At 71.1% G+C, this 56353-nt stretch carries 53 protein-coding genes (1 of these 53 cut by a window edge); 25 read left to right on the top strand and 28 right to left on the bottom strand.

What is annotated here, in order from left to right; all coding sequences use genetic code 11:
* The 8 genes from FLW16_RS37675 to FLW16_RS45670 form a co-directional block, all read left to right on the top strand.
* A protein-coding gene (locus FLW16_RS37675) for an NAD-dependent epimerase/dehydratase family protein (RefSeq protein WP_142565703.1) crosses the window boundary here: on the top strand, positions 1-649 show its 3' portion. 269 nt of this gene lie to the left of the window's left edge; 649 of the gene's 918 nt are visible here — the last part of the coding sequence; its start codon lies beyond the left edge, outside the window; it ends in the stop codon at positions 647-649.
* A gap of 39 nt (positions 650-688) precedes the next feature.
* Positions 689-1225 (top strand): hypothetical protein, encoded by a 537-nt coding sequence (locus tag FLW16_RS37670; RefSeq protein WP_142565701.1) that lies wholly within the window; start codon positions 689-691, stop codon positions 1223-1225.
* 34 nt (positions 1226-1259) lie between these two features.
* Positions 1260-1646, top strand: coding sequence for a hypothetical protein (locus FLW16_RS37665; RefSeq protein ID WP_142565699.1), 387 nt, complete (start codon positions 1260-1262; stop codon positions 1644-1646).
* The gene (locus FLW16_RS44140) at positions 1639-1794 is read left to right on the top strand and encodes a hypothetical protein (protein WP_185949766.1); all 156 of its coding nucleotides are present in this window, start codon (positions 1639-1641) and stop codon (positions 1792-1794) included. Before FLW16_RS37665 ends, FLW16_RS44140 begins: the two co-directional genes overlap by 8 nt.
* 310 nt (positions 1795-2104) lie before the next feature.
* The gene (locus FLW16_RS37660; RefSeq protein ID WP_142565697.1) at positions 2105-3460 is read left to right on the top strand and encodes an HD-GYP domain-containing protein; all 1356 of its coding nucleotides are present in this window, start codon (positions 2105-2107) and stop codon (positions 3458-3460) included.
* Complete coding sequence (locus FLW16_RS37655; RefSeq protein WP_260616028.1) at positions 3457-4746, top strand: HD-GYP domain-containing protein; 1290 nt, start codon at positions 3457-3459, stop codon at positions 4744-4746. Before FLW16_RS37660 ends, FLW16_RS37655 begins: the two co-directional genes overlap by 4 nt.
* 133 nt (positions 4747-4879) lie before the next feature.
* Entirely contained in the window at positions 4880-6214 is a 1335-nt protein-coding gene (locus FLW16_RS37650) for an acetyl/propionyl/methylcrotonyl-CoA carboxylase subunit alpha (protein ID WP_142565695.1), read from the top strand.
* A gap of 30 nt (positions 6215-6244) precedes the next feature.
* On the top strand, positions 6245-6457 hold the full coding sequence (locus FLW16_RS45670) for a biotin/lipoyl-binding carrier protein (RefSeq protein ID WP_142565693.1): 213 nt from the start codon (positions 6245-6247) through the stop codon (positions 6455-6457).
* Between the two features lie 14 nt (positions 6458-6471).
* Here the strand turns inward: FLW16_RS45670 and FLW16_RS37640 are convergent, their stop codons facing one another.
* Positions 6472-6849 (bottom strand): thioesterase family protein, encoded by a 378-nt coding sequence (locus FLW16_RS37640; protein WP_142565691.1) that lies wholly within the window; start codon positions 6847-6849, stop codon positions 6472-6474.
* A gap of 489 nt (positions 6850-7338) precedes the next feature.
* Between FLW16_RS37640 and FLW16_RS37630 the strand changes: the two genes are divergently transcribed.
* A complete protein-coding gene (locus FLW16_RS37630; protein WP_260616025.1) occupies positions 7339-9039 on the top strand; it encodes a serine/threonine-protein kinase in 1701 nt (566 codons plus the stop codon).
* A gap of 39 nt (positions 9040-9078) precedes the next feature.
* Here the strand turns inward: FLW16_RS37630 and FLW16_RS37625 are convergent, their stop codons facing one another.
* From FLW16_RS37625 to FLW16_RS37600, 6 genes are all read right to left on the bottom strand, one after another.
* Positions 9079-10044, bottom strand: coding sequence for an aldo/keto reductase (locus FLW16_RS37625; protein WP_142565685.1), 966 nt, complete (start codon positions 10042-10044; stop codon positions 9079-9081).
* A gap of 86 nt (positions 10045-10130) precedes the next feature.
* The gene (locus FLW16_RS37620) at positions 10131-11777 is read right to left on the bottom strand and encodes an acetolactate synthase (protein WP_142565683.1); all 1647 of its coding nucleotides are present in this window, start codon (positions 11775-11777) and stop codon (positions 10131-10133) included.
* Positions 11778-11934: 157 nt separating this feature from the next.
* A complete protein-coding gene (gene bioB, locus FLW16_RS37615; RefSeq protein ID WP_142565681.1) occupies positions 11935-12933 on the bottom strand; it encodes a biotin synthase BioB in 999 nt (332 codons plus the stop codon).
* 34 nt (positions 12934-12967) lie between these two features.
* The gene (bioD, locus tag FLW16_RS37610) at positions 12968-13690 is read right to left on the bottom strand and encodes a dethiobiotin synthase (RefSeq protein WP_142565679.1); all 723 of its coding nucleotides are present in this window, start codon (positions 13688-13690) and stop codon (positions 12968-12970) included.
* Positions 13691-13973: 283 nt separating this feature from the next.
* Positions 13974-14702, bottom strand: coding sequence for a GntR family transcriptional regulator (locus tag FLW16_RS37605; protein ID WP_142565677.1), 729 nt, complete (start codon positions 14700-14702; stop codon positions 13974-13976).
* Entirely contained in the window at positions 14699-15877 is a 1179-nt protein-coding gene (locus tag FLW16_RS37600; RefSeq protein WP_142565675.1) for an 8-amino-7-oxononanoate synthase, read from the bottom strand. The genes FLW16_RS37605 and FLW16_RS37600 overlap by 4 nt, the downstream gene beginning before the upstream one ends.
* Before the next feature lie 68 nt (positions 15878-15945).
* On the opposite strand from FLW16_RS37600, the gene FLW16_RS37595 reads away from it, so the two are divergent.
* Positions 15946-17409, top strand: a complete 1464-nt coding sequence (locus FLW16_RS37595; protein ID WP_142565673.1) for a PAS domain-containing sensor histidine kinase — start codon at positions 15946-15948, stop codon at positions 17407-17409.
* Positions 17410-17678: 269 nt separating this feature from the next.
* Here FLW16_RS37595 and FLW16_RS37590 read toward each other — a convergent pair whose 3' ends face one another.
* Together FLW16_RS37590 and FLW16_RS37585 are read right to left on the bottom strand one after the other, a co-directional pair.
* Positions 17679-17933, bottom strand: coding sequence for a WhiB family transcriptional regulator (locus tag FLW16_RS37590; RefSeq protein ID WP_139580373.1), 255 nt, complete (start codon positions 17931-17933; stop codon positions 17679-17681).
* A gap of 285 nt (positions 17934-18218) precedes the next feature.
* The gene (locus tag FLW16_RS37585) at positions 18219-19211 is read right to left on the bottom strand and encodes a diacylglycerol kinase family protein (protein WP_142565671.1); all 993 of its coding nucleotides are present in this window, start codon (positions 19209-19211) and stop codon (positions 18219-18221) included.
* A gap of 87 nt (positions 19212-19298) precedes the next feature.
* Between FLW16_RS37585 and FLW16_RS37580 the strand changes: the two genes are divergently transcribed.
* Positions 19299-19700 (top strand): hypothetical protein, encoded by a 402-nt coding sequence (locus FLW16_RS37580; RefSeq protein WP_260616024.1) that lies wholly within the window; start codon positions 19299-19301, stop codon positions 19698-19700.
* Positions 19701-19819: 119 nt separating this feature from the next.
* Here the strand turns inward: FLW16_RS37580 and FLW16_RS37575 are convergent, their stop codons facing one another.
* From FLW16_RS37575 to sodN, 3 genes are all read right to left on the bottom strand, one after another.
* Positions 19820-20620 carry an RNA polymerase sigma factor SigF gene (locus FLW16_RS37575; protein ID WP_139580371.1) on the bottom strand — a complete coding sequence of 267 codons (801 nt, stop codon included), beginning with the start codon at positions 20618-20620 and terminating at the stop codon, positions 19820-19822.
* Positions 20620-21045 carry an ATP-binding protein gene (locus FLW16_RS37570; RefSeq protein ID WP_079316287.1) on the bottom strand — a complete coding sequence of 142 codons (426 nt, stop codon included), beginning with the start codon at positions 21043-21045 and terminating at the stop codon, positions 20620-20622. Before FLW16_RS37570 ends, FLW16_RS37575 begins: the two co-directional genes overlap by 1 nt.
* A gap of 213 nt (positions 21046-21258) precedes the next feature.
* The gene (gene sodN, locus FLW16_RS37565) at positions 21259-21660 is read right to left on the bottom strand and encodes a superoxide dismutase, Ni (RefSeq protein ID WP_139580370.1); all 402 of its coding nucleotides are present in this window, start codon (positions 21658-21660) and stop codon (positions 21259-21261) included.
* An 84-nt stretch (positions 21661-21744) separates the two neighbouring features.
* On the opposite strand from sodN, the gene FLW16_RS37560 reads away from it, so the two are divergent.
* Positions 21745-22059 (top strand): S24 family peptidase, encoded by a 315-nt coding sequence (locus FLW16_RS37560; RefSeq protein ID WP_240809467.1) that lies wholly within the window; start codon positions 21745-21747, stop codon positions 22057-22059.
* 56 nt (positions 22060-22115) lie between these two features.
* Here the strand turns inward: FLW16_RS37560 and FLW16_RS37555 are convergent, their stop codons facing one another.
* Positions 22116-22643 carry a CGNR zinc finger domain-containing protein gene (locus tag FLW16_RS37555; protein WP_142565669.1) on the bottom strand — a complete coding sequence of 176 codons (528 nt, stop codon included), beginning with the start codon at positions 22641-22643 and terminating at the stop codon, positions 22116-22118.
* Positions 22644-22937: 294 nt separating this feature from the next.
* On the opposite strand from FLW16_RS37555, the gene FLW16_RS37550 reads away from it, so the two are divergent.
* Both FLW16_RS37550 and FLW16_RS37545 read left to right on the top strand, forming a co-directional pair.
* Positions 22938-24101: an NADP-dependent malic enzyme gene (locus FLW16_RS37550; protein ID WP_260616020.1), complete on the top strand. Its 1164-nt coding sequence runs from the start codon at positions 22938-22940 to the stop codon at positions 24099-24101.
* 233 nt (positions 24102-24334) lie between these two features.
* Positions 24335-25741, top strand: coding sequence for a hypothetical protein (locus tag FLW16_RS37545; RefSeq protein WP_142565665.1), 1407 nt, complete (start codon positions 24335-24337; stop codon positions 25739-25741).
* A 16-nt stretch (positions 25742-25757) separates the two neighbouring features.
* Here FLW16_RS37545 and FLW16_RS37540 read toward each other — a convergent pair whose 3' ends face one another.
* From FLW16_RS37540 to FLW16_RS37525, 4 genes are all read right to left on the bottom strand, one after another.
* Positions 25758-26879 carry a serine protease gene (locus tag FLW16_RS37540; RefSeq protein WP_260616019.1) on the bottom strand — a complete coding sequence of 374 codons (1122 nt, stop codon included), beginning with the start codon at positions 26877-26879 and terminating at the stop codon, positions 25758-25760.
* 169 nt (positions 26880-27048) lie between these two features.
* A complete protein-coding gene (locus FLW16_RS37535) occupies positions 27049-27333 on the bottom strand; it encodes a hypothetical protein (RefSeq protein WP_142565663.1) in 285 nt (94 codons plus the stop codon).
* A 70-nt stretch (positions 27334-27403) separates the two neighbouring features.
* A complete protein-coding gene (locus tag FLW16_RS37530) occupies positions 27404-28585 on the bottom strand; it encodes a serine protease (RefSeq protein ID WP_142565661.1) in 1182 nt (393 codons plus the stop codon).
* Between the two features lie 289 nt (positions 28586-28874).
* Complete coding sequence (locus FLW16_RS37525) at positions 28875-30002, bottom strand: serine protease (RefSeq protein WP_142565660.1); 1128 nt, start codon at positions 30000-30002, stop codon at positions 28875-28877.
* Between the two features lie 211 nt (positions 30003-30213).
* On the opposite strand from FLW16_RS37525, the gene FLW16_RS37520 reads away from it, so the two are divergent.
* Positions 30214-30705: an SSI family serine proteinase inhibitor gene (locus tag FLW16_RS37520; protein ID WP_142565658.1), complete on the top strand. Its 492-nt coding sequence runs from the start codon at positions 30214-30216 to the stop codon at positions 30703-30705.
* A gap of 134 nt (positions 30706-30839) precedes the next feature.
* Here FLW16_RS37520 and FLW16_RS37515 read toward each other — a convergent pair whose 3' ends face one another.
* Entirely contained in the window at positions 30840-32000 is a 1161-nt protein-coding gene (locus tag FLW16_RS37515) for a serine protease (RefSeq protein ID WP_142565656.1), read from the bottom strand.
* Between the two features lie 348 nt (positions 32001-32348).
* Here FLW16_RS37515 and FLW16_RS37510 point away from each other — a divergent pair, with 348 nt between their 5' ends.
* A complete protein-coding gene (locus FLW16_RS37510) occupies positions 32349-33311 on the top strand; it encodes a zinc-binding dehydrogenase (RefSeq protein WP_142565654.1) in 963 nt (320 codons plus the stop codon).
* 201 nt (positions 33312-33512) lie between these two features.
* Here FLW16_RS37510 and FLW16_RS37505 read toward each other — a convergent pair whose 3' ends face one another.
* The 6 genes from FLW16_RS37505 to FLW16_RS37485 form a co-directional block, all read right to left on the bottom strand.
* Positions 33513-34253 (bottom strand): helix-turn-helix transcriptional regulator, encoded by a 741-nt coding sequence (locus tag FLW16_RS37505; protein WP_142565652.1) that lies wholly within the window; start codon positions 34251-34253, stop codon positions 33513-33515.
* A 31-nt stretch (positions 34254-34284) separates the two neighbouring features.
* Positions 34285-35106: a DUF4097 family beta strand repeat-containing protein gene (locus tag FLW16_RS37500; RefSeq protein ID WP_142565650.1), complete on the bottom strand. Its 822-nt coding sequence runs from the start codon at positions 35104-35106 to the stop codon at positions 34285-34287.
* A 185-nt stretch (positions 35107-35291) separates the two neighbouring features.
* Positions 35292-35465, bottom strand: coding sequence for a DUF6104 family protein (locus FLW16_RS44135; protein WP_167530605.1), 174 nt, complete (start codon positions 35463-35465; stop codon positions 35292-35294).
* Positions 35466-35548: 83 nt separating this feature from the next.
* Positions 35549-39232 (bottom strand): multifunctional oxoglutarate decarboxylase/oxoglutarate dehydrogenase thiamine pyrophosphate-binding subunit/dihydrolipoyllysine-residue succinyltransferase subunit, encoded by a 3684-nt coding sequence (locus tag FLW16_RS37495; protein WP_142565648.1) that lies wholly within the window; start codon positions 39230-39232, stop codon positions 35549-35551.
* Between the two features lie 196 nt (positions 39233-39428).
* The gene (locus FLW16_RS37490; protein ID WP_142565646.1) at positions 39429-40070 is read right to left on the bottom strand and encodes a B3/4 domain-containing protein; all 642 of its coding nucleotides are present in this window, start codon (positions 40068-40070) and stop codon (positions 39429-39431) included.
* 10 nt (positions 40071-40080) lie between these two features.
* Positions 40081-40656, bottom strand: coding sequence for a TetR/AcrR family transcriptional regulator (locus FLW16_RS37485; RefSeq protein WP_142565644.1), 576 nt, complete (start codon positions 40654-40656; stop codon positions 40081-40083).
* A gap of 68 nt (positions 40657-40724) precedes the next feature.
* Here FLW16_RS37485 and FLW16_RS37480 point away from each other — a divergent pair, with 68 nt between their 5' ends.
* Complete coding sequence (locus FLW16_RS37480; RefSeq protein ID WP_221891478.1) at positions 40725-41483, top strand: SDR family oxidoreductase; 759 nt, start codon at positions 40725-40727, stop codon at positions 41481-41483.
* 91 nt (positions 41484-41574) lie between these two features.
* The gene (locus FLW16_RS37475; RefSeq protein WP_142565640.1) at positions 41575-42291 is read left to right on the top strand and encodes a type 1 glutamine amidotransferase; all 717 of its coding nucleotides are present in this window, start codon (positions 41575-41577) and stop codon (positions 42289-42291) included.
* Positions 42292-42376: 85 nt separating this feature from the next.
* On the opposite strand, the gene FLW16_RS37470 is transcribed toward FLW16_RS37475, so the two are convergent.
* Positions 42377-44917 carry a glycoside hydrolase family 9 protein gene (locus FLW16_RS37470; protein WP_260616015.1) on the bottom strand — a complete coding sequence of 847 codons (2541 nt, stop codon included), beginning with the start codon at positions 44915-44917 and terminating at the stop codon, positions 42377-42379.
* A 194-nt stretch (positions 44918-45111) separates the two neighbouring features.
* On the opposite strand from FLW16_RS37470, the gene FLW16_RS37465 reads away from it, so the two are divergent.
* The 3 genes from FLW16_RS37465 (at position 45112) to FLW16_RS37455 (ending at position 48161) form a co-directional block, all read left to right on the top strand.
* Complete coding sequence (locus tag FLW16_RS37465; protein ID WP_142565636.1) at positions 45112-45693, top strand: helix-turn-helix domain-containing protein; 582 nt, start codon at positions 45112-45114, stop codon at positions 45691-45693.
* A 7-nt stretch (positions 45694-45700) separates the two neighbouring features.
* Positions 45701-47035 carry an MFS transporter gene (locus tag FLW16_RS37460; protein ID WP_185949764.1) on the top strand — a complete coding sequence of 445 codons (1335 nt, stop codon included), beginning with the start codon at positions 45701-45703 and terminating at the stop codon, positions 47033-47035.
* 61 nt (positions 47036-47096) lie between these two features.
* On the top strand, positions 47097-48161 hold the full coding sequence (locus tag FLW16_RS37455) for an MBL fold metallo-hydrolase (protein WP_142565632.1): 1065 nt from the start codon (positions 47097-47099) through the stop codon (positions 48159-48161).
* 48 nt (positions 48162-48209) lie between these two features.
* Here FLW16_RS37455 and FLW16_RS37450 read toward each other — a convergent pair whose 3' ends face one another.
* Positions 48210-49739 (bottom strand): FAD-dependent oxidoreductase, encoded by a 1530-nt coding sequence (locus tag FLW16_RS37450; RefSeq protein ID WP_142565630.1) that lies wholly within the window; start codon positions 49737-49739, stop codon positions 48210-48212.
* A 505-nt stretch (positions 49740-50244) separates the two neighbouring features.
* Here FLW16_RS37450 and FLW16_RS37445 point away from each other — a divergent pair.
* Positions 50245-50655, top strand: a complete 411-nt coding sequence (locus FLW16_RS37445; protein ID WP_142565745.1) for a MarR family winged helix-turn-helix transcriptional regulator — start codon at positions 50245-50247, stop codon at positions 50653-50655.
* Between the two features lie 108 nt (positions 50656-50763).
* On the top strand, positions 50764-51672 hold the full coding sequence (locus FLW16_RS37440) for an SDR family oxidoreductase (protein ID WP_142565628.1): 909 nt from the start codon (positions 50764-50766) through the stop codon (positions 51670-51672).
* 29 nt (positions 51673-51701) lie between these two features.
* On the opposite strand, the gene FLW16_RS37435 is transcribed toward FLW16_RS37440, so the two are convergent.
* Positions 51702-54104, bottom strand: a complete 2403-nt coding sequence (locus FLW16_RS37435) for a glycoside hydrolase family 65 protein (protein WP_142565626.1) — start codon at positions 54102-54104, stop codon at positions 51702-51704.
* Positions 54101-54844 carry a beta-phosphoglucomutase family hydrolase gene (locus FLW16_RS37430; protein ID WP_142565624.1) on the bottom strand — a complete coding sequence of 248 codons (744 nt, stop codon included), beginning with the start codon at positions 54842-54844 and terminating at the stop codon, positions 54101-54103. The genes FLW16_RS37435 and FLW16_RS37430 overlap by 4 nt, the downstream gene beginning before the upstream one ends.
* 157 nt (positions 54845-55001) lie before the next feature.
* On the opposite strand from FLW16_RS37430, the gene FLW16_RS37425 reads away from it, so the two are divergent.
* A complete protein-coding gene (locus tag FLW16_RS37425; protein ID WP_142565622.1) occupies positions 55002-56189 on the top strand; it encodes an ROK family transcriptional regulator in 1188 nt (395 codons plus the stop codon).
* A gap of 19 nt (positions 56190-56208) precedes the next feature.
* Positions 56209-56353 (top strand): ATP-binding cassette domain-containing protein (locus FLW16_RS45665; RefSeq protein ID WP_142565620.1); only part of this gene is annotated, 145 nt, incomplete at its 3' end.

The following is a 56353-nucleotide window of genomic DNA, read 5'->3' as shown; positions in this document are numbered from 1 at the left end:
CGTCGAGGGCACGGTGAACGTCCTGGAGGCCGCCCGCCGCGGCGGGGCCCGCAAGGTCGTCTACGCGTCCTCGGTCGCCGTCTACGGCAGGCCTGCCGTGATTCCGGTCCCGGGCGACGCCCCCACCGATCCCCGCTCGCCGTACGCCGCCTCCAAGCTCGGCGGTGAGCTGTACCTCGCCACCTACCGGGCGCTGCACGGGCTCGAATACACCACGCTCGTGCTGTCGAACGTCTACGGGCCGCGCCAGTCGCCCGAGGGCGAGGCCGGGGTGGTCGCCATCTTCACCGACGCCCTGCTCGCGGGAAAGCCCACGGTCGTGTACGGCGACGGCTCCCAGACGCGCGACTACGTCTTCGTGGAGGACGTGGTGGACGGCTTCGCCCGCGCCTGCGGGCCCCACGGCGACGGCCGCCGTTTCAACCTCGGCACCGGCGTCCAGACCACCGACCGTGAGCTGCACAGCCTGATCGCCGCGGCGGCCGGAGCACCCGACGAGCCGCGCTTCGAGCCCCCTCGCATGGGCGACCTCCCCGCGATGGCCGTCGACCCCGCCCCGGCGTACGAGGCGCTCGGCTGGCGTCCCCGGCACGACCTGCCCACAGGCCTCAAGGCCACCGTCGAATGGGCCCGCCAGGCGCTCGTCTGACCGCTTTCATTACCAGATGCGGCGTGCTAGTAGTCGGGCATGCCAAGATCACCGCTCGTCGCGGCCGTGCTGGGGGCCCTGCTCGCGATCTGCGTGGCGGGGGCAGCCGCGCTGACGCTCGCGCTCACGTCGTCGGCCCCGGCCGCCGCCCCCGCCGTCGTACCCCGGCCGACTCCGCCGTCCTCCTCGGACGACCCGGAGGAAGAGGCGGAAGAGGATCCGGGGCAGCGCCACTCGGCAGGGACGTCATGGCCGCTGCGGATCGATAGGGAGATCCGTGAGGAGCTCGCGGGGGCGGTCCGCCGCGCGGGAGCTCCCACAGACGCGGCGGACGTGGCAGGCGGAGGAACCGTCTACTACGGAATCATCTATGGCGAGAGCGAGGCGACGGACGAGTTCTACGTCGTCGCGATGCTCGACCGCCTGCACTACTGGACGAAGCAGGGCCCCGGAGAGTGGCGCTACCAGGGCGCCTACGACGCCCGGGTGTGCGTCCCGCCGGTGCCCGCGAAGATGTACGCCAGCTGGGGCCTCAGCTTCTCGACGTCGGGTCCGCAGCAGGTGTGCGCCGGTTGAACCGGCCGGCCGGGGTGGACGTCTCAGCAGTGTGATGCGTTCGCGCCGGGCCGCAGTCCTCCTCGTCGCCGTCGCCATGTGGGCGGGAGCCGTGCCGGCCGCGTGCGCTCCGGAGCCGAGGGCGGTGCCGGACGCGTGCCCGCAGCGCTGGAGCGGCGAGGGCATCGGCGGCTGGGTGCCGGCCGCCGTGGATGTGGACGGCGCGGACGAGTCGCTGGTGCCCGGCTCGCCGGTCCGGGCGCTGATCTGCGCCTATCCCGGCGTCAACATGGATCCGGGCGGCGAACGGCCGGCGCTGTGGGTGGGCAGCGCCGAGGAGGTGAACTCCTGCGTCACGACGACGAACGGCACGGTCAGGACCCGCTCGTACGCCGGGAAGGCCCTGACCGCCGCCTACCGGGAGGGGACGTGGCGTGGGTGACGACTACCGGCTCGTGTTCGGTTACGAGGAGGGGCCGCCCGTGGGCGTGCACATCCGGTACGGCTGCACGCCGAGCGTCGACAACGGCATGCTCCAGGCGGACGTGGACGACGACGTCCGTCGGCTGATGGCCGGGCTCGCCCCGTGAAAAGGCACTGACAAACCGGTGCAATTGCACGCGGTGTGATGGCTTGGTTACGGTTTGGCTGCGATGGTCGCGACATCCCGGACCGGCAGTCGGCCCTTCTGTAGCCTGAGTGCGACATCGACGTGGAGGCGGCGCAATGCTTGGGAAGACCGTCGTCAGGCTGATAGTGGCGCTGGCGCTGCTCACTCCGGTGGTGGCTCTGGCCGGTCTCGCGGCCGGCACCCCGGGGATCTCCTGGACGTAGTCACTGCCCGTGGGCCGGTCCGGCAGGGCCGGCCCACGGGTCCGATCCGCATTCAAGGTGGCCGCCATGCGGGAACTTCCGTGGCCCGCCAGGGTCTACTTCGTCGCACTCGTCGGAACCGCCGGTCTCGTGATCACGCGCGGTCTCCTCGCGCATCACGGGCTCGTGGCGGAGGACTGGTCGGCGCTTCTCGTCCTGGCGCTGCTCTTCCTGCTCTGCGAGTCGGTGCCGACGCTGCTCAACGTGCCGCACGTCGCGGTGTCGGTGAGCTTCTCCGCCGCGCTGGCCGCCGTGGTGCTCGTCGGCCCGGAGGGCGCCGCCCTGGTCGGGCTGGCCGCGGTCGTGAGCGTGCGTCCCGGCCTGCCGATGGTGAAACGGCTGTTCAACGGCGGGCAGTACGCCCTGTGCGGGTACGCCGCCGGATGGGCCTACGAGAGCGCGGGAGGACGGGCCCACCTGCCCGAGCCGGCCGACTTCCCGGGCATCCTCGTGCCGTACGCCGCGGCGACGGTGGTCTTCGTGGCCGTCAACTTCGCGCTGACCGCGGTCATCCTCCGGCTGGCGTCCGCGGTGCACAAAGACCAGGTCTCGCTCCGCGCGATGCTGCAGTTCCTGAGCTCCTACGTCGGCTTCGCCACCTTCGGACTGCTGATCGCGGCCCTGTGGTCGACGGTGCAGTCGATCTCGGCCGTGCTCGTGCTGCTGCCGCTGTTCGTGGCCCGGTGGGCCTTGGGGCACTACCACGCCGAGCAGCGGGCGTACGACGCGACCATCGCGGCGCTGTGCCAGGCGGTGGAGACGAAGGACTACTACACGCGCGGGCACTGCACGCGGGTCTCAGCGGCCTCCTCCATGATCGCTGAGGAGATCGGGATGGGCACCGAGCGGCTGCGCGCGATCCGGTACGCGGGCATGCTCCACGACGTGGGCAAACTCGGCGTACCGACCAAGGTGCTGCAGAAGGACGGCCGCCTGACCGAGGAGGAGTACGCCGCGATCCAGCTCCATCCGATGCGCGGGCTGGAGATCGTGCGGGGCATCGACTTCCTCGACGAGGCGTTCGCCGGGATCATGCACCACCACGAACGACATGACGGGAAGGGCTACCCGATGGGCCTGGCCGGCTCGGAGATCCCCGAATTCGCCCGGATCATCGCGGTGGCCGACGCGTTCGACTCCATGACCTCCGACCGCTCCTACCGCAAGGCCAAGTCGATCGAGTTCGCGGTGGCCGAGCTGCGCAAGAACGCCGGAACACAGTTCGACCCCGACATGGTGTGCGCGTTCGTCAAGGCGCTCGACCGGCACGGCTGGGACCTGGCGCAGCCGGTGCCCGTGCCGCCGGACGACGCCGCCGTGGAGACCACCGTGAAGGACCACGACGACCCGACGACGCCCATCCAGGTGGTGTCGGAGCGGTGAGGGAGCGTCGGCTGACGGTCAGACCGGTGGGGCTCGACTCGGGCCAGCTCCTGCTCATCTGCGCCGCGGGGATGCTGACCGTGGCGGGGATCGCCCACACCGCGGCGGAGGGCCTGACCGACCCGCGGGTCGCCATCGGGTTCGGCGCGCTCATCGCCGCAGGCGAACTGGCCCGGCTCACGATGCCCGGCAACCGCGAGGTCGCTCCGATCTCCACCGCCGCATCCCTCGGGTACGCCCTGCTGCTCGACGTGGGCGGACGGCCTGCGCACCATTCGGCCCTGCAGGTCGTGGCGGTGATGTCGGTCGGCATGATCGCGGGCGGGCTGCCGCACCTGGCGGTCGGCCGGCCGCCGCGTCTCGACGCGATGGCCCGGCGGCTGCTCGCCGGGTCGCTGCTCGCCTTCGCCTACCGGCCGCTCACCGGCCCGCTGGGGGAGCTCGCGGGAGACACGGCCGACCGGCACGGGAACTGGTGGCCGGCGCTCGGCGTGATGGCCGTGCTCGTCACGGTCATGCTCGCGGCCGACGTGGTGATCGCCGCCATGCTCAGGGCCGACCAGGTCAGGACCGTGTTCGTCGTGGCCGTACGGGACGAGATCAGGATGGCCGCGCCGCTCGGCGCCGCCGTCGCGGCGTCGGGCATCCTGCTCGCGCTCGCCTCGCACAGCATGGACATGACCGCGCTGCCCGCGTTCGCCGCGCCGCTGCTCGTCACGCAGGTGGCGTTCCGCAAGTACGCAGGCATCCGGGCGACCTACCTGCAGACCGTGCGCGCGCTGAGCCGGGTCACCGAGGTCGGCGGGTATGTCGAGCCGGGCCACTCGCGCCGCGTCAGCCAGCTGTCGGTCGCCATCGGCCGGGAGCTGGGCATGGCGGAGCCGCAGCTGCTTGAGCTGGAGTACGCCGCGCTCATGCACGACATCGGCCAGCTCTCGCTGCGCGACCCGATCCCCGGCGGCGCGACCGTGCTGGCCGACCCCGCGCAGGCGCGGCGGATCGCCGAGCTGGGCGCCGAGGTGATCAGGAAGACCGGCGTACTCCACGGCGTCGCGGAGATCGTCCGGCGGCAGTGCGACACGCTCGGCGAGTCCCCGCCGATGGCCAGCCGCATCATCAAGGCCGCCAACGCGTACGACGACCTCGTGGGCGGCTCGACCGACAGGGACCGCGCGGCGGCGGCGCTGGAGCGGCTGCGCCTCGACGGCGGGTCGGCCTACGACCCCGGAGTGGTGGAGGCGATGGCGCGCGTCGTCGACCGACTCGTGCTCGTCACGCGCTTGTAGCAGACATAGCATCGGAACGCCTCCAACGGCGCGCCGGGCCTGTCGTCGTTGTGGCGACCCTACAGATTCGGCCCCCGCGTTCAGTCGGAACGGGCGGGGGGACGGAGCGGGGGATCATCCTAGAGTTGGGTGCGTGTTCGACTCAGTTCTCGTGGCCAACCGTGGTGAAATCGCCCGCCGGATCATCCGTACGGTGCGGGGCATGGGGCTGCGCGCCGTCGCGGTCCACTCCGAGGCGGACGCCGACCTGCCGTTCGTGCGTGAGGCCGACGACGCCGTGCTCCTCGGCCCCGCGAACCCGGCCCAGAGTTACCTCGACATCGACAAGGTCCTCCAGGCCGCCCGTGCGACGGGAGCGCGGGCGGTCCACCCCGGATACGGGTTCCTCGCGGAGAACGCCGCGTTCGCCCGCGCGGTGATCGAGGCCGGGCTCGTCTGGATCGGCCCTGACCCCAAGGCCATCGAGCAGATGGGCGACAAGATCAACGCCCGCAACCTGATGGAGGCCGCGGGCGTGCCGGTCGCCGCCGGGACCAGGGAGCCGGTCTCCGACCTCGCGCAGGCCCGGCGGGCCGCCGAGGAGATCGGGTACCCCGTGATGGTGAAGGCGGCCGGCGGGGGCGGCGGGATCGGCATGGGCGTGGCGCGCGACGACGAGTCGCTGGCCAAGGCGTTCGAGCAGGCCTGCCGTGCGGCCGCCCGCTTCGGCGGCGAGCCGGCCATCCTGCTTGAGCGCTACATCGAGCGGGCCAGGCACGTCGAGGTGCAGATCCTCGGCCTCGCCGACGGCACCGTGGTCGCCCTGGGCGAGCGCGACTGCTCGGTCCAGCGGCGCCACCAGAAGGTCGTGGAGGAGAGCCCGTCCCCCGGCGTGACCCCGGAGCTGCGCGAGCGGATGCTCGCGGCGGCCGTACGGGCGGGGGAGGCGGTGTCCTATCGCGGCGCGGGCACGGTGGAGTGCCTGGTGGACGCGGACGCCCAGGACTTCGTCTTCCTGGAGATGAACACCCGGCTCCAGGTGGAGCACCCCGTCACCGAACTGGTCACCGGCCTCGACCTCGTGGAGCACCAGATCCGCGTCGCGGCCGGCGAGGTCTACTCCGTCGAGCCGCGGGTGAGCGGCCACGCGATCGAGTTCCGCGTTTACGCCGAGGACCCCCGCAGGTTCCTGCCCGGCCCTGGCAAGATCGGTGTATGGGAGGAGCCGGCGGGCGAGGGGGTGCGCATCGATTCGGGGTACGCGGCGGGCAACACCGTCACGCCGTTCTACGATCCGCTGATGGCCAAGCTCTGCGTCACCGGCGCCACCCGCGAGGAGGCGCTGGAGCGGGGCCGTGAGGCCGTCGCCGGGTTCCGCGTCGAGGGCCCGAAGCACAACCTGCCGTTCTGCGCCGAGTTGCTCGACCATCCCGAGTTCGTGAGCGGGGACTATGACACCGGGCTGGTCGCCCGGATGAGAAAAGCCTGATCTGCTGGATTATTTGAGGGGAGTTCCCGGGTGGCCGAGGTGCGCGCCGAGATGGTGGCGAACGTCTGGAAGATCGTTGTGAGCGAGGGCGAGGTCGTCGAGGAGGGCGACACCCTTGTGATCCTGGAGTCGATGAAGATGGAGATCCCCGTCCTCGCCGAGGACGCGGGGACCGTCTCGAAGCTTCACGTGCAGGAGGGCGACGTCGTCCAGGAGGGAGACGTGATCGCCGTCATCGAGTAGAGCGGGCCGGACGTTCACCGACGGGAGAGGAACCGCTCCCGGTCGACGACGACCCGCTCGATCGTGCCCGTGGCGACCAGGGCGCCGGTCTTGTCGACGGCCCTGACGGAGAAGACGAGCCGCCTGCCGTCCACCTCCGTGAGCTCGACGCCGATCTCGACGTGCATCCCGACCGGGCTGGGCAGACGGTGCTCGATCAGCACCCTGGTCCCCACCGTGGTCTGCCCCGGCTCCAGGTGATGCTGGACGGCCTTGACCGTGGCCCCCTCGGCGAACGACAGCAGCCGCGGCGTGCCCAGCACCGGCACGTCGCCGCTGCCGACCCGGATCGCCGTGTCCTCGCGCTCCACCATGATGAGGACTTCGGCGTGCAGACCTGGAGCGATACTCATGCGGGTCAGCCTATTGGGTCGTCATTCCCCGACGCCGGTGGAGACCGCGAGGCAACTAAAAGGGGCCGGGAAGCGTCTTAATTGGCAGCGGGGACTCCATGATGCTTTCCAGGCGGCGGAGGCGGGCAGCGGTTAGGGTGGTGCACTGTGGACCTCTACTGCGATCACTGCGGCCGTCCGGCCGGAAACGGTGATCACGCGGCCTGCCTGGCCGCCAGGGCGATGGAGCCACCGCGTTACTGCCCGCACTGCCGCCGCCGCATGGTCGTCCAGGTCACGCCCAGGAACTGGACGGCACGGTGTTCGGTGCACGGTAGTACGGGCGGATAACAGGTAGGCTCGACCTTCGATCCCCCGAGCCTGGATCCCTTACGCGTACAGGGTTCCGTGAACTTGTCGTTATCTACCCGCGACACGAACCTGCTTTGTTGGACACCTTCGGGGGTCGATTCACTTAGGGGGTACGGGGCGCAAATGGTGGCCCAAGGCATGACCCTGGCTGGGCGTTACCGGTTGGACGCCCGGCTCGGCGCCGGGGGCATGGGCGAGGTATGGCGTGGCGAGGACACCGTCCTCGCGCGCACCGTCGCCGTCAAGGTGCTTCTCCCCGGTCGTCTCGACGACCCCGGATTCGCCGTGCGCTTCCAGGGCGAAGCCCGGGCGATGGCGACCGTCAACCACCCCGGCGTCGTCGACGTCTACGACTACGGGGTCACCGAGGTCCCCGGCGACGGCTCCACCGCGTACCTGGTCATGCGGTTCGTCGACGGCGAGCCTCTCGACCGCCTGCTGATGCGCCTCGGCCGCATCGGCGCCGAGCCCGCGATGGAGCTCATCGCGCAGGCGGCCTCCGCCCTCCAGGCCGTGCACGAACGGGGAATCGTGCACCGGGACGTCAAACCGGGCAACCTGCTGGTGCGGTCCGACGGCACGCTGGTGCTGACCGACTTCGGGATCGCCCGCGCCGACCAGGGCAGCCGCCTCACCGACGCCGGAATGGTGCTCGGCACCGCGGCCTACTGCGCGCCGGAGCAGGCCGAGGGCGCTCCGGTCACGCCCGCCGTCGACATCTACGCGCTGGGCGTGGTGGCGTACGAGTGCCTGGCCGGGCAGCGTCCCTTCGACGGCGACTCGCCGGTGACGATCGCGCTCAAGCACATCCGCGAGGAGCCGCCGCCGCTGCCGCCGGACGTGCCGCCCGCCGTCCGGGCCATCGTCGAACGGGCGATGTCGAAGGACCCGGCCCGCCGCTGGCCGTCCGCCGCCGCGATGAGCCAGGCGGCCCGGCAGTCGGTGCTGGCCCCGGGGACGGTGGTTCCGGACGCCGCGCCACCCTACGGGCCGCAGGGCCTGGCCGGAGGGGGGTACGGCCCGCAGGGCGTCACCGGGGCCCAGGCCGTCACGGGCATGGGGGCCCCGCCCGCCCCCACAGGCGCGCCCACCCAGGCAGGTCCCTACCAGGTGGCACCGGAGGCCGTCCCGGCCACCGGTGCCACCTACCGTGTCACGCGCGAGTCCTGGAACGACGCCCCGGCCGTGCCGCCGGCGACCGTCGCCTCCCCGCAGCAGGGCTCTCGTACGGCGCGGCGCGCGGCGCAGCGGTCCAAGAAGGGCCGGGGGATGCCGGTCGCGGCCGGGGTGGCGGGGTTCGCCGTCGTCGGCGGCCTGGCCGTCCTCGGCATCAACATGGCCTCGGCCGGATCCGGGACCCCCGAGCCACCCGCTCAGTCCCTGAACGTGATCACCCCGTCGCCGTCGCCGACGCCGACGCGGGCCATCTCGCGGCCCCCTGCGAGGCCGTCCCAGGACGTGCCGGTGACGCGGCCGAGCCCGACCAAGACCAGGAAGCCGAGTCCCACGCCGAGCCCGACTCCCAGCCCGTCGCCGCACCGCACCGCATCGCCGACGCCCTCGCCGAGCTCGACCAAGGGCATGGTCAAGGTGCCTCACTTGCAGGACCTGCCGGAGAGCTCCGCACTGGCGCGGCTCAACATGCTGGGTCTCACCCCGAAACCCGTCTACGACGGCGAGGGGGAGTGCAAGGGGACGGTCGTCAGCCAGAAGCCGGCGGCGAACACGCTCGTCAAGGAGGGCACGGCGGTCACGTTCACCGTGAAGAAGGACTGCCCGCCCCCCTCGCCCAGCCCGTCGCCCAGCTCGGCCGCGAGCCGCTCTCCCGCGACGTCCTGAGCTCCACTTCGGGGCGTCCCGGACTGGTCCGGCGGCTCGTCATGTGTGGCCGTACGGGGTGCGGGGGCGGTAGTGCTCTTCCAGCCTGGATTTCTCCGCCGGGGTGAGCGCCACGTCGACGGCGGCGACGGCGTCGTCCACATGACCGGTTCTGGTGGCTCCAACTATCGACGCGGAAACCGTCGGGTGGGCGAGCGTCCACGCCAGCGCGATCTGGGCGGGTGGCAGGCCACGCTCGGCGGCGATCGCGCGCAGCGCGCCGATGACGAGGTCGTCGCCGTCGATCGAGCGCGACCTGCCGCGCTCCGCCGCCGCCCGGTCGGTGTCGCGGGGGCCGGTGGCGGCCAGGACGCCCCGGGCCAGCGGGCTGTAGGGCAGGACACCCACCCGCTGATCCGCGCACAGCGGCAGCATCTCGCGTTCCTCCTCTCGATACAGGAGGTTGTAGCGAGTCTGCATGGACACGAACCGGGTGAGACCGTGACGTTCGGCGGCGTGCTGGGCCTTGGCGAACTGCCAGGCGTACATCAGGGAGGCGCCGGCATAGCGCACCTTGCCCGATCGGACCAGGTCGTCGAGGGCCGCCATCGTCTCCTCGATCGGGGTTTCCGCGTCCCACCGGTGGACCTGGTAGAGGTCGATGTGATCGGTGCCGAGACGGGTGAGCGAGGCGTCGACGGCCGACATGATGTGCTTGCGCGACAGCCCGCCGTCGTTGGGGCCCGGCCCCATGGGGTAGTAGACCTTGGTGGCCAGCACGTAGTCGTCGCGCCTGGCGAACAGTGCGCGCAGCAGGCGGCCGGTCACCTCCTCGCCGGCGCCGTCGCCGTACATGTCGGCCGTGTCGAAGAAGGTGACGCCGGCCTCGACCGCGCGCCGGACGATCGGCTCGGCGCGGTCCCGGTCGAGGCTCCACGAGAGTGCCGAGGGGGCGCCGTAGCTCATCATGCCCAGCGCGACTCTCGACACCTTCAGGCCTGAAGATCCCAGGCGCACGTATCGCACTCGTCAATCCCTCGACGGGTTGTACGGGGTCGGGGGGAGGACCGCCGGGCTCCGCCCGGGTGTCACGGGCGGAGCCGTACGCGCGGTCACACTCCGGTCGTGTTGCGGGGGTAGGCGATCGCCGGGTCGGTGGCGATGTTCACCAGATAGGGCACGCCGGAGTCGAAGGCGCGGCGCAGCGCCGGGCCGATCTCGCCCGGCGACGTGACGAGCTCCCCGCCGCCGCCGAGCGCGGTGACGACCTGGTCGTAGCGGCACTGCGGCTGGAGTTCGGCCGCCACGTCGTAGCCGTACAGCATCTGCATGGGGTGCTTCTCCAGGCCCCACATGCCGTTGTTGCCGCAGATCATGACGACCGGCAGGCGGTGGCGCACCAGCGTGTCGACGTCCATCAGCGAAAAGCCCGCCGCGCCGTCGCCCAGCAGCAGCACGACCTGCGACGACGGCCTCGCCAGACGTGCCGCGATGGAGTAGCCGAGCCCGGTGCCGAGGCAGCCGTACGGGCCGGGGTCGAGCCAGTTGCCGGGCCTGCGCGGCTCGACGTACTTGCCGGCGTAGGAGACGAAGTCGCCGCCGTCGCCGATGACGACCGCGTCGTCGGCGAGCACCTTGTTGAGCTCGCCGTAGATGCGCATCGGGTGGATCGGGTCGGCGTCGGACTCCAGCAGGGCCGCGTCCCCGGCGGTCGCCGCCGCCGCGGCCTCGCCCAGCCTGCTCACCCACGGCTCGTACGCCTTGGGGTTCACTCCGGCGGCCCCGCAGGCCGCGGACAGCCCCCAGAAGATGACCGACAGATCCCCGGCGGCCGACCCGGACAGGCCGGTGTGCGTCGCGAGCTGGGAGGGCGCGTCGGCGATGTGGACGACCCTGGCGAGCGGCGCGCCCTCCTTGCCGCCGAACCAGCCGTACGCGAGGCGGAAGTCGAGCGGGGTGCCGACCACGATGACGAGGTCGGCCTGGCCGAAGGCGGCGCCCCGGGCGCGGGTGACCAGCAGCTCGTGCCCGGCGGGCAGGATGCCCCGGCCCTGGCCGTTGGGGACGACGGGCAGGCGCCACTCCTCGGCGAAGTCCCGCGCGGCCTCCTCGGCGCGCTCCATCCACACGTCCGAGCCGAGCACCAGCACCGGGCGCTCGGCCTCGGCGAGCAGCCTCGCGATGTCGGCGAGCGCCTCGGGGTCGGGCTCCAGCGGCGACGGGGTCAGCGTCTCCGAGACGTACTCGGGCGACGGGGAGAACAGGTCGTCCATGTGGAAGTCCAGGAACACCGGGCCGCGATGCGGGGCCAGGGCCGTGCGGAAGGCCATCTCGACGTCCTGCCCGATGGAGTCCGCGCCCGACCCGGTGAAGGCGAGCTTGGTGATGGGCTCGAACAGCGGTGGATGGTCCATCTCCTGCAGTGCCCCGGAGCCCCAGCGTGAGCGCGGGGCGCGCCCGCCGAGCACGACGACCGGGGAGCCGTTGAAGTGAGCGGTGGCGACCCCCGAGACGCCGTTGGTGACGCCGGGGCCGGCTGTGAGCACGGCGAGGCCGGGCTGCCGGGTCAGCCGGGCCGTCGCCTCGGCCGCGAACACCGCGCTCTGCTCGTGGCGCACGTCCAGGATGCGCATGTTCTGATGGACGGCCCCGTCGTACAAGGGGAAGACGTGCCCACCGGACAGCGTGAACATCGTGTCCACGCCGTAGGCCTGGGAGACGGCGACGGCGATGTCGCCTGCGTGTTTGGGGGACTCCATAGGGTGAAACCTACCAGTCGGTCAGTAACCGGAACAGATGGGCGGCCAATGCCCTCCAGCCACAGGAGAACCTCGGTCACTCCCGCTGATGCCCGGTGTCGCCGCGACTACTCCGCCCCTACGGGCTGGGATTCCAGCCGATCGCCCGCCGACGGCGTCAGAGGGTCTGGGAGAGCGCCTTGACGGGCATCTTGAGGTCGGCGAGCAGCTCCAGATCGCGCTCGGGCGTGCGGCCCAGGGTGGTCAGGTAGTTGCCGACGATGATGGCGTTGACGCCGCCCAGCATGCCGTCCCTCGTGCCGAGGTCGCCCAGGGTCAGCTCGCGGCCCCCGGCGTACCGCAGGATCGTGCGCGGCAGGGCGAGGCGGAACGTGCCGATCGTCTTCAGCGCCTCGGTGCCCTCGACGACGGGCTGGTCGGCGAACGGCGTGCCCGGGCGGGGGTTGAGGAAGTTGAGCGGCACCTCGTCGGGCTCCAGCTCGCCCAGCTGGGCGGCGAACTCGGCCCGCTGCTCCAGGGTCTCTCCCATGCCGACGATGCCGCCGCAGCACAGCTCCATGCCCGCCTCCCGGATCATGAGGCAGGTGTCCCAGCGCTCCTCCCAGGTGTGCGTGGTGACCACGCGGGGGAAGTGCGACCGGGCGGTCTCCAGGTTGTGGTTGTAGCGGTGGACCCCCATCTCGGCCAGCTCGTCCACCTGCGTCTGGGTGAGCATGCCGAGCGAGCAGGCCACGTTGATGTCGACCGCCTCGCGGATCGCCCGCACGCCCTCGCGGACCTGGTCCATCAGCCGCCGGTCCGGTCCGCGCACGGCCGCGACGATGCAGAACTCCGTCGCCCCGGTCGCGGCCGTCTCGACGGCCGCCCGGACGAGCGAGGGGATGTCGAGCCAGGCCGCGCGCACCGGGGAGGAGAACTGGCCGGACTGCGAGCAGAAGTGGCAGTCCTCCGGGCAGCCGCCGGTCTTGAGCGAGACGATCCCCTCCACCTCGACCTCGGGACCGCACCACTTCATCCGCACCTCGTGCGCCAGCGCGAGCAGGTCGGGCAGGCGCTCGTCCGGCAGCGTCAGGCACTCGAGCGCCTGGGCCGCGTCGAGGCCCCTGCCCTCGTCCAGAACCTGAACGCGGGCGATCTCCAGGATGTCGGTCTTCACGCGGCACTCCCGTCGGTCCTCGGCGGCACCCCTGTCACAGGGGCAGCTTAAGGGTCGAGCGGAATCTGGCCGGGTCGAACATGCCGCCGAGGGCGGGAGCGATTCCGGCGCGGGCGGCGCGGGCGAACGCCTCCCTGCCGAGCGCGCCCGCGCCCTCCGGCAAAGCGCCCGACAGCGGCCGGGCGGCGAGCATCTCCAGGTCGGCGACGTTCGACCGCTCGGCAAGCCCCGGATCGGCCGGCCAGGACCCGATCACCACGCCCGCCAGGTCGAGGCCCCGGCCCGCCACGGCCTCGAGCGTCAGCGCCGTGTGGTTGAGCGTGCCCAGCGCGGCGCGCGTCACCACGAGGACGGGAGCGTGCAGCCGCCGCGCCAGGTCCGCGAGCGTGCCGCCCTCCTCGTCGTAGCGGACCAGCAGCCCCCCGGCGCCCTCGACGAGCACCAGCCGGTGCGACTCGGCCAGCTCCTCGATCCGCGCCGCCGCGGAGGCGAGCGACAGCGGCGGCATGCCCGAGACGCGGGCCGCAGCGGCGGGGGAGAGCGGATCGGGATACCGCGTCATCTCGAAGGTCGTCGTCACCCCCGACAGGCGGATCACCTCGTCGAGGTCCCCGGGCTCCCCGGCCGCCACCCCGGTCTGCGCCGGCTTCACCACCGCGACCGTCGCGCCCCGCTCCCTGGCCAGTACGGCGAGCGCGGCCGTCACCACCGTCTTGCCGACCTCGGTGTCCGTTCCGGTCACAACGAGAATGCTCACTGTGTTTCCCGCTTCGCTGTCGGGGCGCTCACTTCCGCCATCTTCCCTCGTCGTTCGGGAGTTCGTTCCTCACTCCCTCTCTCCTCAGTCCAGATTGGCGGCGCGCCCCTCGGCTCGCTCGGTGTTTCCCGCTTCGCTGTCGGGGCGCTCACTTCCGCCATCTTCCCTCGTCGTTCGGGAGTTCGTTCCTCACTCCCTCTCTCCTCAGTCCAGATTGGCGGCGCGCCCCTCGGCTCGCTCGGTGTTTCCCGCTTCGCTGTCGGGGCGCTCGCTCGGATTTTCCTCAGGGGCGGCGGAGGCGGGTGACGAACTTGTAGCGGTCGCCGCGGTAGAGCGACTGGGCGTACTCGACGGGGTTGCCGTCGGCGTCGAAGGCGTGCCGGGTCAGCAGCAGCATGGGCAGGCCGACGTCCACTCCCAGCACCTGCGCGTCGTACGGCGTGGCGAGCACGGTCTCGATGACCTCCTCGGCGTCGGTCAGCCGCACGTTGTAGGCGTTGTGCAGGGTCTCGTAGAGCGAGGAGTGCACCTCCAGCTCGCGCCGCAGGCGGGGGAACCGGCGGGCGGACAGGTGCGTGGTGTCGATGGACATCGGCTCGCCGTTGGCCAGGCGCAGGCGGTGGATCCGCAGGACCCGGCCGCCGGGGTTGATGGCCAGCCGCCGTCCGAGCGCCTCGTCGGCGGTGATGTAGCTGATGTCGAGGATCTTGGTGTCCGGCTCCAGGCCGACCGTGCGCAGGTCGCCTGTGTAGGAGGTGAGCTGGAGGACCTGGGCGACCTTGGGCTGAGCGACGAACGTCCCCTTGCCCTGGATGCGCAGCAGCCTCCCCTCGACCACGAGCTCCGACAGCGCCTGCCGGACCGTCGTCCGGGAGGTCTCGAAGCGCACCGCCAGGGCGCGCTCGGGCGGGAGCGCGCTGCCCGCGGGCAGGCTCTTGGTGAGCTCCAGAAGACTGCGCTTCACGTCGTAGTACTTCGGAACCCGGGGAGAGTCCTCGCTGTGCTCCGTCACCTGTCCACCTTCAACTCGCCCAACTCAGGCAACATCGTCAACTCGGCCACAGCGGTGAGCGCACCCCGGACCACCGCGAGATCATCGGACCTCAGATCGGCCCTCGCGGTCAACCGCAGACAGGACCGGCCCCGAGGCACCGATGGTGGGCGGAAGCATCCCACGCGGACCCCGAGTTCCGCACACAGGGCTCCCGCTGACAGGGCGAGCCTGGGCGAGCCGAGCACGACCGGCACCACGGCGGCCGCCGGGTCGGCCGTCTCCAGGCCGAGCTCGCGGGCCAGCACGGCCAGCTCCCCGGCTCGCTGCCGAGCACGTCCGGGCAGGTCGGCGGTGCTTTCCAGGATCTCGAGAGCGGCCAGGGCGGCACCGGCGCAGGCCGGTGCGAGGCCGGTGTCGAAGATGAACGACCGGCCGGTGTCCACGAGCGTGCCGATCACCTCGGGGGCGCCCAGGACGGCGCCGCCCTGGGATCCCAGGGACTTCGACAACGTGACCGTTCTCACAACGTCCGCACATCCGGCGAGGCCCGCCGCGTGCACCGCGCCCCTGCCGTGGTCGCCCACCACGCCGAGCGCGTGGGCCTCGTCCACCACCAGCAGCGCGCCGTGCCGTACGGCCGCCTCGTGCAGGGCGCGCAGCGGCGCCAGGTCGCCGTCGACGGAGAAGACGGCGTCGGTGACGACGAGGGCGTGCTCCTCGGCACGCTCGGCGAGGGCCTTGTCCACCGCCTCGGCGTCCCCGTGCGGCGTGACCACGACCCGTGACCGCGACAGGCGGCAGGCGTCCACGATCGAGGCGTGGTTGCCGGCGTCCGAGACGATCAGGCCGCCCCGCCCGAGTGCGGCGACCGCGGCGAGGTTGGCGAGGTAGCCCGAGGAGAACACAAGGGCCCGGGCCGCTCCGGTGAACGCCGCGAGCCGGTCCTCCAGCTCGGCGTGGAGCCGGGTGGAGCCGGTGACCAGACGCGATCCCGTCGAGCCCGCCCCCCACTCCCGGGTGGCCCGTACGGCCGCCTCGACGAGCCGCTCGTCCCGCGAGAGCCCCAGATAGTCGTTGGAGGCCAGGTCGAGCAGACCGTCGTGGTCGGGCGTGCGCGGGCGGAGGGTGCGGCGCAGGCCCGCCGCCTCCCGCTCGGCGGCGGCCGCGCGCAGTCTGTCCAACGGCCCTGTCATGAGGTGCATCTTGCCAGGTGGAGATGGTCGATTCGCTTTCGACCCGGACGGCGGCGCATCATGCACTCGTGCCGACTCTCAGCGACCTGGTGTCGCGCCACACCGCACTCGACTCCGCCGACGTCGACTGGATCCACTCGCTGGTCTCGGACTGGCAGCTGCTCGCCGATCTGTCGTTCGCCGACCTCATACTGTGGGTGCCCGACCAGGGTGGCACGAGGTGGGTGGCGGTGGCCCAGATGCGGCCCACGACCGGCCCCACCGTCTACCACGACGACGTCGTGGGCATGTCCATGGCCACCGGGGAGCGGCCGCTGATCGACGTGGCCTGGGCCGAGCACCGCATCTGCAGGGAGGGCGACCCCGACTGGTCCAGCGGCGTGCCGGTGCGCGAGGAGACGATCCCGGTGCGGCGGGGCAAGGACGGCCCGATCATCGGGGTCATCCAGCGCTCGACCAACCTGTCGTCGGCGCGTACTCCGTCCCGCCTGGAGCTGACCTACCTGCAGAGCGCGTCCGATCTGGCGCAGATGGTGGCCGAGGGCAGGTTCCCCTTCGCCGAGGAGGAGCCGATCCTGGTCAGGTCGCCCCGGGTGGGCGACGGCCTGCTCCGCCTGGACAAGGCCGGACGGGTCACCTACGCCTCGCCCAACGCGCTGTCGGCCTACCGCAGGCTCGGCCTGCACGCCGACCTCGTGGGGGCGGACCTGGGGAAGACGACCGCCGACCTGTGCTACTCCGACGAGCCGATCAACGAGGACCTGATGGTCGTCGCCAGCGGGCGGGCCCCCAGGGAGACCGAGGTGGAGAACGGCGGCACGGTCGTGCAGCTACGGGCGATCCCGCTGATCGTCGGTGGTGGCCGCATCGGCGCGCTGGTGCTGATCCGCGACGTGACCGAGCTGCGGCGGCGCGAGCGGGAACTGCTCACCAAGGACGCGACGATCCGCGAGATCCACCACCGGGTCAAGAACAACCTGCAGACGGTGGCCGCACTGCTGCGGCTCCAGGCGCGCCGGCTGAACAACCCGGAGGGCCAGGAGGCGCTGAACGAGGCCGTACGGCGGGTCGGGTCGATCGCGATCGTCCACGAGATCCTCGCCCAGATGCCGGAGGAGATGGTCGAGTTCGACGACATCGCCGACCGGGTCATCGCGATGACGGCGGAGGTGGCGCTGGCGCAGGTGGCGATCAAGCGGGTCGGCAGCTTCGGCGTGCTGCCCGCCGCGGTCGCGACCCCCATCGCCATGGTGCTGACCGAGCTGCTGCAGAACGCGGTCGAGCACGGGTTCGCCCACTCCTCCGGGAACGTCCAGGTCCTCGTCTCCCGGGACGCCGACCGGCTGGAGTTCACGGTGGCCGACGACGGCAAGGGCCTGCCCGAGGACTTCGACCTGGAAGCCACGGGGAGCCTCGGTCTTCAGATCGTCCGTACGCTGGTCGTCGGCGAACTGTCGGGCCGCCTGGGTGTGGACAGGAGAGACAGCGGGGGCACCGAGGTCAACCTCAGCATCCCGGTGCAGTCGGGCTGATCTCCCGCAGGGCCTGGGTTCCCCCGCAGGGCCTGGGTATCACAGCGCGTCGGTCTCCCGCAGGCGCCTTGGGCTCGCGGGACGCTCCACAGGGGGTCCCGCTGTGCGGGACCAGTGTGGGGGATGCCATAGTGGACGCGATGCGTTGGTGGACAGACGGCCCTATGGGCGGGAGGCTACGCGGCCGTCCCGGCCGGGCTCCGATGCCCCGCGATTCGGTGAATGCCATGACAGGCACTCACCGAAGGCGTTCGCGTGCGGCGGGGGAGTCAGACGGCGGCGCGGGCGCGGGCGCGAGCCGTACGGCGCTTGAGGGCGCGACGCTCATCCTCGCTGAGCCCGCCCCAGACTCCGGCGTCCTGGCCCGACTCGAGGGCCCACTTGAGACAGGACTCGACGACCGTGCATCGCCGGCATACCTGCTTGGCCTCTTCGATCTGCATGAGCGCCGGACCAGTGTTCCCGATCGGGAAGAACAGTTCGGGGTCCACGTCACGGCAGGCAGCGCGGTGGCGCCAGTCCATGCGTTCCACTCCTTCGTCAAGTGGAGCCTCCGTGGCTCCTCTGGCCGTCAACTTTGTGAACTCTTTCACTAGCTGATGCGAACGACCACCCGGATCCTGGGTGGGGGCCGGGCTCGTCCGCGTGATCGCCGGGGCTCCTCACGGAGGCTGTGGTCTCCGTAAAGGTCCTACGTTCCGACGTCGTGTTCAGCTTTTCAGCCGTTCCAACACCACACAAGAGGTTTGGGACAAGGTTTTGCCCGTCGTGGCTGTCGGATGCGTCACACTATGACTACATGTAACAGGCTAGACGAGGACTTGTAACGCGTCCGGGATAGCACGGAAGATCACCCACTCGTGTTCTCCCAGGTAGTCGCCGTCGAGCTGGAAGGCGACCGGGCGGGAGGCGTGGAGGGTGAACTCGGCCTCGTCATGGATCTGAACGAGGTGTTTACCGCGCGGCAATCCCCGGTGTTCGCCGATGATCTGCCGGACGAACGCGAGCACGGTCGGCAGGCTCATCTTCCGGAGCCCCAGCATGTCGAGCCCCGTCTCGAAACCGGCCCACGGCGTCGGGTTGATCGGACGTGTGCCGGCGTATGTCCACGGCGACGTGTTGGACACGATCGCCATGAAAATCCCATCCTCTGTCGGCCGGCCGGGACGCGTCAGCCGGATCGCCGGCCGCCGGCGGTCCGTCACGAAGAAGTGGCGGATCGTCGTGTTCACGTAGAGAGCGGGCAGCGCGCGATGCCCCGCGCTCCGCAGGCCCTCCACGGCTCGGACGACCTCGGCGTCGTATCCCAGCCCAGCACAAAATGTGAAATATCTAGACCTTTGCTGGTCAGGTGGCGCATCTGCCCCCGGGTCCGGGCCCGAAACCTCATCGTGCCAAATTGCCTGTCCCAAACCGATGGTCCGGCGGCGTCCTTCGCGTAGCGCCTCCAGCACGGCGCCGGTCGCCTCGACCGGATTGTTGGGCAGCCCGAGGGCGCGGGCGAAGACGTTGGCGCTGCCCCCGGGGATCACGATGAGCGCGGGCCGTTCGCTCGCGTCGCCGGCGGGGCGGGCGTCGAGCAGGCCGTTGACGGTCTCGTTGATCGTGCCGTCACCGCCGAGGACCGCGACCGCGTCGAAACCCTTGGCGTGCGCGGTGGCCGCGAGCGCGGTCGCGTGCCCGCGGTAGGCGGTCTCCTCGACCGACAGGTCGACGGCGGCGCCGAGCGCCCGGATCAGTACGTCCCGGGTACGCCGGTGCGTCGAGGTCGCCTTGGGATTGACGAGGAGGAGTGCCCGCATGCCTGAAGGTTAACGAACGGTTTACCGCTCGTGCCGGGTGACGCCTCCTCGGAGGGGCGCACGTGTCTGCGGGTAGGGTTGGGCGGTGTGATCAGCAGTTCCGTCGGCCGCCCCGGCACCCTGACCGTGGCCGCCGCCGTTCTGGCCGCGGAGGGCCTGCTCGCCCTCGCCTTGGGCGCCTATGTCGGCGTCGAGACCGTGATCGGCAAACCCACCGACATGGTCACCAGCATCGCAGTGGCCGGGTTCGGCGTGCTCGGCGGCGTGCTGCTGTTCTGGGTGGCCTGGGGCGTGTGGCAGGTGCTGCGCTGGAGCCGGGGCCCGGCCGTGGTGACGCAGATATTCGCGCTTCCGGTGGCGATCAGCCTCATCCAGTCCGCGCAGTACGCGTTCGGCGTCCCGCTCATCGCCGCGGCGGCGGTCGCCCTGGTCGCGCTGCTCGCGCCGGCCTCCACCCACGCCCTCATGGGCGAGGACGGCGCGCGCTGAACAGAAGGCAGCTAAGAAGGCACCGGAGCCGTCACCGGCCGCCGACCGGGCGCCGCCGGGGGGAGCGCGGCGTCGCGGTCGTCGATCACCGATCGTCGCGGGCCGCCCGGGCCGGACGATCAGTCCTCGGCGGTGAGGCCCTCACGGAGCTGGGCCAGGGTCCTGGCGAGCAGCCGGGACACGTGCATCTGCGAGATTCCCAGCTCGGTGGCGATCTGTGACTGCGTCATGTTGCCGAAGAAACGCAGCAGCAGGATCCGCTTCTCACGCGGAGGCAGGCGCTCGAGCAGCGGCTTGAGCGACTCGCGATACTCCACGCCCTCCAGCGACTCGTCCACGATGCCGAGCGAGTCGGACACGGCGGGAGCGTCGTCGTCGCCGGAGTCCGGCGCGTCGAGCGACACGGTGGAGTAGGCGTTGGCCGACTCCAGGCCCTCCAGGACCTCCTCCTCGCTCATGCCCAGATGGGCGGCGAGCTCGGCGACCGTGGGCGCCCGGCTCTCCCGCTGCGACAGCTCGCTTATCGCCTTGGTGAGCGAGAGCTTCAGCTCCTGCAGCCGGCGCGGCACGCGGACCGCCCAGCCCTTGTCGCGGAAGTGCCGCTTGATCTCGCCGACGATGGTCGGGGTGGCGTACGTGGAGAACTCCACGCCGCGTGCCAGGTCGAAACGGTCGATCGACTTGATCAGCCCGATCGTGGCGACCTGCGTGAGGTCGTCGAGCCATTCACCCCGGTTGCGGAAGCGGCGGGCCAGGTACTCCACCAGTGGCAGGTGGAGCTCGACCAGCTCGTCGCGGATGCGCTGGCGCCTCGGGTCGTCCGGCGGGAGCTCCGACAGCTCGGCGAAGAGTGTGCGCGCGCGTACGCGGTCCGGCACCGCCGAGTCGCCGGAGGTCATCGCACTCGTCCTTTCCGTCATCACGACGGCCTCGCCGTGCTCCGGCGCTTACGCAGCACGATCGCCAGGTGGTCGGCGTGATCGGAGATGGCGTCCACGTCGTCGGCCAGCGCGGTCAGCACCATCCAGGCGAAGTCCTCCCGGTTGGGCGAGCTGACGCCGAGCGTGTTGACCTCGACGCGAACCGTCATCTCCTGGCCCGTGAGTTCGAACTCCGCGAGGAGGTCCGTTCCGGGCACGGCGTGCCGCAGCAACATGGCGCACGCCTCGTCGACGGCGATGCGCAGGTCCTCGATCTGGTCGAGGGTGAAGTCGAGCCGTGCGGCGAGCCCGGCGGTTGCCGTGCGCAGCACGGACAGGTAGGCGCTCACGGCGGGCAGCCGGACACTCACAGCATCGCGAATCCCGGTCAGATCCACCGCAGGCGTCTCGGTTTCCTCGGTCACGTTCCTCCTCGCCCCTTCAGCCGGCTGAGTGCCGCTGACTGCAACCTACCGCCACTCGCGCGGTGCTGCCCTGGCTGGACGCGCTGATTGTGGCGTTCCTTGGAGGTAACTGCACGTAAATTCCGTACTACCGAATATGGAGTTTGTATGGGCCTTGGGATGATCTGGCCCCGCGCGGCCGTGGAGGCCGTGCGGGGCCCGAGATCCCGGGGCTCAGGCGGCCTTGGTCTCCCAGAAGATCTTGGCGATCTCGTCGATCTTCGCGAGGAGGTCGTCGGCCAGAGAGGGGTCGACGGTGCCCTTGGCACCGGCGGCGCCGGCGAGCTTCGTGGCGTCCCAGAAGAGCTGGTGGAGCTGCGGGTACTGCTCCAGGTGCGGGGGCTTGAAGTAGTCGGTCCACAGCACCCACAGGTGATGCTTGACCAGCTCGGCCCGCTGTTCCTTGATGATCAGCGCGCGGGTCCTGAAGACCGGGTCGTCGTTGTCGGCGTACTTCTTAATGATCGCCTTCACCGACTCGGCCTCGATGCGGGCCTGCGCCGGGTCGTAGACCCCGCACGGCAGGTCGCAGTGGGCGGACACCTCGTGCCGGGGTCGCAGCAGTCGTGCGAGCATCGGAATCCTTCCTTAGGAATGCTGGTGACAGCACTGTTCCAGGACCGACCTTACTCGTCTCGAAATCACTGTGCGGAGGGGGATGTGCTCACCGCCGTGTGTGTCTCCGGCGACTCGATGCTGCCCGCGTTGCGGCCCGGAGACTGGCTGCTGGTACGGCTCGGCGCCCCCGTCCGCCCGGGCGACGTGGTGGTCGCCAGGCGGCCGCACGGGCTGATCGTCAAGCGGGCCTTCCGGCTCACCGGCGACGGCTGGTGGCTGGAGAGCGACAACCAGTCGGCCCCCGGGCGCCGCGACAGCTGGGACTTCGGCGCCGTGCCCGAGGAGGACGTCGTCGGCAGGGTCGTGCTGCGGTACTGGCCACGGCCCGCGCTGCGCTTCCCCGCGCCGGCCGCCTGACCGCGCCCCCGGAGGCCGCCCGGCGCCTGGCCGGGCGCCTCGCTTGCGTGCCCGGGTCAGGCGCCCCGCTTGCGCGCCCGGTAGGCGGCCACGTTGGCCCGGCTGGCGCACCGCTCCGAGCAGTAGCGGCGCGACCGGTTGGAGGAGGTGTCGAGGTAGGCGTTGCGGCACGGCGTCGCCTGGCAGATGCCGAGCCGGTCCACGCCGAGCCGGGTCACGACGCTGGCCAGGCCCATGACCGACCCGACCGCGAGGGCGTCGGCGACCCGGCCGCCCTCGGTCAGGTGCAGGTGCCAGGGCTGCCCGTCGTGCCCCGAGATCTGCGGATGCACGGGATGGCGGACCAGCAGCCCGTTGAGCCGCTCGACCACATCCGCGTCGTCGCCCTCGGCGGCGGACGCGAAGACCTCCGCGAGCTCGTCGCGCAGCTCGCACAGCGCGTCGATGTCACGGCGGGTGAGGCGGGCGGCCGCCTCCGTGCGGCCCGTCTCCTCCAGCAGGGCTCGCAGGGAGAAGGGGTTTTTGAGTTCGTCGCCCATGTTGACCAGCTGAACGGCCAGCTCGGCGTAAGACGTCAAGTCCACTGGGGCGCCCAAATACGTAAGAGATCACTGGCAAAGCCGAGTATTACACGCCCGATGGCCTGGGGGAACACCTGGGCGTCCACCGATATGTGACCCGATCGGGCAGGGGCGCTTGTCACTTCCTGTGGCACAATCAGGGAACGGGTGACCCCCGTACCCCCCTCAAGAGACGACCGTCAACGACGACGGCCTCCGGCGGCTACCGAAGCCAGGGCTCTCGTTCTCTTGACGGCGTCTACCGAAGGAACTCGTCCTTTCGACACTGGGGTCGCTGTGACCGTTACACCTGTCTCCTTGGAATCTCTCGACCTGGATCCCGCTTTCGCGCTGCACCGCGGCGGCAAGCTGGAGGTCCGCTCCACCGTCCCGGTCCGCGACGCCGACGACCTGTCGCTCGCGTACACGCCGGGGGTGGCCCGCGTCTGCACCGCCATCGCCGACAACCCGGACCTGGTCAACGACTACACCTGGGTCTCCAACGTCGTGGCCGTGGTCTCCGACGGCACCGCCGTCCTGGGGCTCGGCGACATCGGGCCGGCCGCGGCCATGCCCGTCATGGAGGGCAAGGCCCTGCTGTTCAAGCAGTTCGCCGACGTCGACGCGGTGCCGATCTGCATCGACTGCACCGACGTGGACGCGATCGTCGAGACCGTGGTCAGGCTCGCGCCGTCGTTCGGCGGCATCAACCTGGAGGACATCAGCGCCCCCCGCTGCTTCGAGGTGGAGGAGCGCCTGCGGGCGCTTCTCGACATCCCCGTCTTCCACGACGACCAGCACGGCACCGCGATCGTGGTCCTCGCCGCGCTGCGCAACGCGGCCCGCCTCACCGGGCGGTCCCTCGGCGACCTGCGCGCGGTCGTGGCCGGCGCCGGCGCCTCCGGCGTCGCCGTGTCGCGGATCCTGCTGAACGCGGGGATCGGCGACATCGCGGTCTCCGACTCCAAGGGCGTCATCCACGCCGGCCGCGAGGACCTGAACCCGGTGAAGCGGGCGCTGGCCCGCGACACCAACAAGGCCCGCCTGTCCGGGTCGACCGAGCAGGCGCTCGCCGGCGCCGACGTGTTCGTCGGCCTGTCCGGGTCGACGGTCGCGGAGCAGGCCATCGCGGCGATGGCGCCCGACTCGATCGTGTTCGCGCTGTCCAACCCCACCCCGGAGGTGGACCCCGCGGTGGCGGGCCGGCACGCCCGCGTCGTCGCCACGGGCCGGTCCGACTACCCCAACCAGATCAACAACGTGCTGGCCTTCCCCGGGGTCTTCCGCGGTGCGCTCGACGTCCGCGCCACGACGATCACGGAGAACATGAAGGTGGCGGCGGCGGACGCGCTGGCGGCCGTGGTCGGGGACGACCTCGCCGAGAGCTACGTCATCCCCTCGCCGTTCGACGCCCGGGTCGCGCCCGCGGTGATCGCCGCCGTGGCGCGGCAGGCCCGGGAGGACGGCGTCGCCCGCAAGTAGCCGTCCTCCGGCAGCCCCCGGACGGCACGGACGTAGGCACGGATGTAGGCACGGACCCTGAAGGGCCGCGCACCGCGCGACACGCGTGGTGCGCGGCCCTTGGTCGTTCCTTGTCGGCCTCTCCTCGTCAAGACCGTCAAACATTTGGGAATCCCTTTAGGTCCTCACGGTAAGTGCTATAAAGAAAGCTCTCCGTAACCAACTCGGCTATTGCCTGTCCCGGTTGGAGAGCGATGCGACGTGACCCCAACCGCCTGCTCCAGCAGCACCTCACCGAAGCCGGACTGTCCCGCAAGGGCCTGGCCCGGCGGCTCAACGGTCTCGGCTTGGCCCGGGGGCTGCGGGGGATGCGGTACGACCACGGTTCCGTGCTGCGCTGGATCGGCGGACGCCGCCCGCGCGAACCGGTTCCCGGCCTGCTGGCCGAGATCTTCTCGCTGCGGCTGGGGCGGCAGGTGTCCAGAGAGGACATCGGCATGCCGCGCGGAACGGTCCCCGCCGATCTGGGACAGGAGTTCCCCCATTCGTGGGAGGAGGGTGTGGCAAGCGTGACAGCACTGTGGAGGGCCGACGTCGAGCGGCGCAGGTTCCTGCTCGACTCCACCTTCGCCCTGGGAGCGGGCTCGGCGGGCATGTTCCGCTGGCTGGCGGCGCCCGACGGGGAGCGGCTCTCCGCGAACGGGCCCCGTCGGGTCGGGCCCTCTGACGTGGCCGCGATCCGCGAGGTCACCCGGTCGTTCGGCGAGCTGGACAACCGGTTCGGCGGAGGCAGCATCCGCGGCCCGGTCGTGCGCTACCTGCACACCGCCGTGACGCCGCTGCTGCGCGAGGGCGCGTACGGCGAGGCCACCGGGCGCTCGCTGGCGACCGCGGCGGCCGAGCTGACCCGGCTGGCGGGATGGATGGCCTACGACCTGGAGCAGCACGGGCTGGCCCAGCGCTACCTGATCCAGGCGCTCGGCCTGGCGCGCGGCGCGGGCGACCACGCCCTGTGCGGCGAGATCCTGGCCGGGATGAGCCACCAGGCCGTCTACATCGGGCATCCCCGGCACGCGCTGGAGCTGGCCAGGGCGGCCGTCGCGGCGGCCCGGCGCTCGGGGGTCGGCACGCTGCTGGCCGAGGCCCGGGTGCTGGAGGCGCACGCCCTGGCCCTGCTCGGGGAGCGCACGGCGTGCGGCGGCGCGCTGCACGAGGCTGAGGTCGCCTTCGACCGGCGCAAACCCCAGAACGAGCCCGGCTGGATCGGCTACTTCGACGAGGCCTACCTGGCCGCGAAGTCGGCCCACTGCCTGCGCGACCTCGGCGACGGGACGCGGGCCGTACGGCACGCCCGGCGCTCGCTGGTGATGGACGGGCGCTATGTGCGGGGCAAGATGTTCAACCTCTCGCTGCTCGCCACGGCGCTCATCCAGGAGGGCGAGCTGGAGGAGGCGTGCCAGGCGGCGTCGTCGGCCCTCGACCTGGCCGGCAACATCCAGTCGGCGCGCACCCGGACGTACGTGGCGGACATGTGCCGCCGGTTCGCGCCGTACGCCGCGGAGCCGCGGGTGGCGGAGCTGCTGGAGCGCGGCCGGGGCCGCCGAGGGAGCGGGGAGAGCGCGGGCAGGCAGAGCGCGAGCAGGGAAACGGTCGGCGTCTGAACAGGCGCCGACCGTCTCAGCCGGCGGCCCGGGCCGCGTTGTAGACCTGGAACAGTTCTCCGTCGAAGTACGGCGACAGGCCGGTCGCCGGGCCGGAGAGGCCGATCGTCAGGCCGTTCAGGTATCCCAGGCCGCGTACGCCGCGGTAGGCGGCCAGCCACGGCGACCCGGAGGCGGCGGTGAAGGCCGAGCGCACGGCGACCAGTTCGTTCGCCCTCCTGGACAGGTCCTGGGCCAGGAAGGGCCTGCCGTACGCGCGGGTGAGCCGGGTGCGCCCGCTCGCGGGGCCCTCGGCGGTCCGCATCGGGTAGCCGAAGATGGCGAGCGGCCGGTCGACCGGCAGGTTGTAGGCGAGGCCCTGCCCGCCGACCTTGTCGCCGAGACGCCCCGCGGGCAGCAGCCTGACGCCGGTGTAGCCGGTGGCGGTGCGGTACTTCGGCCCGGCGGAGAACGCCGCGTACTGCGCCGCGTCCCGCAGCGTGACGCGCCTGGGCAGCACGCCGGCGTGGACGCTGACGAACGCGTAGTCGCGGTCCAGGTCGCCATACCTGGTGAAGTCGCTGTGGGCGAAGGCCCGGTCGCCGACGTAGACGCCCCACGGCGTGCCTCCGCCGGCGAACCCCGGAATGAAGATCCAGTAGCGGTAGGGCGTCGCGGCGGACTCCTCTGTGGCCTCTGCCGCGGGCCTCGTGGCGTACACACAGTGCCCGGCGGTCGCCACGAGATTGCGGTGATCGGACTGTACGGACGTGCCGGCGCACCAGTGGGGGCGGCCGTCCGAGCCGACGAAGAAGACCTTGCCCGTCGTCCTCGGCAGGTTGACGTTCCTCGACGGACCGGCGGCCCGTTTGACCCCGGCGGAGGCCGGCACCACGCCCCGCACGCCGCCGGGAGCGGTGTCGCCGGCCGTGACCCGAGTGGCGTCGATCCCGGCCGGCGCGGAAACCGGGGTGGCGCCCGCGAGCGGGCGTCCGCCGTCCCTGAGCCAGTAGGTGATCACCGCCGCCGCCTTCGCGCTGGAGACGAGGGGCGTCGTCACGGTGATCTCGTAGGCGTGAGCGGGCACCGCCGTCCCGCTGACGAGCAACGCGGCCGTCGCCGCCGCACCCCACAGCGGGGGGAGGAGGATGCGCTTCAACCGGATCTCCTTGCTGTGGAGCGTCTCCCGCGCCCCACGCGTGAATGGGCTGCGAGGAACATACAGCGACGGGGATCAAGTCGGGAAAACAACGCGGACGGAGCGTGGTTCTCCCCGGAACGCCGAAGTGCCCCGCCGCGGTGCGGCGGGGCACTTCCTGGGGGGGTGCTCAGGCCTGTGTGGTGAGACTCGGGGCCTCCTGGGCGAAGGTGATGACGATGTCCCGGCCGTTGGCGTAGCTGACCACCGGCCGCCGCAGCGTCTCACCCACCCTGCGGGCGACGGTCTGCCACAGATCCACCATTTCCGGGCTGTCGGCGGTGATCCTGAACCGCCCCTGCGTGACGAGGTGTTCGGCCACGAGCTGCGAGAAGGCGATCTCGCTACGCGCCCTTTCCTCCGCGTTCAGGGGGGTGCGCCGGAAGGCGGGCCGCGTACCGGAAGGGTGGGTCATCGCTGGTCTCCTCGTGATCGCCGGTCCACTCAGCATGCCACTCGCGGACCGGCGCCGAGGCGTCCGCGACTCAGGCGATGGACCCGGACCAGTTGTTGGCGGCGGCCTTGTAGACGCCGTAGGTCTCGCCGTCGAAGTACGGGGAGACGCTGGTGTCGATCCGCTGGTTGCCGTCGGTGTCGGAGACGCCGCTGGTGACGCCGTTGAGGTAGCCGAGCCGCTTGGCGCTGCTGTACTTCAGCAGCCACGACGAGCCCGAGGAGCCCTCACCGGTGAAGGACGACTTGACGCCCACGAGCTCCTCGCCCTTGACCGCGGGAGCCTTGGCGGCGAAGGTCTTGCCGTACGACCACTTGAGGGTCTGGCCGGTGAAGGCGTGGTTGCCGTCCGGGTGCGACCCGCTCGGGTAGCCGAACACGTAGACCGAGCTGCCGACCTTCTGGTTGTAGGCCAGGCCCTGCGCGCCGACGTTGCTCTCGAGCCGGCCGGCGTCGGTGAACTTGACGACGTAGTACTTGCCGCCCTTGCTCCTGCGCAGGAAGCGGTCGTAGCCGGCGTAGGTCTTCCTGTCGACCTGCTTCCAGCTCCACTCGGCGACGTTGCGCAGGTCGCCGCCGCGCCCCGCCTTGATGCCGTTGTAGACGGTCACGAAGGCGTAGTCGCGGTCGCCGTCCTCGTAGACGTCGAAGTCGTAGTGGGTGTAGGCCGTCTTGCCGACGTAGATGCCCCACGGCGCCTTGCCCTGGTAGTAGCCGGGGATGAAGACCCAGCGGTCCATGGTGGCCCGGTTCGTCTTGGTGTCGTAGACGCAGTGCCCGGCCGTGGCGACCAGGTTGCCGTACTTCGAGTGGACGGAGGTCGCGCTGCACCAGTGCGGCCTGCCGTCGCCGCCGCGGAAGAAGACCTTGCCGGTCGTGCGCGGCAGGTTCACGTTCTTCAGGCTGCCGGCGGACTTCCCGCCGCCGGTGGCGGAGACGGTGCCGGGCTTGCTGTCGGCGGACGGCCCGCCGGTCGAGATGTGCTTGGCGCTGACCTGGCTCTCGTACCCGTACGGGGTGGCGTGGACCAGGTTCGAGGCCTTCTCGTTGAGCCAGTAGGCGATGACGTTCTTCGCGGCGAGGCCGCTGCCGGCCAGGGTGTCGTGCGCCGTGTCACCGGCGGCCTGAGCCGGGACCGCCATCGTGGCCCCGACGAGGCCGGCGACGGCCACGCCCCCGATGGGGAGGATCAGGCGCTTGACTCGCGTGTTCATGAATCTCCAGGTGCTGTCGTGGCACGCCACATGCGTCCCACCCGTCAGTAAAGGGCTAGTAAAGACAGTACCTCTCGCTTTTATCCGTGTTTTACGTGCTTTCAGGCCCGTCGCTCGCGTGACTTTTCCGTGATCCTCAACACCCCCTGTCAAGACCGGGGGCGCGCTTGGCGATCAGTGCAGGTCCACTCGGACGCCTTCCGTGTCAAATCGAGCACCCGGCGCAGCCGGAGAGAGGGCGGCGGTGTGATGGATATCACATTCGGAGAGGTTTGGCGCCCAGGAGAGGTCAGTCCGTGCCCTGCTTGCTCGCCTGGGTGTACACCCGCTGGGTCAACTGGTTGAAGTAGGGCGTGGAGACGGCGTCGAGACGTCCGCCGCCGCTGAGGTTCCAGGTCAGGCTGGTGATCCCGGTGAGGTAGCCGGTCCGCGTGGTGGCGTTGTAACCGATCACCCACGGGCCGCCGCTCGCGCCGGCGGTGAACGGGCAGCCCGGCAGCCGCACCCCGTGTTCGAGCTGCCAGGTCGGCGCGCTGACGAACTTCTTCTCGGTGGTGCCGTCGCAGGACTTCACCGTCTGGCCCGTGTACGGGCGGCTGCCGTCGGGGTTGGCCCCCGCGGGATAGCCGAAGACGTACGTCGGTCGTCCGAGCGGCTTGCCGGAGGCGAAGTGGAAGGCGCCGACCTTGTCCTCCAGCCGGCCCACGTCGACGGACCGGTACTTGAGCCTTCCGTTCTCCACGTACGGCTGCCAGGAGAAGCCCCGGTGCACGGTCACGAAGGCGTAGTCGCGGTCGAAGTCGCCCTGGCCGGCGAAGTCCTCCTGCATGTAGAGCGTGTGGCCGACGAAGATGCCCGAAGGGGCGACGCCGTCGTGGTAGCCGGGGATGAAGACCCAGTTCTGCACCGGCTTGTCCTGCGACAGCGCGTACGCGCAGTGCCCGGCGGTGGCGACGAGGTTGCGGTGGGCGGAGTGCACCGCGGAGGCGGAGCACCAGAACTCCTTGTCGCCGACTTTGAAGAACACCTTGCCCACCATCGGCGGGGAGGCCACGGGGGGAGGCGTCGCGGCGCGCGGGGCCCCCGTGCGCGTCTTCGCGTCACCCGGGCCCACCTCCGCCGCGGAGGTCGTGCTCTTGGTCGAGGGCGACGGCTTCGTGCTCGGGACGTAGCTGCTCGCCTGCTTGAGCCGCTCCGGGCTCCAGTAGGCCGCCACCCGCTGCTCGTCCGCCTGGCTGGGCGCGAGGGGGAAGGCGCTGACGCCGTTCTTGTTGACGCCGGTCACGGCGGAGACCGGCGTCGTGGCCACCCGGGACGCGGCGGTCGCGGGAACGGCCGGTCCCTGACTCCACACCACGGCGACCACACTCGCGGCGGCGACGAGGCCACCGGCGGCGAGTGTGAGCTTCCTGGTCACCGTGAGCCTCTCGGGGCGGAGATATGGACTGTAAGGGGTGATTTTTCCAGATCCATACGGTTGTGGCACACCTTCTTGTCCAGCTCGTTATGAATCGAGCGGAACCGATGTGATCTGTGGTACGCCACGTTTCCGGTGAGGTCCGGAGTGGACGCTTGCCCTGGAGGTCTCCCGTGAGAACGCTGGTCACCAGCGGAAACGGGGGGATCGCATGAAACCGCTGCTTGTCCTACTGGCCGGTGCGGCGCTGGCCGCCGGCCCCTCTGCCCAGGCCTGGGCCCAGCCGGGCGCCTCCGGTGCCGGCGGGACGGCCGCCCCGGCGCGGGCGGACACCTTGCCGGCTCCGCCGCCGCCCGAGGTCGCCCTGCGGGCGTCCCGGCCGCCGGCTTCCCGGGTGCGGGCGGTGATCCTGACCGTCGCGGACGGCGAGCAGGCGGAGCCGCCGGCGCGGTCGGTGTTCCTGAACTGCGCTCCGGTGGGCGGTTCGCACCCTTCGGCGGAGAAGGCGTGCGCGTGGCTGAACAGGACGGGTCTCGACCCGGGCGCTCTGCGGGTGAACGCGGCCGAGCCCTGCACGATGATCTACGCACCTGTCACGGTCACCGCCAGCGGCATCTGGGACGGGAAGTACTTCCAGTTCCGGCGCACCTTCGGCAACGACTGCGAGATGCGGTCGGCCGCCGGGGCGCTGTTCGACTTCTGACACAGACAGTCGAGCGTACGCGGCGTACAGGGAACGTAAAGGTGAATCGGGGAGCCGTAACACGAGGGGGCCCGGCGGGACGTCCCGCCGGGCCCCCTGCCTGACCGGACGGCTGTGCGGTCAGACGTCCGCGGTCACTGTGTCCACCGGTTGGCGGCCGCCTTGTAGACGTCGTAGGTCTCGCCGTCGAAGTACGGCGAGGAGATCCGGTCGTACCGGTCGTTGCCGTCGGTGTCCCACGCCACGCTGCTGATGCCGTTCAGGTAGCCCATGCGGGTCGCGCTCTTGTAGCCCGTCAGCCAGGGGCCGCCGCTGGCGCCGGAGGTCATGCCGCACGCGAGCCCGAGGTGCTCCTGGATGTCGTACTTCGGCACGGCCGGCATCGGAGCCGACCGGCCGTAGCACCACTTCATCGTCCGCCCGGTGTAGGGACGGTCGCCGTCGGGATGCGGCCCGGCGGGATAGCCGAACGCGAACACCTTGACCTTGGTGCTGCGGTTCCAGGTGAAGCCCTGGCCGCCCACGTTGTCGCCGAGGCGGCCGGCCGGGGTGCGCACGTAGCGGGTGACGTCGCCGTCCTTTCTCTGGGTGAGTTTGAAGCCCGACGACACGTTCACGAACGCGTAGTCGTAGTCGTAGTCCTCTCTGACCACGAAGTCGTCGTGCGTCTGGAACCACTTCGCCGGATAGACGCCGTACGGCGCCTTTCCTTCCCATGCCTGGTCCCCGTCCCAGTACGACGGGATGAACACCCAGTTGTCGTAGAACTGGTTGGTCACCGGGTCGTAGACGCAGTGCCCGGCCGTCGCGACCACGTTGCGGTAACGGCCTTGTACGGAGGTGCCGGAGCAGTACTTCCAGCTCCTGGGGTCCAGGGGGTTCCTGCCCGGCAGGGTGAAGAACACCCGGCCGACCGTGGGGGGCAGGTTGACCTGCTTGCTGATCTTCTTGGAACCGCCGGCCCCGCTCGTGCCGGCGCCGATCGGCGGGACGGTGCCCGCCTTGCCGTCCGCGGTGGCGTCGCCGGCCCTGCCGAAGCCTTTGACGGAGTCGCCGAGTTCCTCGGTGTAGCCCGTGGCCGCCCGCAACCGCTGCGGCGACCAGAAGGCGGCTGCCTCCTCGGGTGTCTGGGGCGCGGCCTTGGCGGTCACGTCGCCCGGGGCGGCCTGCGCCGCCGCGACGGCCGCGGCTGTGCCGGTCGCGGCCGAGGAGGCCGTGGGGATGGCGCCGGCCACGCCGGCCGCGAGGAGCGCGCCGGTGAGGGGAACGGCCAGACGCCGTGCTCGGGGGATCATGGAGCTCCTTTCCCTGGGACGGTGAGGGTGCGTCCCATTCCTCAGGAAAACGCTCCGAGATTAATGACCGGATCTTGCGGATTGCTTCGGATATAACCAGAACAATCGGCACTTTGCCCTATCTGTTATCCATAGCGGTTGGTTATGAGTGGCGTAGCCCCAGGTGGTGACGCTTCTCCTGCGAGTCGTCGCGTCTCGGCGTCAATGGGTTTACGGTCATTCTTGACCGGTCTTGTTTGATTTTCATCGCTCTGTTCCCAGTGGTAACCCCGAGTACCAAAAGACGCCTGCGGCGAGCCGTACGGGGGGCGTCCGGGTCCGGCGCGACGGCCGGAGTAATGTTCTGGCATGTTCGCCGTCACCGCCACACAGACCGATCCGGACGACCCGATCAAGGGCCTGACGCTCGGGGAGCACCCCGAGCCCGCCGTACCGGAGGGATGGACGACCGTCACGGTCCGGGCCGCCGCGCTCAACCACCACGACCTGTGGACCCTCAAGGGCGTGGGGATCAGCCAGGAGCGGCTGCCGATCGTGCTCGGCTGCGACGCGGCGGGGGTGGACGAGGACGGCAACGAGGTCATCGTCCACTCCGTCATCGGCACGCCGGTCGACGGGGACGAGACCCTCGACCCGGCGCGTTCGCTGCTGTCGGAGAAGTACGACGGGACGTTCGCCGAGAAGGTCGCGGTGCCGCGCCGCAACCTGGTGCCCAAGCCTGCGGCGATCTCCTTCGAGGAGGCCGCCTGCCTGCCCACGGCCTGGCTGACGGCCTACCGGATGATCTTCGACAAGGCCGGGCTCGAGCCGGGCTCGACCATCCTCGTCCAGGGCGCCGGTGGCGGCGTGGCGACCGCGCTGATCGCGCTCGGCCGGGCCGGCGGCTTCCGCGTCTGGGCGACCAGCCGCTCACAGGACAAGCGGGAACGGGCCCTCGCGCTCGGCGCCGACCAGGTCTTCGAGACGGGCGCGCGGCTGCCCGAGCGGGTGGACGCCGTCATGGAGACGGTCGGCGAGGCCACCTGGAAGCACTCGCTCAGCTCCCTGCGCCCGGGTGGCCGTATCGTCACCTGCGGCGCGACGAGCGGCATGGTCGCCGCGACGCAGCTCGCGCAGGTCTACTTCCTGCAGAAGTCGATCATCGGATCCACGATGGGGACGCGTGAGCAGCTCGCGCGGCTCGCGGTGTTCCTCGAGCAGACGGGTGTCCGGCCGGCGATCGACCGGGTGCTGCCCCTGGACGAGGCGGAGGAGGGCTTCGCGGCCATGCACCGCGGCGAGGTCTTCGGCAAGGTGGTCTTCACGCTCTGACGGGCGCTCGCGCGGCGCGGGCGGCGTTCTCGTCGCCGCCCTCCCGGCGCCGGTCGTCTTCCGCTCGCCGGCCGCGCCGGAGGGCCGGGTCGTCGTGGACGTTTCGTTCGTCGCCCGGCCCACGTCCGTCCGCCGAGGTGGGTCGGCCTGACCGGCGCGGCGGAGCGCCGTGAGGCGGGGCGATCTTCCGGGGCCCGGGGTTCAGGGGTGCAGTGCCCGGCGGATGCGCTCGGCGGCCTCGTCGAGGGCGGCCCGGCACTCGGCCAGGGCCCGTTCGTCGGGCACGCCCGCGGCGGAGGACCGGTGGACATCGGCGACGAAGTCGGCCAGCATCCGGCTGAGCGCGACGTCGTGGCCGCCCTGCCGGCCGCCGCCGAACCCCCAGGACTCCTCCCAGATCCGGCGCCACTCGTGCTGCCAGCGCTCGCTCTCCTCCTGCCACTGGCGCTTGTGGCGGCGCCATTCCTCCTTCTGCCTGCGCCACTCCTCCCGTGCGTGGTCGCGCTGCCGCCGCCACTCCTCCTTCTGCTCACGCCGCAGGTCACGGTTGTCGTGGCCCATGTCCCTGGCCATCTGGGTGAGCTCCTCGCGCAGGGAACGCACGGTCTGCCGCACGTCCTCCTTCACCTCGCGCGCGATGTCCTGGACCGAGGCCGTGATCTCCTGCTCCAGGTCGGCCAGCTCGTCCATCCGGTCGTTCAGCTCGGCCCGCCCCTTGTCGGTCAGCGTGAAGACCTTCTTGCCGTCCACGACCTCGTGGGTGACCAGGCCCTCGTCCTCCAGCCGGGCCAGCCGGGGGTAGATCGTGCCGGGGGAGGGTGAGTAGACGCCGAGGAAACGGTCCTGCAGGAGCCGGATGATCTCGTAGCCGTGCCGCGGACTCTCCTCCAGCAGCTTCAGCAGGTACAGCCGCAGCCGGCCGTGCCCGAAAACCGGACTCATGCTCTCTCCTCGCCTTCCGCACGGAGCTCGCTCATGCTCTCTCCTCTTCTCGCCTGCCGGCGGGCTGGCCGCTGAGCAGGGTGACGGCGCCGGACACCGTGGTCGCCGAGAGGGACGCCATGCCGCCGCCCAGCCGGCCGCTGAGCGAACGGGCCCCCGGGACCGAGGTGACGTACAACTCGGGGAAGGCCGACTCGATCCTGCCTGAGGTCGAGTGGACGGACACGTCGGTGTCCACGTCGTGCGGGAGCCGTACGACGATCGCGCCCGACATGCTGTGCAGCGTGACGTGACCGGTGGGCTCCAGTTCGAGGTCGGCGGTGACGCGGCCGGACACCGTGTTCGCGCGCAGCCGCCGCGGCCGGCCCGCGGCCACGGTGAGCTCGCCGGAGACGCTGGAGAAGGACAGGTCGCCGGCCAGTCCACGGCTCTCCACCGAGCCCGAGACCGTCTCGGCCTGCACCTCGCCGCTGACGCCGTCGAGGACGATCTCCCCCGACACGCCCTTCACGCCGGTGATCCCCTCCATGCCCGCCACGACGGCGGAGGCGGAGACGACCCCGGCCTGCACGGGGCACGTCTTCGGCACGGTCAGCGTCAGCGTGGTCCTGCGCGGGCCCGGGCGTAACCATCCCAGGAGCCCGTCCCACGTCAGATCCTTGTACGCGACGGTCAGGCGGCCGTCGTCGTCGTGGGTCACCACCAGCGGCGAGCCGTCCACCTCCGTCACTTCGAGGGTCGGCGGGCCGTCACTGGCCAGTACGGCCAGCCGGCCGGCCACGACGCGCACGTTGAGCGCGGTGACCTCTCCGAACGTGAGCCGTCCGGGGGAGTCGATCGTCCATTGGGGCATCGCTCAGGCCCTTCCACGCGAAGTCCTGCGCCCGCGCGGGTCGGCATCCGCGCGGACGAACCGTCCACAAACAAGATATATCTCGTTCGCGCGAAGTCAAGATGTATCGCGTTTTCTGTGCCCACCCCGGGGGCTGAGTCCCGCCCTGAGCCGTCCTCCTCGGGCGCCCTCGTCGGGCGCCCTCGTCAGTCGTCCTCGTCAAGGCGCGCGAGCCAGGTGGCCAGCCGCTCGACGGGCACCTCGAACTCGGGGTTGAGGTCCACGAACTCGCGCAGCCGCTCCGCGAGCCAGCCCACGCTGACCTCCTCCTCGCCACGGCGCTCGACGAGCTCCTCGATCCCCCTGTCGGTGAAGTACATACCTCGCTCCAGTGAATGTCCTGATCATGGAGAGAGGTCCCCCACGGGCGTGGGGGACCTCCTCAGCGGTGCGGAATCCTCGTTCAGTCGAAGATCTCGCTCAGGATGCCGTGCAGTTCCTCGTCGTGCTTGGCGTGCGAGCCGACGGCCGGCGAGGAGTTCGGCGTACGCGAGACCCGGCGGAAGGTGCGGCCCCCGAGCAGGTCGGGCTTCTCCACCATCTTCAGGCTGAGGTAGGGCCACGGGCCCATGTTGACGGGCTCGTCCTGCGCCCAGAGCAGCTCCGCGTCCGCGCCGTAGCGGGCCAGCTCGGCCTTGAGCGGGTTCTCCGGGAACGGGTAGAGGCGCTCCAGGCGCACCAGCGCCACGTCCTTCCTGCCGTCCTTCTCGCGCCGGGCGAGCAGGTCGTAGTAGATCCTGCCCGAGCAGACCACGATCTTGCGGACCGCCGACGGGTCCACCGTCGGGTCGCCGATGACCGGGCGGAAGGCGCCGGAGGTGAACTCCGAGGTGGCCGAGGCCGCCGCCTTGAGCCGCAGCAGCGACTTGGGCGTGAAGACGATGAGGGGCTTGCGCCGATCCGACAGCACCTGCCAGCGCAGCAGGTGGAAGTAGTTCGCCGGGGTGCTCGGCTGCGCCACCGTCATGTTGTCCTGCGCGCACAGCTGCAGGTAGCGCTCGATGCGGGCGGAGGAGTGGTCAGGGCCCTGGCCCTCGTAGCCGTGCGGCAGCAGCAGCACGACCGAGGAGCGCTGACCCCACTTCTGCTCGCCGGACGAGATGAACTCGTCGATGATCGACTGGGCGCCGTTGGCGAAGTCGCCGAACTGCGCCTCCCAGGCCACCAGGGCGTCCGGGCGGACCACGCTGTAGCCGTACTCGAAGCCCATCGCGGCGAACTCGCTGAGCAGCGAGTCGTACACGTAGAACTTCGTGGTGCCGTGGTTGAACGTCTTGAGCGGGGTGTGCTCCTCGCCGCTGACCCGGTCGACCAGCACGGCGTGCCGCTGGCCGAAGGTGCCGCGGCGGGAGTCCTGACCGACCAGGCGGACCGGGTGGTCGTCGATGAGGAGCGAGCCGAACGCGAGCAGCTCACCGGTCGCCCAGTCGATCGCGTCCTCGGAGATCATCGCGCCGCGGCGCTGGATCACCGGGGCGAGACGCGGGTGGACGGTGAAGCCCTCGGGCAGGTTGAGCTGGGTGTCGATGACCCGCTTGACGACCTCCTCCGAGATCGCCGTCTTGGTGTCCTCGTGCGACCACGGGATCTGCTCGTCGGGCTCGGGAACCACGACCGCGCCGGGTTCCAGTGGCTTCTTGGCCGCCTCGCGGGTCTCGGTGAAGGCCCGCTCCAGCTGCTCCTGGTAGTCGCGCAGGGCCTGCTCGGCCTCCTCGACCGTGATGTCCCCGCGGCCGATGAGGGCCTCGGTGTACAGCTTGCGGGTCGAGCGCTTGGCGTCGATGAGGTCGTACATCAGCGGCTGGGTGAAGGCCGGGTTGTCGCCCTCGTTGTGACCGCGCCGCCGGTAGCAGATCATGTCGATGACGACGTCCTTGCGGAACGTCTGACGGTACTCGTAGGCGAGCCGGCCGACGCGGACGACCGCCTCGGGGTCGTCGCCGTTCACGTGGAAGATCGGCGCCTGGATCATGCGCGCGACGTCGGTGGCGTACACGCTCGACCGCGAGGAGGCGGGCGAGGTGGTGAAGCCGACCTGGTTGTTCACGACGATGTGCACGGTGCCGCCGGTGCGGTAGCCGCGCAGCTGGGACAGGTGCAGGGTCTCGGCGACCACGCCCTGGCCGGCGAACGCCGCGTCGCCGTGGACGAGCACGGGCAGGACGGTGAAGCCCTCCTCGCCGCGCTCCAGCAGGTCCTGCTTGGCGCGGACCACGCCCTCCAGGACGGGGTCGACGGCCTCCAGGTGCGAGGGGTTCGCGACCACGGACGTGCTGATCTTGTTGCCGCACGGGGCCACGAAGTCGCCGCTCGCGCCGAGGTGGTACTTCACGTCGCCGGAGCCGTGCGCGCTGCGGGGGTCGATGTTGCCCTCGAACTCGCCGAAGACCTGGGCGTACGACTTGCCCACGATGTTGGCGAGCACGTTGAGCCGGCCGCGGTGGGCCATGCCGATGACGACCTCGTCGAGGTTCTCCTCGGCCGCCGAGCTGATCACCGAGTCGAGCAGCGGGATCAGCGACTCGCCGCCCTCGAGCGAGAACCGCTTCTGGCCGACGTACTTGGTCTGCAGGAACGTCTCGAACGCCTCGGCCGTGTTGAGCCGGCGCAGGATGTTCAGCTGCTCCTCGCGATCGGGCTTGGCGTGCGGCCGCTCCACCCGCGCCTGGATCCAGGCCCGCTCCTCGGGGTTCTGGATGTGCATGTACTCGATGCCGACCGTGCGGACGTACGAGTCGCGCAGCACGCCGAGGATGTCGCGCAGCTTCATCAGCGGCTTGCCGCCGAAGCCGCCCGTCGGGAACTCGCGCTCCAGGTCCCACAGCGTCAGGCCGTGCGACTGGATGTCGAGGTCGGGGTGCTTGCGCTGGCGGTACTCCAGCGGGTCGGTGTCGGCCATGAGGTGGCCGCGGACCCGGTAGGCGTGGATGAGCTCCAGCACGCGCGCCGACTTGGCCACGTCGTCGTCGTGGGTGGCCGAGATGTCCTTGACCCAGCGGACCGGCTCGTACGGGATGCGCAGCGCCTGGAAGATCTCGTCGTAGAAGTCGTCGGCGCCGAGCAGGAGCTGGTGGATGCGGCGCAGGAAGTCGCCCGACTGGGCGCCCTGGATGATCCGGTGGTCGTAGGTGGAGGTGAGCGTCATCACCTTGCTGATGGCCAGGCGGGACAGCGTCTCCTCCGAGGCGCCCTGGTATTCCGCCGGGTACTCCATCGCGCCGACGCCGATGATCGTGCCCTGGCCGGGCATCAGCCGCGGCACCGAGTGGACCGTGCCGATCGTGCCGGGGTTCGTCAGGGAGATCGTCGTGTTCTGGAAGTCCTCCACGCCGAGCTTGCCCGCCCGGGCCTTGCGCACGATCTCCTCGTACGCGGTCCAGAACTGGCGGAAGTCCATGGTCTCGGCCTGCTTGATCGAGGGCACCAGCAGCTGGCGGGTGCCGTCGCTCTTCTGCACGTCGATGGCGAGGCCGAGCCCGACGTGCTCCGGCTTGACGAGGACCGGCTTGCCGTCCACCTCGCCGTACGAGTAGTTCATCTCAGGCATCGACTTGAGTGCCTGGACGATCGCGTAGCCGATGAGGTGGGTGAAGGAGATCTTGCCGCCGCGGCCGCGGGACAGGTGGTTGTTGATGACGATGCGGTTGTCGATCAGCAGCTTCGCGGGGACCGCGCGGACGCTCGTGGCCGTGGGAACGACGAGCGAGGCCTCCATGTTGGCGGCGGTGCGCGCGGCGGCGCCGCGCAGCTTCTCCTCGACCGCGCCGGCCGGGGCCGGGGCCTGCTGCTTGGCGGGCGCCTTGGCCTCGGGCTTCGCCTGCGGCCTGGGCTGCGGGGGCGCCGTCTGCGGGGCCGGGCTCACCGGAGCGGGAGCCTCTGGCGCGGCCGTCGCGGTCGCGCCGTTCGCGGCGCCTGCGGACTTGGACGGAGCGGGCTTGGCCGTCCCGTTGTAGTCAGCGAAGAAGTGCCACCAGGCCTGGTCAACAGACTCGGGATCTTCGAGATACTTTTGGTACAACTCGTCGACAAGCCACTCATTTTGTCCAAAGCTTGCCAGCGGGTTTGTCCGCGACGACTCAGACGACACGGCGGAAATCGCCCTCTTCCGCAGATCGGCGTTGATGTTTGGTGAACCTGTCCAAGGCTACTCGCCTCGCACACCGACGTGCGCCCCGGCGGGTCGCAGGTCCCGGCCCATCCTCCCAGGATCGATAAAACAGGTCACGCGCGGATAGCCCGTCTGGGTGGTGAGGTGCCCCTTACCCTCTGGTCACATCGACTGGTCAGCCGATGAGCCGCGACTCTATCCGGATATTGGGAGCTATATCGGACAGCATACCCGCGAGGTCGTCGCCCGCGGCACGCAGCGCGTCCAGAGAGAGCGGTTCGAGGCGCTCCAGGAGGAAGAGCGCGTCCACCGTCTCCTCGGTGATCCTCGTCCTGACGCACTGCCGCCAGTTCCACCGCCGGCAGGTGACGCCCGCCTCGTCGCGCCACACCACCTCGCCGATCTCCGGGTCGCCCAGCGCCTCCTCCGAGGGCTCGTCGCCCGCGGCCCGCACCAGCCGGGCGGCGCCCTGGTAGCGGCGCAGGTCCTCGCCGCCGATCGGCAGGCCGTGCCGTACGGACACGCTGTTGTAGGCGTCCACCACCAGATTGATCTCGGGGAGCGGCATCCGGCGGACCAGCGCGTCGACCGACGGCCGGGTGCGCTGGGGCTTGGCGCCGAAGGCGCGGTAGGCCGCCCGCCAGGCCTCGATCCTCTTGTCGTCCAGCGGCACGGCGTGCACCGCCGCGTCGGCGAGCCAGGCCCGCGAACGGTCGTCGGACGGCCCGTTGCGCAGGCCGTACGCGCAGACCACCAGGACGGCGAAGTCCGGACGCAGCGCCGTGACGGCGTCGTCCACCCAGATGTCGTCGATCACGCCGCTCACTTTATGGCCAGGCGCGCAGCGCCAGTGTCGCCACCGCGTCGAGGTCGGCCCGGGTCGCGCCATCCCTGGCCTGGGTGGACATCCCCTGGATGACGGCGGCGAAGAACGTCGCGAGCGCCGGGGCGTCGGTCTGCGGCGGAAGGAGGCCGGTCTCGACGTCCCGCTCGATCCGGCGGCGGATCGCCGCCTTGCCCGCCTCGCGGTGCCCGCGCAGCTCCTCGATCACGTCGGCGTCGCTCGTGTTGACCCCGGCCGAGATGATCAAGCAGCCGGGCGGGTGGGCCGGGTCGGTGTAGACCTCCGCCGCCTCGCGGAGCAGGCGCTCGACGGCGGCCCGCGCGGTCGGCTCCCCGGCCAGGGCGCGGGAGGCGAACGCGCCGTGGGTCTCCTGGTAGCGGCGCACGGCCTCGCCGAACAGCCGGCGCTTGTCCCCGAAGGCGGCGTAGAGGCTGGGCGGGTTGATCCCCATCGCCGCGGTCAGGCCGGAGACCGAGGTCGCCTCGTAGCCGTGCCGCCAGAACTCCTCGAGCGCCCGTTCCAGCGCGACGTCCCGGTCGAACGCCCTGGTTCTTCCCATGCGCCGATTTTATAGCGATCGCTACAAGTCGTGTTATTGTGTAGCGGTCACTACAGAAAGGCATGGACATGACCGCGTTGGACGGCAAGACGGCGCTGGTGACGGGTGCGAGCAGGGGAATCGGACGGGGAATCGCCGAACGGCTGGCGGCCGACGGGGCGCTGGTGGCGGTGAACTACGCCAGGGACGAGGCGGCGGCCAAGGACACGGTGGCGGCGATCGAGGCCAGGGGCGGCCGGGCCTTCGCGGTCAGGGCCGAGCTGGGCGCGCCGGGCGACGTGGACGAGCTGTTCGCCGGGCTGGACCGGGAGCTGGGGCCGCAGGCGCCGATCGACATCCTCGTCAACAACACGGGGATCACCGCGCGGGGATCGATCGAGGAGGTCACGCCGGAGCTCTATGACAGGGCGTTCGCCGTCAACACGCGGGCGGCCTTCTTCGTCACCCAGCGGGCGCTGCCGCGCATCCCCGACGGCGGGCGGATCGTGACCGTCACCTCGGGAGTGACCAGGATCGCGTTCCCCGAGGCGATCGCGTACGCGATGACCAAGGGCGCGCTGGAGACCTTCACGCTGGCGCTGGCCAAGCACCTCGGACCACGGGGGATCACCGTCAACAACGTGGCGCCGGGGATCGTCGACACCGACACGAACGCGGACTGGCTGCGGGGCGACGACGCGGCCTGGGCGGCGTCGGCCGGCCGGGCGGCGCTGGGCCGGGTGGGGACCCCGGAGGATGTGGCCGGAGTGGTGGCCTTCCTCGCCTCCGACGACGCCCGCTGGGTCACCGGCACAACGGTCGACGCCACCGGCGGCAGCGACCTGTGACCCCGGCAGGCGGGACTGACCCTGTCCTACCTCGATCACGCGGCGGAGGGGCGCGACCGCAGGCAGGGCGGGGGCGATAGAGTCCGGCCTCATGCCGGAAACGCCACGTGTGCTCGCCGTACAGAACGGAGCGAACGGCGGTCCCGGGCGGTTCGGAGAATGGCTGGACGCCGCCGGGGTCGCCGTCGACGTGGTCACCGCCTTCGACGGGTCCGCCCTCCCGCCGCGGCTTGAGCACGACGGCCTGATCGTGCTCGGCGGCGGTTACCTGCCGGACGACGACGACAAGGCGCCCTGGCTCGCGTCCGCCCGTGCCCTCGTCGAGCAGGCCCTCGCCCGGTCGGTGCCGTTCTTCGGCATCTGCCTGGGCGGGCAGATGCTGGCCTCGGTCGGCGGCGGGAAGGTCCAGGGCGACGCCGGGGCGCCCGAGCACGGCAGCACGTCCATCACCATGAGGGCCGAGGCGGCGGACGACGTGGTCTTCGGCGGGCTGCCCGCCGCCGTCCCGGCGATCGAGAACCACATCGACGCCATCACGGCCCTGCCGCCGGGCGCGGTCTGGCTCGCCGAGACCGAGCGCTGCCCCTATCAGGCCTTCCGGCTGGGCGACCGCGCCTGGGGCGTGCAGTTCCACCCCGAGGTCGGGCCAGAACGCATCCGGCGGTGGGACGCCGAGCACACCCGCAGGCGGGGTCTCGACCTCGACGAGCTGTACGCCGCCGCCGTGACCGACGACCCGCTTTCGCGGGCCGCCTGGGGTGAGGTGGCCTCCCGTTTCGCCGCCTTGGTCAGGGACGGACGGCCCTGAGCTGGGGCGCAGGGGTTGAATGGAACCGGCCGCCGCCCCTGCTGGGGCGGCGGCCGGGGTCTTTCCGATCCGGATAAGGATCAGGTCAGGCGCAGGCGGCGCCGTTCAGCGTGAACAGGTCGGGCGTGGGGTTGGCCCCCGGCGCGCCCTGGCCGTTGAAGCCGAAGGTGACCGACTGGCCCGGCTTGATGGTCTTGTTCCAGTCCTCGTTCGCGGCGGTCACGGTCGCCGCCTGCTGGGAGAACTTGGCGCTCCAGCTATTGGCGACCTTCTGGCCGCCCAGGAACGACCACTTCAGCGACCAGCCGTCGATCGCCTTCGTGCCGGTGTTCTTGAGGGTGACCTGGGTGGTGAAGCCCGCCGGCCAGGAGCCGTGCGTGGTGTAGGTGACCTTGCACGCGGCGGGGGCCTTGACCGTGCCGTCGCCCTGGTCGGCGACGAACGCCGACACCCACGACAGCGCGGAGTTCCAGTTGATGGCCTCCTCGTTCGTGGCGTAGGAGTTGATGTCGTCGATGTAGCAGAACTGCGGCTTGCAGCCCTTCAGCTTCGCCTGGGCCACCGGGTCCTGGAGGCCGGAGTTCGCGCCGCCCGCGAGCGTGCCGTGCGGCGGGTTCGGCAGCGAGGTGTCCAGCTGGTGGGCGTACCAGCGGCTGTGCTCGTTCTTCGACGCCACCTCGCCGTAGCCGGTCACGTACGACTGGTTGAGGGCGTTGCGGCCCAGCAGGTAGTCGACGGCCTCCAGAGCGGCGTCGCGGTACTTCACCGCGCCGGTGATGTCGTAGGCCGCGCCGAGGACGACCGTGTTGTTGAGGATCGCGCTGTTGGAGCCCCAGAAGTAGTCGCCCGGATCGAACGGCAGGCCGTACGGGTGGCTCTTCACGACGCCGAGGTAGCGCTCCGCGCCGTCGACGACCGACTGGCGCACCGCGTCCCGGCCGGGCAGGTCGTTCGGCACGGTCGCGAGGTCGAGGCGGGCGAGCGCGGCCACGTGGCCCCAGTCGAAGGCGCCGCTCTTGCTCCACAGGTCGCCGGTGTGGTGCGGCGAGGCGAGGACGAAGTCCTTGTACTCCTTCTCACCCGTGGTGATGTAGAGCTCGGCCGCCGCCCAGTAGAACTCGTCGCTGACGTCGGCGTCGTCGTAGGTGCCGCCGCCGGTGCCGTCGGAGGGGGAGGCCAGCAGGTCGGGGTGCGCCTTCGCCGCGGCCCACGCCTTCTTCGCCGCCGCGAGGTTCTTCGCCGCGAACGCCGCGTCGTACGGCGCGAAGATACGGGCCGCCTGGGCGGCCGTCGCGGCGAGGTTGAGCGTGGCGGCCGTGGAGACGGGGTGCAGCTCGCGCTTCTGCGCGTCCTGGTGCGGCAGCAGCGGCAGGCCGGTCCAGTTCTCGTCGTGGATCTTGTGGTGGACCATGCCGTCGGACCGCTGCATCTTCAGCAGGAACTCCTGCTCCCAGCGGGCCTCGTCGAGCACGTCGGGAACGTCGTCGCCGCTCTCGGGGATGTTCAGGCTGCCGATCGGCTTGGCCGTCGCGGCGTTCTTGGTGCGCTCGAACTCGCTCATGATCTGGGCGACCGAGATGCCGCCGTTGACCACGTACTTGCCGTGGTCGCCCGCGTCGTACCAGCCGCCGGACACGTCGAGGGAGTAGTCGCAGACGCCCGGCTGGCACGGGACGTTCGTGTCGCCCTGGTTGGGGGCGACGCCCACGTGACCGGCGGGCCGGCCGTAGCCGGGACGCAGGGCGTCGTCGATCGCGATCCCGCTGCGCTGGGTGTAGTAGAACTTCAGCGCGTCGAGCTTGAGGTCGGCGTACGCGTCGGGCTTGATGTCGAACGGCCGGCTGGTCTCGCCGTCGGCGGTCAGCGTGTAACCGGTCCCGGCCTTCGCGTACGTGCCGAAGTCGATCGAGTGGACGTTCTGCCCGGAGCTGGCGTCGACGCCGCGCGGGGTGGTCGTGCCGTGCGCGACCACGGTCCCGGCGGAGTTCTTGAGCTGCCACGGCAGCGCCGCGGTGGCGTCGGTGACCAGGGTGGCGTTCTTGGGGCCCTTGGGCAGGTAGGCCACCTGGTTCACGCGGACCCGGGGGCCGGTGTCGGGCGTGTAGACGTCCGGCGGCGCTCCGCCCTTGAGCGAGACGTTGTCCACGCAGAACCGCCACGCCGTCGCGCTGCCGCCGATCTGGAAGACGACCTGCGCGTTGGGCAGGTCGACCGGCGAGGTGAACGTGTAGCTGTAGGTGTTGCCCGAGACGCTCAGCTCGGGGGCGGCCGACACGTACTGCGTGTAGGGGTCGGTCGGGAGCTGGACGTACGCCCTCGCGACCTTCCCGGGGTTCGCGGTGGCGAAGAAGCTGAACGCGTAGGTCTCGTCCTTCACCAGCGGGATGTCGTTGACGCCGATGATCGCGTCCCACGGGTTGGTCGTGCCCGCGGGGATGTCGGAGCAGAGCCGGCCGTCGGACAGCTCGAAGTTCAGGTTCGCGGTGTGCCACCACGGGTCGGTGACGGTGTCGAACGTGCCGTTGGGGATCTGTTCCGGGCCCTCCTCCGCCGTGGCGGGAGGTGCGCCGGTCAGGCAGGCCGTGGCCAGTGCCGCCACAGCGAGGATGCCGATTCGTCTGAGCACAGTGGTCCTCGGGGGGAGTGGGAGCGCTCCCAAAGCGGTGCGCGACTCGCATGTTTCCTCCGGGTTTCCGCGGGCGTCAACGATCCCGGCGGCGAGACCCGCCTGACCGGCCATTGCGAGGGGGTGTGACTGAAACTTTCATTTTTGCAAAGGGACTTTTGCAAAGCCGTCTTTGCAATGTTAGCCTCCGCCGTATGGATCATGAGGTCTTCCACGTGCACGATCCCCGCACGTTGAAGGCGGTCGCCCACCCGCTGCGGGCGCGGCTGCTGGGGGAGTTGCGCACGAACGGCCCGGCGACCGCGACCGAGCTGGCCGGGCGCCTCGGCGAGAGCTCCGGCTCCACCAGTTATCACCTGCGTCAGCTCGCCAGGTATGGCTTCGTGGAGGCCGATCCCGGCCAGCGCGACCGGCGCGAACGGCGGTGGCGGGCGATCCACCGCTTCACCTCCTGGAGCGATGTGGAGATGGCCGCGACCGCCGAGGGCCGGGAGGCCGCGGCGTTCCTGCGGCGGCGCCAGCTCGAGAAGCTCACCTCCGACGTCGAGAACTTCGAGCGCGAGCGCGACCTGTGGAGCGAGGCGTGGGTCGAGGCCGCCGGCATGTCCGACCTGGTGGTACGGCTGTCGCCGGCGACGGTGGCGTCCCTCTACGAGCGGGTGTCGGCCATGCTCCTGGAGGCCGCCGAGCGGGATCGGGACGACCCGGACGCGCGTCCTGTCGCGGTCCTGCTGGCGGCCCATCCGCGCCGGGACCCGGTGGCCGGTCATGGGTGATGCGGGCATGGGTGATGTGGGTATGGGTGAGCCGGTCATGGGCGAGCCTGGGCGGCCGCTCGCCGAGACCCCGCGGCCGGGCATGCGTGAGCACGCGCGCTATGCCGCGATCGAGTTCCTCACCTGGCTGCCGACCGGCCTGATGCTGGCGCCGATGGTGCTGCTGATGTCGGCCAGGGGGCTGGACATCGCCGAGGTCGGCCTGGTCGGCGGGGCCTACTCGGTCACGATCGTCGTGCTCGAACTGCCGACGGGCGGGCTCGCCGACGTCCTCGGGAGACGCCCGGTGCTCGCCGCGTCGGCCGTCGTCAGCGTGGCCGGGCTGGTCGTGATGGCCCTGGCGCACTCGGTGTGGCCGTTCCTGGTCGCGTCCGTGCTCAAGGGCGTCGCGCGTGCGCTGTCCAGCGGGCCCGCCCAGGCCTGGTACGTCGACACCCTCCACGCGCGGTACGGCCCGGCCGCCGACCTGAAGCCCGGGCTCGCGGCCGGCAACGTCGCGGGCGCGGCCGCCCTCGCGCTCGGCACGCTCGCCGGCGGCCTGCTCCCGCTCGTCGTACGCCGGGACCCGCTGGCCGCGCCGGTCTGGGCGGGAGCGGGGGCCGCGCTCGTCCTTCTCGTGGCCGTGCTCGTGCTCATGCGCGAACCGAGCCGTGCGGGGAGGGGGCCCGCCCGGGCGGCGGTACGGCTGGCCGAGGTGGTCCGCGACGTGCCGGTCACGATCGTCGCCGGGATCCGGCTCGGCCTGGCCGACCGCGCCCTCGGGCGGCTGCTCCTGCTGGCCGCCGGGGCCGGCGTGATGCTGAACAGCATCGAGACGCTGACCCCCGGACGCCTCGCCGCCCTGACCGGGGAATCCGCGACGGGCGGCGCGGCCTACGCCTTCGTGACCTTCGCCGGCTTCGCCGCCAACGCGCTCGGCAGTTCCCTCGCGCCGCCGGTGGCGCGGCTCGTCCGCGGCTCGGTCCGCGGGGCCGCTTCGGGCACGGTCGTCACGGCGGTGGCGGTCTTCGCGCTGGCCGCCTCGACGGTCCTGCGGGGCGCGGCCGGGGTCGTCGCGACCGCGGCGACCTACGTGCTGCTGTTCACCGCGCTCGCGGTCGCCTCCCTGCTCAGGACCGAACTGCTGCATCAGCGCGTCGCCGCCGACCGCCGGGCCACCGTGATGTCGGTGGACTCCCTGCAGCTGCAGTTCGGCGCCACGCTCTCCTCGCTCTGCCTGGTGCCGCTGTCGGGGATCCTCGGCGTCGGACCCGTCTGGGCCCTGACCGCCGTGGTCGTTCTCGCCTCCGCCCTCCTGTACGTACGCCTCCCCGCAGGTCCCGCTCTGAGGCACCCCCGGTAGAACCAGATTCGGTAAGACGGCACAATCGAGCGGGCAGGGCTGCGAAAGGGGCGGGGAGCCGATGAGCAAGGTGATCGTGACCGCGGCGAACGAGGCGCAGCGCGCGGCGTGGCTGGGCGGGGGGCTGCCCGAGGTCGAGCGGGTGCGGCCGGGGCTGTGGTCGATTCCCGTCCCGATCCCGATCAACCCGCTGCGCTACGTCCTGGTCTACGCCCTGGAGGTCCCGGACGGGGTTGTGATCATCGACGCCGGATGGAACACCGAGGAGGCGTACGACGCGCTCGTCGCGGGGCTCGCCACGGCCGGATATGAGATCACCGACGTGAAGGCCGTGCTGGTCACGCACATCCATCCGGACCACTACGGCCTGGCAGGGCGGATCCGGGAGGCCTCCGGCGCCTGGATCGGGCTGCATCCGGCCGACGCCCGCCTCGTGCACGACCGCTACGACGAGTCGGCGATCGAGTCGCTCGTGCAGCGGGAGCGCTCCCTGCTGGTCAGGTGCGGGGTGCCGGACATGACGGCACAGGAGCTCGCCGGGGCGTCGGTCATGCTGCGCCAGTTCGTCACGATGGCGACGCCCGACCGGCTCATCGAGGACGGCGACCGGCTCGACCTGCCCGGCTGGGACCTGCGGGCGATGTGGACCCCCGGCCACTCGCCCGGTCACCTGTGCTTCGTGGAGCCGGAGCGCCGCCTGCTGTTCTCCGGCGACCACGTGCTCGCCCGGATCACGTCGATGGTCGCCGTGCACCCCCAGTCGACGGCCAACCCGCTCGCCGACTACCTCGACGCGCTGCGGGCGGTGGGCAAGCTCGACGTCGAGGAGGTGCTGCCCGCCCATGAGTACCGCTTCCTGGAGCTGACGAAGCGGGTGGACTACGTGATCGGGCACCACGAGGAGCGGCTGGCGGAGGTGCGGCGAGTCGTGGCGGAGGGCGACGGCTCCACCTGCTGGGACATCGCCACCCGGCTCACCTGGTCGCGCAGCTGGGAGGAGATCCCCGCGCACATGCGGCGGGCGGCCAACAACGAGACGCTCGCCCATCTGGTGTGGCTGGAGCAGCGGGACATGGTCACCCGCGTGCCGGGCGAGCCCGACCTCTGGTACGCGCCGTCCGCCTGACGCGGCCGCGCGTGGCCATACCGCGGCCACTGCGCGGTCCGGTGCCCATCACGCTCCTGACACGGCGATCACGTCCTGCCGCGGCCTCGCGGGTGCGGTGACGTCCAGGTGGGTTTCGAGGTAGGCGTCGATGACGTTCAGGTCGGCGGTCACGGCGGCGACGTAGCCGTCGGGGCGCACCAGGACCCACTGCCCGGGGGCGAGCCCGTAGCCGTCGCGCACGTGCCCGCCGGTGTCGACGATGTCACCGCGTTCGCCGATGGTGTGCACGTGCACGTCGCGCCGGGCGGCGGGGGCGTCGCCGGCGGGCACGTCGTAGCCGATCAGCGTCCAGTGGGTGCCCTTGAACAGGGAGAACAGCCGGGTGGGCACGCCGCTGGCGCCGATGACGGGCGCGTCGGGTGCGCGGTCGCCGGCGAGCACGCCCGTGGTGCGCCGGGGGTCGACGAGGGTGAGCGGCGAGTCGGGGTAGCCGAGGTCGAGCTGGCTGACTGCCCGGTTACGGCTCATATCGCGGTTCTTGGCCGCCTCCAGCAGTCGCTTCGACAGGCCGAGCACGGCCTCCGCGATCGGGCGGCGCTCCCTCTCGTACGACGTCAGCAGCCGGTCCGGGGCGCCGTCGAGCACGGCGGCGAGCTTCCAGCCGAGGTTGTAGGCGTCCTGCACGCTGGTGTTCAGTCCCTGCCCGCCGGTCGGCGGGTGGACGTGTGCCGCGTCTCCGGTCAGGAACACGCGTCCGACCTGGTAGGTCTCGGCCAGGCGGGCGTTCATCTCGAACACCGAGGCCCACGAGACCGACCGGACCAGCACGTCGTCGCGGCCGGTGCGCTCGCGTAACAGCGCCGTCAGACCCCGCGCGGACAGATCGACGTCCACGCCGAAAGAGACCGGTCCCATGAGCTGGAACATCTCGGTGCCGTAGAGCGGGCACAGCATGATCTGGTCCGCGGCTCCCCGGCCCCAGCGGTGCCATACCTCGAACGAGACCCCCTCGACGATCACGTCGGCGACCACGGCACGCACCCCGAGGGTCTCACCGTCGAAGGCCACGCCCAGGGCCTTGCGTACGAAACTCGACCCGCCGTCGGCGCCCACGAGGTAGCGCGCGCGCACCGTGCGCGCACCGTCAGGGGTGACGATGCGGGCGCTCACCCCGTCCTCGTCCTGGTCGAAGCCGACGAGCTCGTGGTCGTAGTGCGGGGCGTGGCCGAGCTCGGCCAGCCGCTCGCGCAGTCTGCGCTCGGTGAGGAACTGCGGGACCAGCAGCGCGATGTGGTAGGGCTCGTCCGGTGTCGGGCCGGGCGCGTCGATCACGTTGGTGTCGACCGGGCCGTCGTCGGTGTAGACGCGCTGGAGCGGATACTCGCCACCGGAAGCGATGATCTTGTCGATCACCCCGAGGTCCTCGAACACCTCCTGGGTGCGCGCCTGGATGCCCTTGCCGCGCGACCCGACGAACGGGTGCGCGGCCTTGTCCATCAACAGGAAACTCACGCCCCGGCGGGCCAGCTCGATCGCGAGGGTCTCCCCGGCCGCCCCGGATCCGCAGATGACCACCTCGACATCGTTGACGGTCATGCCCAGCTCCTTCTTCGCGTGGATCCGGACAGCCCGGCCGTCCGGAAAATTACGTGTATTACGCACGCATCTTATGAAGGGCCGTGTTGACCGTCAATCGCGGCCGCGTGTCCCGACATGAAGTGCACATATGGCCGGGGAATTCGCTGGCGCGTGATCCGTCCGCCCACCTGCTCGCAGTGGAATATATGTGCTCCATACACTCATCTTCCGAAGGTGTGCCACGCGCGGGATCGGGCAGGCCGGCGTCGCGGCGCCCCGAGGCGGTCAGGCGCCCACGCGTCCGGACGGCGGGCGCCGTCACCGCCGGGAGAACCGCTCTCCGCCCGTCGACGGCGCCGCAGGCAGACCTCCTAGAATTGCCCTTCACGTCCGATCCTCAGCAAGGCCGGATAATCAGGAAGGCCCGATTTCACGGAAGGACGGTGCGGCCGCCTTGACCACACGGCGACGCCAGACCACGTTGCGCCGTCTCCACGGGGCCATCGTCGATCTGGTCGTGCTGATGAACCTGCCCAGCCGCGACGATGTCCTGTTGGCCGAGGCCGGGGTCTCCCTCGACCGCGCCCTGTTCACCCTGATTGTGGGCATCGAGCGATTCGGGCCGATCGGTGTGGGCGAACTGGCCGAACGAGCAGGGCGCGACTACACCACGATCAGCCGTCAGGTCGCGAAACTCGCCGAGCTCGGGCTCGTCGAACGACGCCCCAGCCCTACCGACGCCCGGGTGAAAGAGGCCATCCTCACCGACGCGGGCCGTCGCGTCACCGACGCTCTCGACGCCGCCCGTCAGCGCCTGGCCGGTCCCGTTCTCGCCCAATGGAGCGACCGTGACCTCATGGAACTCGAACGCCTGATGCGCCGCTATGTCGACGACATGTTCGCGGCGGTGGCGAAGACCACCAGCGGCGACTGACGAGCCGCCGACCGGCCCTGGGCGGCTTGTGCCACACCCCGTAGTCCTGGACGAGCCGACGGCTAAAGTGCTACCAGAACCTTGTTCTCTTTCTGGAAGGGTGGCGCCATGCCTGCTGGTGAGGATTCCGAGCTGAGGTTCGACGGGAGGGTGGCGATCGTCACCGGAGCCGGGCACGGGCTCGGCCGGTCGCACGCGCTGCTGCTCGGCCGGCGCGGGGCGAAGGTCGTCGTCAACGACCTCGGCGGCGCCCTCGACGGCTCCGGCGCGTCCTCCGGCCCGGCGGCGGAGGTCGCCGAACTGATCGTGAAGAACGGCGGGGAGGCGGTGGCGAGCACCGACAACGTCGCCACCCCGGAGGGCGCGGAGGCGATCGTGCGGACGGCGCTCGACGCGTTCGGCCGCGTCGACGTCGTCGTCAACAACGCCGGCATCCTGCGCGACCGTTCGTTCGGGAAGATGTCGGTCGAGGAGTTCGACGCCGTGATCGCCGTGCACGTGCGCGGCTCGTTCCTGGTCAGCCGGGCGGCGTTCCCGCACATGAAGGAGCAGGCGTACGGGCGGATCGTGAACACCTCCTCGCCCGCCGGGCTGTTCGGCAACTTCGGCCAGGCCAACTACTCGACCGCCAAGATGGGCCTGGTGGGCCTGACCAAGACGCTCGGCATCGAGGGCGCGCGGGCGAACATCAAGGCCAACGCGATCGCCCCCGTCGCGTGGACGCGGATGACCGAGACGCTGCTGCCCGCGGAGTTCGAGAGCAGGTTCACCCCCGAGCGGGTCAGCCCGCTGGTGGCGTACCTGGCCCACGAGAGCTGCGAGACCAGCGGCGAGGTGTTCTCGGTCGGCGCCGGGCGGATCGCCCGGGTGTTCGTGGCCGAGGGGCCGGGCTGGCGGACCGACGACCTCACCATCGAGGCGATCCGCGACAACTGGGAGGCCGTCATGGCCGAGCAGCCCTATCTCCCGACGAAGCTGGGCGAGCAGGCCAGCGCCTCCCTGCAGAAGATGCTCTGACCCCCCTCTCGACGCGCCCGGCCGGGCCGTCAGAGCTCCTCGGCCTGCTCGGCCTGGCCGGTGAGGTCGCGGGACAGGTCCCCGGGCCGCCGGGGCGCGGGCTCGCGGCCGGGCGGTTGCCTGACCCGCAGATCCGGGAAGGGCGCCGGCGCGTTGCGCCGGGCCTGCGGCTGCGCGCCGAGCGTGAACTCCTCGCCGTGGTGCGACAGCGTGAGGGGCGGGCCGTGCAGGAGCCGGTACGTCGTGCCGTCCGGGGTGACGTCGATCCGCAGCAGGCGGCCCCGGTAGCGGACGCGGAAGGTGAGCCGGGTGATGCCCGAGGGCAGGCGGGGGGCGAAGCATATCCGCCCCTCGCCTGCCCGCATGCCGCCGAACCCGGCCACCAGCGCGATCCACGCCCCGGCCAGCGAGGCCATGTGGACGCCGTCGCGCGTGTTGTGCTCCAGGTCGCGCAGGTCCATCAGCGCGGCCTCGCCGAGATAGGCGTAGGCGAGGTCGAGCTGCCCCACCTCGGCGGCGAGCACGGCCTGGGTGCAGGACGACAGCGAGGAGTCCCGCACGGTCAGCGCCTCGTAGTAGGTGAAGTTGCGCGCCTTCTGCCCGGGCGTGAACGCGTCGCCGCACAGGTGCATGGCCAGCACGAGGTCGGCCTGCTTGACGACCTGCTTGCGGTACAGGTCGAAGTAGGGGAAGTGGAGCAGCAGCGGATACTGCTCGGGTGCGGTGCCCGCGAAGTCCCACACCGCGTGCCCGGTGAACTCCTCGCTCTGCTCGTGGACCCCCAGCCGCTCGTCGTACGGCAGGTGCATGGCCGCGGCGGCGTCGCGCCACATGGCCGTCTCCTCCAGCGTGACCCCGAGCCGCTCGGCCCGGTCGCGGTGGCGTACGGCCACCGCGGCGGCGGCCCGCAGGTTCCGCTGGGCCATGAGGTTGGTGTAGACGTTGTTGTCCGCGACGGCGCTGTACTCGTCCGGGCCGGTCACGCCGTCGATGCGGTAGCGGCCCTCGGCGTCGTGGTGGCCGAGCGCGCACCACAGCCGGGCGGTCGCGACGAGCAGCGGCAGGCCGACGTCCCTCTCGAAGTCGGTGTCCTCGGTCGCGTCGACGTACCGCGTCACCGCGGCGGCGATGTCGGCGTTGACGTGGAAGGCCGCCGTGCCCGCCGGCCAGTATCCCGAGCACTCCTCGCCGTTGATCGTCCGCCAGGGGAAGGCGGCCCCGGCCAGCCCGAGCTGCTCGGCCCGCGCCTGGGCGAGGGGCAGGATCGAGGCGCGCCACGTCAGGGCGTCGGCGGCGGCCCGGGGGTAGGTGTAGGTGGCCACCGGCAGCACGAAGCTCTCGGTGTCCCAGAACGCGTGCCCGTCGTAGCCCGAGCCGGTCAGCCCCTTGCCGGGGATGGGCCGCCGCTCCAGCCGGGCGCCCGCCTGGAGCAGGTGGAACAGCCCGAAGCGCACGGCCTGCTGCACCTCGGCGTCGCCCTCGACCTCGACGTCCGCACCCGCCCAGAAGTCGTCGAGGAAGGCGCGCTGCTCGGCGCACAGGCCGTCCCACCCGGTGAGCCGGGCCGCCGCCAGCGCCGCCACGACCTGGTCGTGCATCGCGGGCCTGGACCGCTTGGCCGACCAGCCGTAGGCGAAGAACTTGTCCAGCCGCAGCCGCTCGCCCGGCACGAGCCTGGTGGCGATCGTGACCCGGCTGACGTTGCCGCCGCCGTCGCACTCGACGCGGGTACCGTCCGGGCCGTCGATCTCGTGACGCATCCCCGCCGCGACCCGCAGCCGGCTGGCCCTGGTGGAGTGGACCATGACGCACACGTTGTTGCGCGCGGCGACGTTCTCCTCCAGCACCAGCGGCGCCTCCAGCGCGGCGGCGGCGCGGGGATCGGCGGTCGGCGGCGGCACGGTCTCGTTGGCCACCAGCTCCGACTGGACGACCACGTTGAGCGGCTGGTCCACCGGCTCCACCTCGTAGCGGACGGCGGCCACGGCCCGGTGGGTGAACGACACGAGCCGCGTCGAGGTGACGCGCACCTGCGCCCCGGTCGGCGAGCTCCAGCAGACCTTCCGGGTGAGCGTCCCCGCCCGCAGGTCGAGGACCCGCTCGTGTGAGTGCAGCGTGCCGTACCGGACGTCGAACGGCTCGTCGTCCACGAGCAGCCGGATCAGCTTGCCGTTGGTGACGTTGACGACCGTCTGGCCGGACTCGGGGTAGCCGTAGCCCGCCTCGGCGTACGGCAGCGGGCGCAGCTCGTAGAAGGAGTTGAGGTAGGTGCCCGGCAGCCCGTACGGCTCGCCCTCGTCGAGGTTGCCGCGCAGCCCGATGTGCCCGTTGGACAACGCGAACACCGACTCGGTCTGGGCGAGCACGTCGGTGTGCAGGTGGCACTCCCGCACCGACCACGGCTCGACGATGAAGGCGGGATGCTTGATCATTTGTCGTCCAGCAGTTCGGAGAGGTCCGTCACCACCACGTCGGCGCCGTTGTCCCGCAGGGCTTCGGCCTGATGCCCGCGGTCCACGCCCACCACGACGGCGAAACCGCCCGCGCGCCCGGCGGCGACCCCCGCCAGCGCGTCCTCGAACACCGCGGCCTCGGCCGGCGCGAGCCCGAGCGTCTCGGCGGCGGCGAGGAACATGTCGGGGGCGGGCTTTCCGGCCAGGCCGCGCTCCCTGGCCACCTCGCCGTCGATCCGCGCGTCGAACATGTCCTCGAGACCGGCCGCGGCGAGCACGCGCGCCGTGTTGGCGCTGCTGGAGACGACCGCGCGGCGCAGCCCGGAGTCGCGGACGGCGCGCAGGTAGCGCACCGAGCCCTCGAAGACCTCCACGCCCTGCCGGTCGAGGACCGCCTGGACCAGCTCGTTCTTGCGGTTGCTCAGGCCGTTGACGGTGGGCATGCCCGGCGGGTCGTCGGGCTTGCCCTCGGGCAGGTCGATGCCCCTGGACAGCAGGAACCCCCGTGTGCCGTCCAGGCGCTTCTTGCCGTCGACATACCGCTCGTAGTCGCCGGTCTCGTCGAAGGGCACGTACGGCGTGCCGGTGGCGACCGCCCGCGCGCGCAGGTACTCGTCGAACATCTCCTTCCACGCCGCGGCGTGGATCCGGGCCGTGCGCGTGAGCACCCCGTCCATGTCGAACAGGCAGCCGCGCACCTCGTCAGGCAACCCCAGCATGCGCCCTCCAACCATCCTCCCTGACTCTCCTACCCCTCACACGCGACGTGACTTTTGTTGATTTCAGCGAAAGATTGCATCACATCGATAAAAGGTCTTCCCCAATCAACAGAAAAGAGGTACGTTTCCAGCCAATCACCGGGACGCGGAGGCGTACGTGAAGAGGACGACCATCAGGCCGGAGAACGTCCATCAGGCCGCGCTCCTGCGGTTGCTGAGAGACGGCGGGCGTTCCCGTGCCGAACTCGGCGACGTGGTGGACCTGTCGCGGTCGAAGCTCAACGTCGAGCTGGACCGGCTGGTCGAACTGGGCCTCGCCGAGCCCGACGGACTGGCCGCCTCGCGGGGCGGCAGGCGCTCGGGACGCGTACGGCTGGCCCGTGACATCCGGTTCGGCGGGATCGACATCGGCGCCACCTCGATCGACGTCGCGGTCACCGACGGAGAGCTCAACGTGCTCGGTCACCTGAGCGAGCCCTGCGACATCAAAGAGGGACCCGCCGCCGTGCTCGACCGGGCCATCGAACTGCTCGGCAAACTGAGCAGGGACGGGCTGTTCACCGATCTGAGCGGCGCCGGCATCGGCGTCCCGGGGCCGGTGAGCTTCGCCGAAGGCGTTCCGGTGGTGCCGCCGATCATGCCGGGCTGGGACCGCTACCCGGTCAGGGAGACGGTCGGGCAGGCATTGTGCTGCCCCACAGTGGTCGACAACGACGTCAACATCATGGCCCTCGGGGAACTGCACGCCGGTCTCGCGCGGCACGTCGAGGACTTCCTGCTCGTCAAGATCGGCACCGGGATCGGCTGCGGCATCGTGGTGGACAGCAAGATCTACCGCGGGGTGTCCGGCAGCGCCGGCGACATCGGCCACATCCGGGTGGACGACCTCGGGCCGGTCTGCTCCTGCGGCAACTCGGGATGCCTGGAGGCGTACTTCGGCGGGGCCGCGCTCGCGCGGGAGGCCATGGCGGTGGCCCGCTCGGGCGGCTCGCCGTACCTGGCCGAACGGCTCGCGGTCGCGGGCACGCTGACGGCCGAGGACGTCGCCGCCGCGGCGGCGCAGGGCGACGCGGGCGCGATCGGGCTGATCCGCGACGGCGGGCGCCGGGTGGGCCAGGTGCTGGCGAGCCTGGTCAGCTTCTTCAACCCCGGCCTCGTGATCATCGCGGGCGGCGTGGCCAAGCTCGGCCACGTGCTGCTCGCGGAGATCAGAAGCGTCGTCTACCGCAGGTCGCTGCCGCTCGCCACCGGAAACCTGCCGATCGTGCTGTCCGAACTCGGCGACACCGCGGGTGTCATCGGCGCCACCCGCCTCATCAGCGATCACGTCTACTCCGCCAACTGATCATCGTTGGGAGACCCCCATGGGAGACGAACACCCCCTGCTCCAAATGAGGGGGATCGTCAAGCAGTTCCCCGGCGTACGCGCGCTGGACGGCGTGGACCTTGAGGTCAGAGCCGGCGAGGTGCACTGTCTGCTCGGGCAGAACGGCGCCGGGAAGTCCACGC

It is taken from the genome of Microbispora sp. KK1-11, from assembly GCF_006874435.1.
In the GTDB taxonomy this organism is placed as follows: Bacteria; Actinomycetota; Actinomycetes; order Streptosporangiales; family Streptosporangiaceae; genus Microbispora; species Microbispora catharanthi.
The sequence above is the reverse complement of the archived record's forward strand: the minus strand, read 5'-3'. Positions and strand labels throughout refer to the sequence as shown.

What these genes read in the sequence shown, in the direction of transcription:
- FLW16_RS37670 (WP_142565701.1), top strand. Translation starts at nt 689, where the DNA reads ATGCCAAGATCACCGCTCGTCGCGGCCGTGCTGGGGGCCCTGCTCGCG.
- FLW16_RS37665 (WP_142565699.1), top strand. Translation starts at nt 1,260, where the DNA reads ATGCGTTCGCGCCGGGCCGCAGTCCTCCTCGTCGCCGTCGCCATGTGG.
- FLW16_RS37660 (WP_142565697.1), top strand. Translation starts at nt 2,105, where the DNA reads ATGCGGGAACTTCCGTGGCCCGCCAGGGTCTACTTCGTCGCACTCGTC.
- FLW16_RS37640 (WP_142565691.1), bottom strand. Translation starts at nt 6,849, where the DNA reads ATGAGTATCGCTCCAGGTCTGCACGCCGAAGTCCTCATCATGGTGGAG.
- FLW16_RS37630 (WP_260616025.1), top strand. Translation starts at nt 7,339, where the DNA reads ATGACCCTGGCTGGGCGTTACCGGTTGGACGCCCGGCTCGGCGCCGGG.
- FLW16_RS37620 (WP_142565683.1), bottom strand. Translation starts at nt 11,777, where the DNA reads ATGGAGTCCCCCAAACACGCAGGCGACATCGCCGTCGCCGTCTCCCAG.
- FLW16_RS37600 (WP_142565675.1), bottom strand. Translation starts at nt 15,877, where the DNA reads ATGACAGGGCCGTTGGACAGACTGCGCGCGGCCGCCGCCGAGCGGGAG.
- FLW16_RS37590 (WP_139580373.1), bottom strand. Translation starts at nt 17,933, where the DNA reads ATGGACTGGCGCCACCGCGCTGCCTGCCGTGACGTGGACCCCGAACTG.
- FLW16_RS37585 (WP_142565671.1), bottom strand. Translation starts at nt 19,211, where the DNA reads ATGCGGGCACTCCTCCTCGTCAATCCCAAGGCGACCTCGACGCACCGG.
- FLW16_RS37575 (WP_139580371.1), bottom strand. Translation starts at nt 20,620, where the DNA reads ATGACGGAAAGGACGAGTGCGATGACCTCCGGCGACTCGGCGGTGCCG.
- sodN (WP_139580370.1), bottom strand. Translation starts at nt 21,660, where the DNA reads ATGCTCGCACGACTGCTGCGACCCCGGCACGAGGTGTCCGCCCACTGC.
- FLW16_RS37545 (WP_142565665.1), top strand. Translation starts at nt 24,335, where the DNA reads ATGCGACGTGACCCCAACCGCCTGCTCCAGCAGCACCTCACCGAAGCC.
- FLW16_RS37535 (WP_142565663.1), bottom strand. Translation starts at nt 27,333, where the DNA reads ATGACCCACCCTTCCGGTACGCGGCCCGCCTTCCGGCGCACCCCCCTG.
- FLW16_RS37530 (WP_142565661.1), bottom strand. Translation starts at nt 28,585, where the DNA reads ATGAACACGCGAGTCAAGCGCCTGATCCTCCCCATCGGGGGCGTGGCC.
- FLW16_RS37520 (WP_142565658.1), top strand. Translation starts at nt 30,214, where the DNA reads ATGAAACCGCTGCTTGTCCTACTGGCCGGTGCGGCGCTGGCCGCCGGC.
- FLW16_RS37515 (WP_142565656.1), bottom strand. Translation starts at nt 32,000, where the DNA reads ATGATCCCCCGAGCACGGCGTCTGGCCGTTCCCCTCACCGGCGCGCTC.
- FLW16_RS37510 (WP_142565654.1), top strand. Translation starts at nt 32,349, where the DNA reads ATGTTCGCCGTCACCGCCACACAGACCGATCCGGACGACCCGATCAAG.
- FLW16_RS37505 (WP_142565652.1), bottom strand. Translation starts at nt 34,253, where the DNA reads ATGAGTCCGGTTTTCGGGCACGGCCGGCTGCGGCTGTACCTGCTGAAG.
- FLW16_RS37500 (WP_142565650.1), bottom strand. Translation starts at nt 35,106, where the DNA reads ATGCCCCAATGGACGATCGACTCCCCCGGACGGCTCACGTTCGGAGAG.
- FLW16_RS44135 (WP_167530605.1), bottom strand. Translation starts at nt 35,465, where the DNA reads ATGTACTTCACCGACAGGGGGATCGAGGAGCTCGTCGAGCGCCGTGGC.
- FLW16_RS37485 (WP_142565644.1), bottom strand. Translation starts at nt 40,656, where the DNA reads ATGGGAAGAACCAGGGCGTTCGACCGGGACGTCGCGCTGGAACGGGCG.
- FLW16_RS37480 (WP_221891478.1), top strand. Translation starts at nt 40,725, where the DNA reads ATGACCGCGTTGGACGGCAAGACGGCGCTGGTGACGGGTGCGAGCAGG.
- FLW16_RS37475 (WP_142565640.1), top strand. Translation starts at nt 41,575, where the DNA reads ATGCCGGAAACGCCACGTGTGCTCGCCGTACAGAACGGAGCGAACGGC.
- FLW16_RS37465 (WP_142565636.1), top strand. Translation starts at nt 45,112, where the DNA reads ATGGATCATGAGGTCTTCCACGTGCACGATCCCCGCACGTTGAAGGCG.
- FLW16_RS37460 (WP_185949764.1), top strand. Translation starts at nt 45,701, where the DNA reads ATGGGTGATGTGGGTATGGGTGAGCCGGTCATGGGCGAGCCTGGGCGG.
- FLW16_RS37455 (WP_142565632.1), top strand. Translation starts at nt 47,097, where the DNA reads ATGAGCAAGGTGATCGTGACCGCGGCGAACGAGGCGCAGCGCGCGGCG.
- FLW16_RS37450 (WP_142565630.1), bottom strand. Translation starts at nt 49,739, where the DNA reads ATGACCGTCAACGATGTCGAGGTGGTCATCTGCGGATCCGGGGCGGCC.
- FLW16_RS37445 (WP_142565745.1), top strand. Translation starts at nt 50,245, where the DNA reads ATGAACCTGCCCAGCCGCGACGATGTCCTGTTGGCCGAGGCCGGGGTC.
- FLW16_RS37440 (WP_142565628.1), top strand. Translation starts at nt 50,764, where the DNA reads ATGCCTGCTGGTGAGGATTCCGAGCTGAGGTTCGACGGGAGGGTGGCG.
- FLW16_RS37435 (WP_142565626.1), bottom strand. Translation starts at nt 54,104, where the DNA reads ATGATCAAGCATCCCGCCTTCATCGTCGAGCCGTGGTCGGTGCGGGAG.
- FLW16_RS37430 (WP_142565624.1), bottom strand. Translation starts at nt 54,844, where the DNA reads ATGCTGGGGTTGCCTGACGAGGTGCGCGGCTGCCTGTTCGACATGGAC.